The sequence below is a fragment of the Paenibacillus sp. EKM212P genome (assembly GCF_011066115.1).
Taxonomy (GTDB): Bacteria; Bacillota; Bacilli; order Paenibacillales; family Paenibacillaceae; genus Paenibacillus; species Paenibacillus polymyxa_B.
Genome location: NZ_JAAMNR010000003.1, coordinates 288,356 through 346,026, shown reverse-complemented (window position 1 = coordinate 346,026; position 57,671 = coordinate 288,356). Strand labels below are relative to the sequence as shown.

Genomic DNA, 57,671 nt, shown 5'->3' with positions numbered 1-57,671 from the left:
AAATGAACTGTATCTTGAGGGGTTCTCGGATGATGGCAGGCGGATTGCTTTATGTAGAGAGTCGCAGGATTTAAATTATTTAATTATTAAAATTTTTGATTTATCTACTACAAAAAAATTATATGAATTTAAGGTGCCGAATAGGGACTACGCTGTTATGTCTCCTGACTTACGCAAGTGTGTTTACACAGATGATGCAGCCTTTTTTTATTATATGAACCAGGGGCAGGAAACTAAAGCATTAGGGCAATTAAATGATGGTCACTATCTTAATCTTCCAGTGTTTTCGCCTGACGGTAACCAATTTGCCCTTGTAGATCGTAAACGTAATGTATTGATCTATGACTTGTCCCAAAATAAGCAAATTCAACAAATCAAACTAGGGATAGAAGGAATACAGATTGAGCAGTGGCTTTATAACAATCAATTGCTTCTCTCTTCTTATGATAATGATAAGTTGTATATGTTCAATATACAGACAGGGGAGAAGAAGCAACTGATGAAAGCCACAGAATCTCCTGCTTTAACTTTAGATAACCACAGGGTTGCTTATGTGAATTCAAAGGGTGAAATGCAACAACAAGATATTCAAACAGGTTTGTCTATAAAATACTCTAATGTATTCTACAGGATAGGCTATAACGTGTCCCCTACACAATGGGTACAGACAACAACGGATTTAATGAAGTATCGAAAGAACATTACGGCACAGAAAATCATTGCTTCTTCTACACTTCCAGACCAAGCAGGAAATTCCTATGCTGCCCGAAACATCATGGACGGAGATGCGAGTACAGCCTGGTGTGAAGGAGTTAAAGGAAACGGGATCGGGGAGTGGATCGAAATTGATTTCGGCTCTATGCAAGAACTGAAGGGGTTTGAGCTTATTAATGGTTTAGCTAAGTCATCTAATGCTTTCCAAGTAAATAATAGAGTTAAACGAATGAAACTAGAGTTCTCGAATGGGCAGACCATAATGGTAGATAATGATTTTTTGAGTAATGCGTTCCCCAATAGTGCCATTCATACTTCATTCGTAAAAATAACGATTGTGGCAGTAGAGCAAGGAAGCAAATATCACGATACCTGCATGTCGGAGATACGATTCTTCTAGCATTCCTAACAAAGGAGAAGGCATATGAAGTGGAAAGAACCAACGTTTGGTGCAACACCTATGTTGAAAGCTTTAACAACCTCTAATGCGCACAGGAAAGCAAAGGCTTTTGACCTGGTGGCAGAGCAGAAGAAACAGAAATTAAATTATCCTGACTGGGCCCAGTCCTGGCTGCGCAAATACAAAGAGGATTGGTATATCGCTCAGGCCAATGGTGACGAAGTCGGCATGCGTAAAGCGCAAAAGCTGGCAGAAGGCCTTCGAAGCAAGCTCCGCGAAATGGCGACGATGCCCAAGTGGGCACAGGAGCAGATGCAAAAAGAAACCGTCCGCTGGATGACGGCTGAAGCGAGCGGAAATATCATGGAAAAGTTAGCTGCTGAGAAAGCGGGACGAGCTTTACGGGAGAAGCTGGGTCTAATTGATGCGAGTACTAAAGTACCATCACCATCTGACGATACTAAGAAGACAGAAGATGTTAAATCTTTAAATACACAAAAAACGAACGAAATTGAAACAGTAAAAGGTGATAAAAGTAGCTTTTCAACAGTTGCTGAATTCAAAAAAAAGTATGGGGATGTTATTAAGAAAATAGGAGCAGAGTTAAATGTAGATCCCAACATACTTGGAGCAGTAGTTCTTGTTGAGTCAGGAGGTTCTGGTTTTGAAAACGGTAAACTGAAAATAAGATTTGAAGTGCACCATTTTGTGAAACAATCAACATCACTATTTTCATTTGGTAGACCGAGATCCAAAGGGCACAAATATAGAGAAAGTGCTGGATTACCGTGGAAGGAAGTTCACACAAAAGATCAAAGTAGCGAATATGGTGCTCTGGACTTGGCCATTACTCAAAATGAAGAAAAGGCGTATAGTGCTATTAGTATGGGCTTAACGCAAATTATGGGCTTTAATCACAAAGCGTTAGGATATAAATCGGCTAAAGAGATGTTTCAAAAATTTAGTACAGGGCACGAGGAACAAATTAGGGGTTTTGTTTCTTTTATAAAACATAAAAATTTAATAAAGGCGCTACAAAAAGAGGATTTTAATGCTTTCGTCTCAGCATACAATGGCAAAGGCAACGTGGAACAATATACAAAAAAACTAAGGAAAAATATTATTTTGTATAGAAATAGCTGAATGCATTTAATAGATATGTACTTAGAGGTTAAATTTGAATTTGAGGTGCTGTAATGAATAGAGTAGTATTTGTTTTTTTCTTGACCTTCATTCTTCTCGGTATTCCTACAAATAAAAACTTATCTGATATTAAGAACTTCAGCCATTATACAAAAACAACAACTCAGAGTTTATTAGTGAATAATAAAATCAATCATAATCTAAAAAAATTGGATACAGAAAAGTATAACATCGATGAGGGCCAGTCGTTTGAAACCAGCTTTGAAGGGTGGGGGCGTGCCAATTTTGTTTCAACTGATGCCATGATTGAGGAGACACCAGGGAATTATTTCTTTTTATTAGATGAGCAAAATTACATTTTATACTCGTTTCCTAAATTTTATGGGAATAATTGGTCGGGAGGGGATGGATTAGCAGCTGTAGCTTTTAAGGATGTGAATAAAGATGGACTAAAAGACGTCATTATTATCGCTTACGTCGACGCAGGGGCAGGGCCAAGTATAATTGAGCCTTTCCCCATTGCAGGTATCTACTTCCAAAAGAAAAATAAGACCTTTACCACACTCCCTGGACTTGATCAGGCCATCAATGATAAGGGGCATAATCAAACCATCAAGGATGTCATTCAATACGTAAGCAAACAACGGATAAACGTGCAATAGGCAATATGAAAAGGGAGCTTTTCTTGAAATGAATTTTATAAAACAAAATAGAATACTATTTTTAATCGTGTTAATTGGCCTGCTATTAAATGGATGTTTGGGAAAACAGACGAACGAGAAGCAACAGGCAGTTGAGCCCATCAAACCTAGCACTCAAGTGATAGAGCAAACATCTGTGTTGGAACCAGAGTCTGCTAATCAAGATCGAAATAACAATATTGTTACTCCAATAAATAAAAGAAATAGCGCTCACGCTACAGATTCTAACACATTAAATCAGTTCATAAAGAAGATCCAACCCACAGATGAGAAACTTCAAAAAATATTAAAAGAAGATTTGGATCATGATGGAAGGCTGGAATATGTGCTGGCTTTTGGGTTAGAAAAAGGGGTGATTGACAACGTATTTGTAGTCCGGGAGGATGCTGGCTATCACATCATTGGTAAATTAGAGGACCCACTTATAGTTGCACATCTTAATACAGACATGAAGATCATGAAGCTGGATCAAACAGAACAAAAGTTTATCGTAGTATATTCCACTAGCGAAGTGGATGAGGCCGAAGGATTCTCTATATTTACTTTAGACCATAACCGAATTAGCAACCTGATTACAATTATCCAGAAGCAACAGGGCAAGGAATCAGGAAGCTGGAGGATATTAATAAAGATGGTGTTTTTGAGGATGTGAGTTATTACCGTTTTCAGGATACTCAACAACATACGATAATAACATATCAAAAATTCGACAGCAGCGGACCTGAAAAAACAAAAGTACTATACGAGAATGGAAATGAAAAATTTGTATGTCCTACGGTTCCTAAAGATATTATCCAAAATTATTTGGAAGATCATTATCTTATGAAGCGCTTCTTGATACACTTGCCTGAAATGGCGGAATTCACTGCGTTGTCAGCAAGCCCGAAAAATCATTTTGAAGATATCATAGATTTTTCCGCTATGGACTATACAGGATTAGACTTGAATGTAAAAGAGATTGCTAATGAGGCTAATCAGCGGGTGTTTTTGGTAAAGAGTAGCTCAGAAGAAGAGGAATCAAACCAAGGACTTCTATTTACGTTAGAAAAGCAATCAGGCAAGTGGAAGATTATGAGTATAGAGATAAACGATAAATTGCAGAAAGTGTGATATCCAGCATGAATTACTTGAAGTACGGGCGAGCTGGTTGCGTCCTGTTAATACTCATTTCCTGTGTAGTGCTGAATGGATGCATGAAGGAACAGAATTCTCCAACAAATGAAACAAATCATGCACTTTCTCTCCAAAATGACGATAAAACGATTTCCTATTCGAAAAAGCTGAACACGCTAGTGAAAAAACTTCATATAGTCAACGATGAAAATAAGGATGATGATACCAGACAAGATAAGCTTGAGGAGTTCACACAGGAACTTAATTTGTTGTTAAACGAGCCTAAGAGTGTAGAGATGAAGGATGGAGAATTAGTAGAAAAGTTCGATAATAATCTCACTATCTTAACAAAATCGTTTCCGTTAAAAAGCGGGCAGCTAAACGTTAGGGTTGTGAATTATAGAGCACCTAAAACGGTGACAGGTACGATCGGAGATAAATACACATTTATTCAGTGGTGGAGTACTAAGCAACTTGTACATGCTCAGATGATTGAGGATGGCGGGCCAGAATTGACTACAGACTTCGTGGTTCGGGATTCAGACAAGGGAATACAGCTGTTGTTAGGGGGATATGTTTCAATATATCATCCAGATCCCGTATTTGTTGCGTTGTGGGAACTCTCCGGGGAAAAATGGACGCAGAAAAGCATAGATGTAGGTAAGATGAAGCTCCCGGATTCGTGGGAATTAAACAAGGATGTGGATGAGCTTATTTTAGAAAATCGACAACATGATAGCATGAGTATCGAAGTATTAGACCACGGCGATGGTTTCTTAATAAACAGTGATGATTCTGAACAGAACATTATCATTGAGTTCTCTAAAAGTGGAGAAGTCCATATTGATCCTGAACATAGCATCACCTCAAATACTCATATTGAACAGCAAAGCTATGAACTCATTCAAGAGAAATATTCAGAACATGGGATCGTGATTAAATATCCTCAAATTACAAAACTCAAGGATACTGCAAAGCAAAAATCTTTAAACCAAATTCTTAAGACCGAAGCTTTAGAAGGATTACACGACTATGCGGATTCCAATTCTGGAGTCCATGTCGAAATTGACTATGAGATCAAACGACAAAGTGAACGATTCTTGAGCGTTCAATATACGGGTGTTCGTTATGTGAAGGATGCAGCCTATCCTAGTCATATGTTTTATACGACGAACCTGGATATGAAGCAGGCTTCAAGAATAAAATTGAGGGATCTGGTAAAGGTCGAGAAATCTTTTATTGAGCTTATAAAAAGCGGGAAGATTACAGCTGTTCAGCCGGAGCAACAAGGATTAATCAGTGATTTCACAAAAGATGATTTGATTCAATTGTTAGCAAACGCGGATGTAACCAAAGGTTCGCCTGCGGAAGCAGAAATGGAATCGTTTAGTTACCTCACAAGTGATTCATTAGGTATTAGTATCCCTGTGGCTCATGCAGTAGGGGACCATGCGGAATATGAAATTCGTCTTGCACAGATTCCAGATAATATTAAGCAAAATAAAGAACTATGGACTGAGCTAAGTTCTGTCGTTGATCAGCCAGCTACCGTTGTAAATGAAGAGAGATTGGATACCGACCAGTATGAAGTTGAAGAGTCACAGTCTTTTCAAACTACTCTCGAAGGCTTTGGGAAAGTACGATTTGTATCCACATATGGGTATCCGGAAGGTCTTCGTAAATTCTTTTTCTTCCTATTGGATAACCAAGGACATATTCTGTATCCATTCCCCGATTTCTACGGGAACCGTGAGTGGGTTGCACGTTACGGAGGTGTAGAAGCAGTGGCCTTTAAGGATGTGAATAAGGATGGATTGAAGGATGTTATCATCATTGCTGATGTCGATAACGGGATTCATGGACCTGGTAGAATTGATGAATTTCCTATAGCGGACATATATTTTCAGAAGAAAAATAAAACCTTTATCACGCTCCCTGAATTGGATCAGGCTCTCAACGATCAGGGACATAATCAAACCATTAAAGATGTCATTCAATACGTAAGCAAACAACGGATAAACGTAAACTAACCGACAAAAAGGGGCAGAGACATGGGATATCCAATCATCAAGTATAACGGAACGGTTTTATCTCTTAAAAATCCGAAAGTTAAAGTTGTACAGAAAATGAATGAGCATGTGAAAGTCTTTTTGACAGGTGTGTTAACGGGTGCCCAAATGGAAGAGTACACAGATCATATGGAAGCAGGGGCGAAGTTAGTCGTTTCTTATGTGAATGATGATCAAAAGCAGAGTGTATTATTTAGGGGATTAGTCACGCAGTTCAGAATCAAGTTGGTGTCCAATGTAGCCTATTTGGTCGTCGAGGCCCTCTCCTATACAAGCCAGATGGATGAAATACCTCATAGACAATCTTTTCAAAATGTAAAGATGAAGCTGCAAGCATTGCTTGAACACGTGCTCAAATCCTATCCCAAAGCCAATTGTACGAGCCGGTTGAAGGATCAACTTTTACAGGAATTTACGATGCAATTTGATGAGACGGACTGGTTGTTTCTGAAACGTATAGCGTCTCGGCTTGGTTGGGGACTGATACCTGATCCGATTGGAGACAAACCGCAGTTTTATTTGGATTGCCGGATGGTGTCAATCAAGGTGAGCTCAAACAGTATAACTATTCGATGACCAGAAAAACCAAGCCAGGGGCCAGCAAGGACGACAATCTTTTGTATTACAAAATACAAACGACAGGGGCCAAAGATGTTCTGCTGCATATTGGCGCAGAGGCCAAATTCAAAGGGAAAACCTTATACGTCCTGCAGTCTGTTGCGTTTATACGGCACAGTGTCTTGTGGCATGAATATGTGCTGACTACATCGGATGGAATGAAACAGGATTTGATTGTAAATGAGAGCATTCGCGGCATATCATTGAAGTCCAAGGTTATTGGAATTGAACAGGATCATGTGAAGGTTTTCTTTTATGAAATGGACAAGGTCAAGCCTAACGTCAAGGAAACCTACGCTTTTCCAACGGCTACATTTTATACATCGGAAGGGAATACGGGATGGTACTGCATGCCAGAGCTGTTTGACTTTGTAGACATCTACTTTCCGACTTCTACAGAAAAAGACGCTATTGTAACCCACTCAATTCGCAAGAGATCCAAAGGCGGTGACTTTATTAAGGACCCGTCGACGAAGATCTTTATGACCAAGTACCGCAAAGCCATTATATTTGAGAAAAATGAAATTTTAATTACGGGGAACGACGATGAAGTGGTGATTCGACTACTGGATGACCATGGCATTGAACTGCGAAGCAAAAAGGATATCCGTGTAAAAGCCGACGGGAACCTGGTCTTCAATGCGGGTAACACAATACAGGTCACCGCGAAGGATGCCATCGGTTTAAAATGTAAAACGAGTTTGGTAGAAATGGATGGTAACATCAAAATGACTGGAGAAAAGATAAAGACTCAATAACTAAAACCACCAAGAGAGGGTAACCATGGCTAAAGTAACTACAGGAGCAATCGTGAATGAGAAACCGCCTACCCAAGAAGACATGATACAAGAGTGGAAACGTAAAATAAGCAAAGGTGAATATCCTTTTATTCATGTAACTAAGCATAGCGCCCAAAGTGAAGAGCGTTAAATATGTTTAGCAACAAGTAAATAAGGCTCCTAAGGAGCCTTATTTGAGTTTGATGATCTATACCCTTTTAGCACTGTTATGTAGCCGTAAAGGTGAATTTTATTAACTACATTTGTCATTGCATACTCTTTATAATAGTACAAATTAAAAATGGTGTTCATCTATGCAATTTTCCCCTAACATACAGTTACAAAGACCTATTCTACATAAACTATGTACTGTGACCAGATATACTGTATCCAATGACTTTATACTTATTTTTCCTCTCGGCTATATCGCTCGCAAAAAGGATGCACTATAATTATACTACTTCTTAATTTGGGAAAAATTAGACTTTAATATAGATTACAAATATGTTGAGAGTGAGATGCTCGATGAGTATCCCTTCTCAGGAAGAAGGGGTCTTGTATTTGGGAACTTCACTGTCGATAAACCAATCTGGCCCAGAGACGTCGATCACTTCTTTGGTTTTATAATTATAGTAGATGGTAATTTTGTTGTCTTCGTGGCCTTTAATGTACCCATACAAATAAAGCCTGGAGTGGACAGCAGGATCATCCACAGCATAATCCTTTAATATGAAATCGGCATTATAGTGTTCTTTAATAAACTCCACACCGATGGGAGTGGCGACGTCTACTAATTCTTTTTTCTCTTTGTCGGACAAGCTGGAACAACCTCCTAAATACATAATAATTAAAATAAGTGCCAGAATCAGTGGGATTTTTCTGTTCAAGTTACAATTCTCCTTTTCTGGTAATCACCTTTTTTCATAACTCTATAATATATTTACACAATAGACAAGGTGGGAATAACTTGACCTTCACTAACGATAAAACATACTGGACCATTGCGGATAAAGTTTATGACCGGGAGTTGACTGCTAAAGACTCTAAAAGCAGAATTCTTCCTGACTGGAAGATTGTTGAACCTGAAGGAGCTATGCTGCATGATACGAACGGTTCTGGATTCGATGCGACTGTATTCCTTAACGAGAAGACCAATCAGGTGATCATCGGTTATAGGGGGACAGAACCCCCGAATCGACCCAAGTGGAGCGTGGCGATGGACTGGGGAACGGATTTCAGCGATGTCGTCGGAGGACGCGCGAAAACGTTGGAAGAAGTCCATCAATATTATGAAAATAATAAGGCAGAGGTGGCTAAACTCCCACCACAAGTGCAAAGTGCATTTCTTCAATATGAGGAGAAGTACCAGAATAATCAATTTACACAAGCTCAGAATCTATATGATGTTGTAAAAAAAGAGTATCCCTCTGCTGAAATAACGACCACAGGCCATTCTCTGGGAGGAGCGGAGGCAGAATATGTGGCGGTGCGGAACGGACTGTCATCAGTCGCTTATAATCCACCAAGCATTGTACATCTATTACCGGATGATCTTCAAAAGAAGGTGGAAAATGGCGATTTTCGAAAGACGAATGTCGCTTATGTCAATCCGAAAGACACTATCGGTTCGGGAGCTAATGATGCACAGCCACATGTGGGTACAACCTACTTTATAGACAATGATTATAAGACGGCTAATAAAGCCAAAATCACTATTCCTGTTTCATTACCAGTCGAAAGAGACAATAAGTGGGCTAACTTTTTTTTGGGACCCAAATGGTCTCCCATTGTGTATGTCCCGATTACATTGCCTATGATGCAGCAAGATCCGATTACAAAGTTCTATAATTCGGTATTTGGAGAAGCGACGCATAGCATGGATCATTTCACATTTGATGAAAATGGAAATATCAGCAATCCACTGTACACCATGGACGGTCAATTGGTGGAAGGCAATCCACGGGTGCAGGCGTACGAGCAAATGCTGGCCGCGCGAGCAGAGCTCAAGGAAGTCATGGGCGATCTGGTTGAACGCTATGGTGGACAAATGGGGGCCTTCGGGCAGTTTGCTGCTAATGCACTGGGAGTGAATATCCTGGGAGTAGGACAACAGAATGGTCGCTCCAATGGCGGCGCATATTTTGTGGGCAACAAGAATGCAGGCACAATTCAATTAACACCTGAAGAGCTAAAGCATGCGGCTAACCAGATGCGTTCCAGCCTGCATGGATTTTCTAGCGATACCCGAGCATCCATCCAGTTATTTCAGGCTCATATCGGGACAAGTGAAAGTCAGTCTTTGACCCCAATTGCGCATAGTGCAACGGCAACGCTGGATCGGATCAATCGCTGGTATCAGGAATCGATTACAGAGATAGCAGAGTATATAGATCGCAAGGGCCAGGAATTTACGATGGTGGATCAATAAAAAAGAGCAGCTGGAAGAACACAACGGGAGGCAAAAGAGATGAGCAGAATATCTTTGAGCCTGGGGGATCTGCGTAGGGCTGTTCAGCAATGCGAGCAGCTAAAGCAAAGACTTCAGCATCAGGAGCAGCAGATGAGGAATATATATGGTCGTCTGCAAGACTGGAGGGGCGAATCGGCTGCTGAATTAACACGTAAAATGGAGACGTTTCTCCAAGGTACAACTGTACGAATACAGGAATTGGACGATCATAAAGAGCAGTTGAAACGTTATATTCGGAAAATGGAAGAAGCTGATCGGCGTGAGGAGAGACGTAAACGGGCTGCACAATGGTGATACAGGCAGACTGCAATAGTTAGGAGAACATCATGAAAGATCAAAATGCATTTGTCATTTTACTTATATTGAATATCGTTTATGGCTTAACGCTATTTGCCTATCCGGCCATGCTGATGGTGGTCGTATTTTCTTTCGATGCACCAACAGCTGGAGATTATCTCATCAGTTATATTTTTGCCTATGTCATAATGAGCTACCCGATAGGAGTATTTATTTCATGGAGCTGTTGGTATTTTTATCATCGTTATGCTTATAAGAAGGCGTATATCATAGCTAACTTTATGCTGCTGTGGCCAGCTACTCTTGTAGTGTCCTCGTGGATTCAATCGGCTTTTTCTTGAAGGGGTTCCCATCTGGCCAGTCAGCTACATAACATAAAAAAACCGTACAATCGCTAGGGGACTCCCGCGGGGTACGGTTAAATGCGTTTAAATAAAAACTACATATATAGTAGTAGAAAAAAATATTCTCCCAGAGTGGTGACGATAACGACTTTGTAGTCTACTTTAATTTTCCTGCGGGGAATATAGCAGTGTTCGAAAACTTAAGAGTTAGATGAAAAAGTGTCAAAATGTTGAAAAGCTACAAAGTTCGACATATTGTTCGCTTTTTCGCATCATATGTTATTAGATTAGGGATTTTTGTTTGCTATTTATCGTATATTTATGTATAATCTATCGTGTTGAAAGATTGATTGTACGTAATATGCTGATGAGGGTGGGTTCATGACGCTGCTCGACAGTAACGAAAGCAAGAAGCGGATGTGCCAGATTTACAATGAAGTTTCAAAGGAACTGTTCGGCTTCGGGACCACGCTGCTGCGGGCCACCGTTGAGAACAACATTGTTACCTTTGTGGCGAAGCACCGGCGTTCTCCACGCTCGGCGGCATTGGAAGTGGAAGCCCCCGGCTTGAAGCTGGAAGTGGATTTCCGAATGTCCATGCTGTACAAGAAGAGACTTCGCGAGAAGCTGATTGAGGATATGGAGCTCGATATAGAAGCTTTACTGCGTGATTATGATTCAGCAACGCAGTGGGCAATTACGAACATCATACTGAAAGAATCCTAATAAAATTGGATATTCGGCTTTTCGCTTCGGATCTATCTGAGGGGAGAACCTGTTATAACGCGCAGCGGGATCAACTTATTCTTTGTTTACGAAGAAAAGTATTCTTGTTTTACAAGAGTACTTTTCTTTTTTGTGTCATAAGGTGTGCATAATAAAAAAATAGGGGGAGTTTCATATGAAAAAATGGTTTAAAGGGTTTATGGCTGTGACCTTGGCATCCGTGGTACTGGCAGGTTGCGGCAGCAATGCTACTGGCGGTCAGACAGATGGAAAAGATGGTTCAGCTGATGGAAAAAAGAAACTAGTTATTTCCACATGGGGCTTTTCCGAGGACTTTTTTAACAAAGAAGTGTACGAGCCTTTTGAAAAAGAACATAACGTTGATATCGTGGTCGAAATTGGAAATAACGCGGAACGGTTGAACAAAATCAGTCAAGGCAGCACAGACGTCGATCTGATTTATCTGTCTGATTATTATGCCCAACAGGGAATTCAACAGGGGCTATTCGAGAAGTTGGATCGCAGTAAAGTGCCAAACTTGAACCAAATTTATGATATTGCCAAAGCACCGCTGGGTGAGGAATATGGTCCTGCTTATACAGTTGGACGCCTTGGTATTGCCTATAATCCGGAACTGGTGAAAAAAGATGTGACCTCCTGGGCCGACCTGTGGGGCCCTGAATTCAAAGGAAACGTGACTCTGCCGAATATTACGGCAACAGCTGGACCGATGATGGTAGATGCAGCCTCCAAGGTAGCGGGGAGTAAGGAGTTTAGTGAAGACCAAGCCTTCGGAAAACTGAAAGAACTGAGTCCGAATATCGTTAAGTTTTATAGCAAAACGTCCGAGTTCGTGAACATGTTTAGTCAACAAGAAATTGCGGGCGGTCCGATCATGGAAATGTACTTCAAAGATTTGCAGGCGGCTGTGCCAGGAGCGAAATTTGTAGCTCCTAGTGAAGGTGCTTACGCAGTCATGAACACGATTAATGTAGTGAAGGGCTCCGACCAGAAGGAGCTGGCTGAGGAATTTATCAACTGGCAGCTGAGCAAGGAAGTTCAAGAAAAATCCGCCAAGGCGAAGGTTGATTCTCCGGTGAACACGCAGGTGGTACTGTCCGGTGCGGATACAGAAGGAATTACGTACGGTACAGATGTAGTGAACAAGTTGACCAAGCTGGATATGAAGTTCGTTAACGATCATATCAAGGCATGGACAGATCGCTGGAACCGGGAAGTAGCACAATAATGAAAAAGGTCATATTAGATGTAGATACGGGCATTGATGATGCGTTGGGTATTTTACTGGCCGCCAAAAGTGGTCAGTTGGATATCCAAGCGATTACTACAGTATGCGGTAATGTCTCACTTAAACAAGCAACATTGAACACATGCAAAATCCTCGACCTTTTGGATAGACCGGATATTCCGGTTTATCGGGGGGCGGAGGCTCCCTTAATACGTAAAGGCCTGCACGAGCACCGTGTCCATGGAGAAGACGGCATTGGAGGTGCATTGAGTGGAGTAGTCCCAGCGATGTCTGCGTCCGAAGGTTTTGCGCCGGATATCATCATCGATACCGTGATGGCTCACCGGGGGGAAGTGACGCTCATTTGCACCGGGCCGCTCACCAATTTGGCACTGGCGCTGCTGAAGTGTCCCGAACTGACGGATCACGTCGATGAGGTCATTTTTATGGGCGGTGTTATTCACGGGTGCGGCAATATTACACCTGTAGCGGAGTACAACATGTATGCTGACCCTGAAGCCGCACGGATCGTATTTCATGCAGGATTTGGTCGGTTGATACAGGTGGGACTGGATGTAACACGGAAGGCTCTGCTGACTGCCGATCATATTGCTCGTCTGTCCCATCCTGCAATTCGTAATTATGTAGCTGAAAGTACGGCTGTTTATACCAAGCGTTATGAAGAACGCAACGGGGTAAAAGCGTGTGCGCTTCATGACCCGCTTGCCGTAGGTGTCGCATTGAATTCGAGGTTAGTAGATACCTCGTCGTTGTATGTCGACGTGGAAACCTCCAGTCGCATATGTGACGGACAAACGGTGGGCGATGTACAGAACCGCCTCAATCATAGCCCCAATATGAATGTGTGCGAACAGGTGGACAGCGAAGCTTTTCTGGAGCTGTTTATCCAGGTGCTGAATAAGGAATAACATTTTGATAACCGCAAGGAGCTACCCATGAAGAAAACATACTTGTATTGGCTGCTGCTGCCAGGTCTGCTCTTTCTGGCGGTGTTCATGGTCATTCCGATTGTGTTGACGATCGGTTCGACCTTCGTACAGAACAGCTCATTCACCCTAGAAGGCTATCTCCATTTCTTCAAGGACCCTTATTTTCTGAAAATATTGCTGACTACGCTGGAAGTCAGTGTGGTAACGACACTCGTGTGCGTATTACTCGGCTTCCCGACGGCTTATTATATTTCGCAAAAGGCCCCGCGTCGTAAAGGTATTTTGCTTGCGCTGGCTATCTTTCCCTTATTGACGAGTCCGGTGGTGCGGTCATTCAGCTGGATGGTCATTCTGGGTCGCAAGGGGCTGTTAAATAACGTGCTCATCGGTTTAGGACTTGTAGATGAACCGCTGAATATTTTGTACACCCCGGCAGCGATGATTATTGGTCTGGTTCATTTGTTTTTACCACTGATGATTATTTCACTGATTGGTGTGCTCGAAAATATTGACGGTGATCTTGTTCATGCTGCTCAGAGCCTCGGGGCTTCCAGATTCAGCGCATTTCGTAAAATCGTATTTCCGCTGTCTGTGCCGGGCCTGATCATTGGAAGCATTCTCGTTTTCGTAGGCAGCCTGACTGCATATACGACACCAGCACTACTTGGAGGAAAACAGCGGGTTATCGCTACATTTTTGTATCAGAACGCGATGACGCTAAACGACTGGTTTTTAGCTTCTGTTATTGCAACAATTATGATTGTTATTACATTTATCGTGGTCGGTCTCTTAAATAAGGCGGCCCATAAACTCAATCCGAAGGGGTAGGTGGATATGCGGGAGAAACATTACGGACTAGGCTTCTTTAGCCTGCTGGTCTTCATCTTTCTGCTCGGTCCGCTGTTGATCATATCGGTCACTTCTTTCGAGCCGGGCACGGTATTAAAATTTCCTCCGCAGGGCTTTTCTTTGCGCTGGTATGAAAATATTTTTGAAGTGGATTTGTTTATGTCCACGTTCAAAACGTCCATTGTCGTCTCTCTGCTAGGCAACATCTTGGCACTGCTGATCGGTATGCCTGCCGCCTATGCACTTAGTCGCTTTTCGTTTCGCGGGAAGGATGCGCTGAATGCTTTGTTCCTTTCCCCGTTGCTTATACCGGGTATCGTTCTTGGTTTTACACTGCTGCGCTATTTGATCATTGTTTACCATTTACCAGTATATGCTGGATTATTGATCGGACATACGGTGATTATGTTGCCGTTCATTATTAGAGTCATTGCATCCAGTTTGTCTAACTTTGATTTTGCGATTGAGGAAGCAGCGCTTAGTTTGGGGGCTGGACGGCTGGAAACCTTTTTCAAGGTGGTTCTGCCCAACATCCGCTCAGGTATTATTGCGGCTATCCTGATTGCCTTTCTGGAATCATTCAACAATGTCGACATCTCCGTCTTCATGACAGGACCGGGCTTCAGCACCCTGCCCATTCAAATGCTGACTTACGTCGAAAATTATTTTGACCCGACGATTGCAGCGATTTCGGTTATGCTGATGATTTTGACCGGTATCCTGATGTTCTTGATTGAACGACTGATGGGATTGTCTTACTTCACTAAAAGGTAATGGAGGCTTCAACCTTATGGCACTGCTTACTCTGAATCGCGTATCGGTCGCTTATGACAACCAACTGATCTTGCAGGATTTCGATTTGCAGCTCGAACGGGGGCAGTTGCTCTCGCTGCTCGGACCGAGTGGTTGTGGCAAAACGACCACACTTCGTCTCATTGCAGGATTTCTCGAAGCTAAACAAGGAACATTTTTGTTTGGTGATAAGGATTATACTCGGGTTCCGGTGAATAAACGGAACTTCGGCTTTGTATTCCAAAGTTATGCACTCTTCCCGCATTTGTCCGTTTTAGATAATGTTGCCTTTGGTCTGCGGTTACGCAAGGTTAAGGAAGATGATGTAAAGCGCCGCGTTATGACCATGCTGGATACGGTTAGCCTGGGGGGATTTGAAAAACGTTTCCCCGGTGAATTGTCAGGCGGACAGCGTCAACGTGTTGCGATTGCGCGAGCGCTTGTGATTGAACCCGATCTGCTGTTGTTTGATGAACCTCTGAGTAACTTGGATGCTAACCTGCGTGTAAATATGCGTGTGGAAATCCGCCGTATTCAACAGGAACTGGGCATCACTACTGTGTATGTATCGCATGATCAGGAGGAATGTTTTTCGATTTCTGACCAGGTTGCGATTATGAATAAGGGGAACATCGAACAATTAGATGCTCCATCGACCATTTTTAAATATCCGACGACCGAATTTGTCGCCCGTTTTATTGGGTTTAATAATTTTCTAAGTTTTGACGAGCGTACTGAAGAAGGGGATCGTATTCGACTGAATACAGGCGATCTTTCGTTCGACGTAGCGCGTAATCAGGGTACTGCCCAACCGGGTGCTCGTCAGGGCGCTATTCGCCCGGATGATTTGGTCATTCGAACAGAAGGCAACGAGACAGGGGAAAATGAGCTTCCCGGTATTATTAAAGTAAGTACTTACCTGGGGCGTAGCTATCAGTACGTGGTAGAAACGGCGAAAGGCAACTTTACGGCTAATCAGGAAATGGATACGCCTTACCTGAGTGGTCAGCGGGTTACCCTGCATTTTCCGGCAGATAAAATGGTGCTGGTCCAATAATCAGCGGGTTCGATGAAGGAGATACATCATGCGTGCAGACAAAATGATTTTACAAGTTAAGGTGTATAACAGTTACTACAAGACGTTCGAAGAAGGTAATGTAGCTATACTTAATGGCAAGTTTATGTATATCGGTCAGCGTGGTCTGGAGTCTTTCGAGGTGGCTGAAATTGTCGAAGGGCATGGGAAATATATGATTCCCGGCCTGATCGACATTCATTTGCATATCGAAAGTACCATGGTGACACCGGCAACCTTTTCCTATGGGCTGATTCGCAATGGGGTAACGACGATTGTACCGGAACCGCACGAAATGGCGAATGTTTTCGGATTGGAAGGCATTCAGGAAATGATGGAAGCCAGCAAAGATTGCGTGGCTGATATGTTCTACGGCATTCCAAGCTCTGTCCCGGCAACGCCGCTCGAAACCTCAGGGGGCGAGATTGGTATTCCCGAGATTGATGCGCTACTGCAAACCGGCGAAATGATCTGCCTGGGTGAAATTATGAACTATGTGGATGTCATTCGTGATCCGGAGAGCAAGACGAATCGCATCTTACGCCATGTTCGTGAGCACTACCCGGAGCTAATCATTGAAGGCCATACGCCGCAGCTGCTTGATCTGGATCTGCATCAGTTGATCTATGCGGGAATAGGCTCGGACCATACTCACCAGAGTATTGAAGGTATGAAGGCGCGGATGGCTGCCGGGATGTTTATTGAAATCCAGGAAAAATCCATGACCCCTGAAGTGATGGACTATCTTATTCAGGAAGATGTGGCACAGCATTTTTGCTTCGTAACGGATGATGTGATGCCAGACTCTTTCGTAGAGCGAGGGCATCTGAACCATATTGTAAGTAAAGCAATCGGAATGGGCATGAAGCCTGAGGATGCCATTTATGCAGCTACGTTTACTCCTGCTGCACGGATGCGAATGCATGACCGCGGAACAATTGCACCGGGAAAAATAGCTGACTTTGTACTGTTGTCCGATCTTGGTCAATTTGATGTGGAGCAAGTCTATAAGGACGGACTCAAGGTGTTCGATAAGTTCGAGGAATACCATCAAGCACCGATAAAAAGCCGCTTCCCCGCCCATTTTTATCAAAGTGTGAAGCTTGATCCGCTTACGGAGCAGGATTTTACGGTAAAGATGGATGTAGCTGATGGCACACATCAATGTCGTATTATGATGGTCAAGGATGGCTCAACTTTTACGAGCGAACGGATTGCACCTGCACATGTGGAGCAGGGTGAACTGGTATGGGAACATGGTGAACATGGACTCATCGCTACGTTTGAACGGTATGGAAAGAATGGCAACCGTGCTTACGGTTTGATCGGGGGAGATACGATTAAACGTGGGGCAGTGGCAACCACCTATTCGCACGATAACCATAACTTGCTGGTCGTAGGGCATAACAAGCAAGATATGATACTGGCTGCGAATACGGTTTTATCCAGCCAAGGTGGCTTTTGCGTAGTTGAAAATGGCAAGGTGCTGTCCCATTTGCCGTTAACCGTAGGCGGGATTTTAACAGAAGGACCGCTGGAAATGGTTGCGGCCCATGTGAAGGAGCTTCGTTCAGCCTTGCTGTCGCTGGGCTACCGCCATTACAATCCAATCATGTCGCTGAGTACGCATTCTTTGCCGGTCAGCCCGGCCTTGAAAATTACCGATCACGGCCTGATTGATGTAAATGCAGGCAAGGTTGTATCCTTAATCGTGGAACCTTCAGAGATGCAAGAATAAAAAAGAGCCGACCCTCTTACGGGTCGGCTCTTTTTTTGTCGTGGTTAGGTATGAGGTAGTAGGTTATGGATTTTGTCTTCAATATAGAAGCTTTAACAGACAAAATTAACATCTTCTTTACTCCTATTGATGTAACCTATGTATAAAAGATAAATAAGTCTTGATTCTGGATATCCTATTGCATATAGAGTTCGATTTACAATCAATTCACGTAATCTTCATGATTTAAACCGAATTAAGACTTGAAAAACATCGACATAGTGTTATAATTAAAACAGGATTTAGATTAAGTCTAAATTAATTAATAAATATTTATTGGATTCACGCATGGGATTTTGAAGAAAATCAGACACTACTGTTAACGAGTATCCAAGCTTTAAACCAACTATATTTTGAATGAAAACGAGAGGGGATTTTAACATGAGTACATTAAATCATACGAACGCACCTACACAAGAGGCTATTCAAGAATTGCACAAGGCATTGAATCGTCAGGTAGCTACCTGGTCTGTATTGTATACGAAACTGCATTATTTCCACTGGTATGTGAAAGGACCTAAATTCTTCACACTGCATGCTAAATTTGAAGAGCTTTACAATGAAGCAACAGCTAATCTAGATACGATTGCTGAACGTTTGTTAGCTATTGGTGGCCGTCCGGCTGCGACCTTGAAGGAGCATTTGCAACTTTCAGCTATTCAGGAGTCCGCAGGTGAGCAGACAGCTGACGATATGGTGAAGTCCGTTGTTGCTGATTTTAAAACCATCACTGTTGAACTGGCTAATGGGATGGAAGCAGCGGAAGCAGCACAGGATAAAGCGACAGAGGATCTTCTTAACGGCTTGAGAGAAGCAATGGATAAACATATCTGGATGCTGAGTGCGTATTTGGGATAATTAATTGGTGTATATTTCCATGTATATGGAGATCAGGTGAACAAGATACACATCCCGTTGGTTCCAGTCTGCCACTGGAGTATAATGACGAGAAGGCGTGGAAGACCACGGGCTCTTGAGTCATGGAGCTGCCGGGATGGGGTGTATGTTATGGAAGTAATACAACAGCTTTTGCATGAAGCGGAGCAGTTTATATATACATGTTATGAGGAGCTGGGCCGAAGCCGCGATGAAGCGGAAGCCCGGCTTCTTAATATTCGTTACGACATAGAGGCTACGGGAACGTATGATCATACTTACGAAGAGCTGGAGCACGGAGCGCTCATGGCTTGGCGCAATAGCAATCGTTGCATCGGGCGCTTATTTTGGGACAAGCTTTTGGTCAGGGATGCGCGGGGCGCGTCAGATGCGAGGGAGGTGGTCAGCGAGCTCTTGGAGCATATACGCATAGGAACGAATGGCGGTAAAATTAAGCCAACGCTTACTGTATTTCGCGCCTCCAAGCCGGGGAAGCCGAATATCCGCATCTGGAACCATCAACTCATTCGTTACGCTGGATATGAAACCGATCAAGGGATCATCGGAGACCCGGCCTCGGTGGATTTTACCCAAGCTTGTAGAGACATGGGCTGGCAAGGGGCGATGACTCCTTTTGATATATTGCCACTGGTTGTGGAAGCAGGCGGACGGTCTCCAGAGCTATTTGATATTCCTGAACATTTGGTGATGGAGGTAGCCATTGAGCATCCAGAACTTTCGGGTTTCGCTTCCTTGGGATTACGTTGGTATGCCGTGCCTATGATTGCGGACATGACGCTGGAGATTGGCGGTATCATCTATACAGCTGCTCCCTTTAACGGCTGGTATATGGGAACAGAAATCGGCGCCCGTAATTTTGCGGATACCTTCCGCTATAATATGTTGCCACAGGTGGCTAAGCTGATGGGACTCGATACGACGAGTGAAACAACGCTTTGGCGTGATCGGGCGCTGGTGGAATTGAATATTGCTGTGCTGCATTCTTTTAAAAAAGCGGGAGTCAGCATTGTCGACCACCATACCGCAGCGGCACAATTTCAGCTGTTTGAGGAACGAGAAGCCAAGGCTGGGCGCATGCTGACAGGCAATTGGACATGGCTGATCCCCCCGCTATCCCCGGCGACAACGCATATTTTTCATAGCTCCTATGATAATCGGCTTGTGAAGCCGAATTTCGGAGTTCAAGAGAAGCCGTATACGTCGAGACAGGCTACTAGTACAGCAACAGACACAGTGCAGCAGAAGCGCCAAGGCTGTCCTTTTCATTCCGGATAACGATGGGAATGACCTAATGGCTGGATTAGGACTCCAGCTTATCCCATGCAACGATAAAAAGGGTAGCCAGTGGCCCTATTAATAGGGAGAGCAGAAACCAATTTAGCCCGCTCCGATTTTTGGACTGTGCCAAGCCGGCATTAATCAGGGCAAGCGTTCCCCAACCTATATAATAATCTTCTGACATGGTATTCTCCTTTGTAAAAAGGTATAATATCGTACTGTATATGGTATGAACACATCCATGATTTCATAAGTTTAAAGTAAATATAACTTTATATATCCTGGTTTGAGGAGCGAAGCTAAGTTGGAAAGAAATCAGGCAGAGCGCATTGTCGCTGAGCTGTTGGAACGGGCTGCTATAGGTGTGACAGTCAAGCTGGAGAAACGTTTTCCTGGTGGAAGGCTGATTGGGGGCAAGTATGCCATGAATGCTCACGCCATTACCATGTATACGGATGTTATTGAAACACAGTGTGTACAGATGTTCGGCAGCGTTGATCGAGTTGAGGAGTATTTTACGGTTGTGCTTGCACATGAGATCGGGCACGCCGCCGATACGGAATTAGTGGACCTCTCCGATGCGTTGGAGCAAGAGAACGGGATAGGGACCCGGCAACGAGTTGCGCTGCAAATTGAAGAAAACGCATGGAATTATGCGCTTAGACTGGTGCCTGAAATAGAAGCAACGTTTATTTCTGCCGTAATAGACGAGTCCTTGCTGGCCTATCGGGTCCCGGTTATAGAGCAGTCCGACATTGCGTAACGATGATGATCCAAGAGCCGTCAGGCTCTTTTTTTTTTGTTGATTAGAACAGACGAGATCGGGTCGGATGATTTAAAGAAGTAGCTTTTTAAGCTGCGACACGCGTCCCTGGGATAGTTCGAGCATTTCGGCTAATTCTTTTTGAGATACATTAGGATGCTCCTGCATGAGCTGTTTTAGTTTATTCAGGAGATCATTCTGATTTCTGTAACTCCTTCTTTTCTTGGGCTGGACAGGACGGGATTCACTCAAATGACTGGAAGGATTATCGCTCTTCAGATTTTCAATACAACTTTTACATATCAGATGATCCCTAAAATAGCTCAAATGATCTACGGCACCACAAAAATAGCAAGAAACCCCCGTATACTTGCGAATCATCAGTCCCTCTGGGGTAATAAAAAAATCGAGGGCATCTCCAATATTAATATTCATAGAATTGCGCAGCTCCTTGGGCAGCACAATGCGGCCCAAATGGTCTAATGGCCGTGTCATTCCTGTGTTCTTCATCATTTTTCCCCTTTCCTGAAATGCGCTTATAGTTGTAGGAATTGTATGTATATATGCTGGAAGTACAAAGCGCTTATATTACAGTTTGTTTTGGTATAGCTATGCTGAAAAAAAAAGCTCCGGCATGACGAACAATTACGTCTGCCGGAGCATTGTACAGCCAATGAATCTAAGATGTCATGTCGAATTACTGTGGGTTGGTTGTCCAAATACCGGCTACTTTTAATTGAACCCGTGGAGGCAGTTTCAATGCGGCTAATGTCAGATCGGCCAAATCCTGCGGTTGAAGCATGCGATCCTCATCACCAATAGACAATCCTGCGTTTGCCGCCAGTTCTGTATTGACAGTACTTGGAGTCAGCGCGGTGACGCGAATATTGGATTTGCGAACTTCCTGCATCAGTGCTTCCGTGAAGCCCATCAAAGCAAATTTGGATGCGCAATATGCTGAGCCTGTTGCAAAACCTCGTTCTCCTGCCGTCGAGGAGATATTAATAATGTTTCCGCTCTTTTGTGCCAGCATGCTTGGAAGAGCAGCATGTGTGACATAGTAGGTTCCCATCAGGTTTACGCGAATAATACGTTCCCACTCTTCGGGGTCCATATCTGCGACTGTGCCAAAGGTAGCAATGCCTGCATTGTTGATCAAAATATCGACAGCGCCCAACTCGTGTTCCAGTGAAGCTACAGCGGCAGCGGCCTGTGCGCGATCCGATATATCTGCAACAGCACTCACCACTTTCACACCGTATGTACTCCCCAGCGAATCCTGCAGCTTTTGCAGGTCAGTCAATGTTCGTGAGATTAATCCCAGGTTAACGCCTTCCTTAGCTAAAGTTTCGGCAATTGCTTTACCGATTCCTTTGCTGGCTCCTGTAATAATGGCTGTTTTATTCTTAAGTTCCATCCAGTTCTCCTCCTTTTCACTCCATAACGTGGTTGTGCATGTGAGCACATGGTTACATTATACAAGGTTAAACTCATTGAACCAAACTTCGCCTCTGATGAGGTATTCATCTAGAGGTCTCCTATTTGGAAATATTAATATCCCCTGAGGTGGTTTCTACCTTTATCACGTTCACACTACCGGGAACAGATTCGGGAGTATCTATACTCCCAGAGTCAGAGTGGACATTATAAACACCTTTAAAATCGGGAGCTTGTTTAATCTTCACGTCACCAGAATCAGCATTCACTTCCAAGTTGGCTACGGCACGTTGCGTAATATTTGTCTCCCCTGAGGTTAGGGAAATAAGGCCATTACCGCTATAATCGCGGATGGTAACATCGCCTGAAGTAAGCTTCAACTCCATATCTGCTGCAAGCTGACTGGCTGTAAAATTGCCGGATGTTAAATTTGCGATCAGGTGGGTACTTTGGAGGTTTGTAATCTCGGCAGTGCCTGAAGTAGCGGTGATGGAAGTATTCTGCACGGAGGCATCTTGAAGTTTTACATTCCCTGAATGTGCATCTACCTGTAGGTCAGTTAGTGTTTCGCCGGAGGGCATCTCTACGGTAATCGTTTGATCCAAATCAGGGGTGATCGAAAGAAATGACAAGGAAGCGGCCGGCTCCGATTGAATCGTAAGCTTACCGTTCTCAATTCGGGCATTATGAACTTGATCGGCTACCTTTGTCTGAACTTCTCCACTAATGCGTATCGTACCTTGGTCGCCAGAGCCGGGAGTAAACAAAATAGAGACATCATCAGAACTGTCCACTTTCAGCTTCTGTAGCTGACCACGTGTGAACGTCCATTTTTTGTTAATCGCAGTTGTTTCCTTCATGACTTGTTGACTCCATGGGGCACCGTAAGCCACCATTCCGGCCACACCGATCACAATGCACAGACCTGCTGCAATAAACCACTTTTTATTCATGTTGTTAGTAAGCTCCCCTCAGGGTAGTCTGATTCCATTTCCAGTATCGTACTGTGCCTTTGACCATAAGGAGTAAGAGATAACGTACTCCAGGCAGCAGCAATAGACCTATACCCGTCATCGTGATAGAGAAAAAGAATTTGGCCGGGTAAAAGGTGCTGTTCAGCGCATAATCAGTAACGGCGAGAAGGGGGGCTGCAATGAAGCTGACCGCTACCACGGTCAATGAAACCCATACTACCCATAGGGTAGCCATAATCGGGATGGAGATCAGCAAGTTGAGAAACAGCAGTCCTAAGAAAGTAAAAAGATTGCGTGCGAAGCTTCCCTGGCGAAGCGGAGGAGAAGCGTTCCAAGCTGCATTGGGATCATCCAACGCTTCTCGGGCAATATCCTCTGGGTTACCCAGCTCATGGGCAATCTCACTTTCGCTTTTTCCATTGACCAACCCGTAGTCAAAATGCTGGCTCAAATCACTAAGCAGCTCATTGCGTACCTCTGCAGGGAGAGGAGAAAGACGCTGCTCCACCTCTGTAAGAAACTGTTTTCTATTCATCGGAATTTCCTTCCTCCAGTAGGCTTGCGACATGATGGACAAAATCATTCCATTCCCGCGTAAGTATTTTTGTATAATGGCTTCCAGTATCAGTCAGCCGATAATATTTACGGGGAGGTCCCTCGGTCGATTCCTGTAAATACGTTGTGCAGTATCCTTCTGATACCAGACGGCGAAGCAGTGGATATAGGGCACCCTCAGCTACTTCAATATGACGGGAGACGGCTTGAGCCAACTCGTAGCCATAACGGTCTCTGCGTCCAATTAGAACTAGAACGCACAGTTCCAGTACCCCTTTTTTGAATTGGATGTTCACATTCACGAGCGGTGCTCCCTTCCTGGATGTTATCAATGATTCATAGGTGTCGTTCGGAATAAGGGGAAGAAACGTGTGTTTGTGCATAATTTGTCACGGGTACTAATTATAGAACAGTAGTCAGGTATAATTTAACATCATGTACTGATTAATGCAAGGTACTAAATTTTTAATAATAAAATATTTATGCCGAAATGGGCAGATTTTCCTTCTTGAAGGCTTTATTGAATAGCGAATGTTGTAGAAAAAAGTAGTTTTATTTGGAAATTTCTCGAAATTTGGCTGGAAGCTCAAATAGGATTCCGCTTTAATTTCATTCATTAAAATGATAGATTGTAAAGTATTCAATAGGGTTAAAGATTACTTTTTATGAAGAGGTGGTAAAGGGTGGATTGGAAACACTGGTATATGGAACTGGAACAGGATGATGAGTCTTGGGATGTATCTGAGGAGATTGTTCTGTGTGGTGTAGTACATGTTAATTTTTGCGGGCAGCCCTCGGAAGTAGAAGTCGAATTTATCGTGGGAGCCGACTCCGAAGAACAGGCACAGACTATAGAAGAACCTACACAGTTGCAAAAAAAGACATGGGAGCAGTATATGGAATATTCGTCAACTATTCATCCTCAAGTGTTGGAGTCCATACACCATCATTATGCTGGCATAGTGGAAAAATACCGGAATGCTTACAGTACATGGGGAGAGGACCCAGATGAATATGCGCCTTATGTGGAGCGGCCGGAACAATTGTTGGATCGAATACAGCTTATGTCTATACTGATTTCCGACTCATCGGCAAAGGACGAACTGTATTTGAATTTTAGTTGCTCCTGGGATCGAGAACATGGCTTAGGCGTACATATGAAGCAGATGAAAATGGAGCATATTCAAGGCGTATATACATTATATGATCTAGAATAAATCCCCCTTCCTGGCTTTTAGCAAAAAGGTCGGGAAGGGGAATAGGATAAGGCGAAAAGGATGGCGCGATTGGATACGATAAAAAAATTAGTTAGATACAGCCAATGCAGCCCGGGCTGCTTGAGCCGCTTGTACCATTTGTCGCAAGGCGGCGACAGATTCCTCTTTGGTGCGGGTTTTCAGACCACAATCCGGATTAACCCAGAACAAATCTGATGGCAGTACGCGCAGAGCACGCTGGATCATGCTTAGCATTTCAGATACATCGGGGATGCGCGGGCTGTGGATATCGTACACGCCCAGACCGATGCCTTTGTCGTATACCTGATCTTCAAAGCTGACAATCAGTTCTCCGTGGCTTCGCGAGGTTTCAATAGATATAACGTCGGCATCCATATCGGAGATGGACTGAATCATATGCTGAAATTCGGAATAGCACATATGCGTATGGATTTGGGTCGCTGGCTCAACGGTGGCCGTGGTCACAAGGAAGGCTTGAACCGCCCAATCCAGATAGGCTTGCTGCTGTTCTTTTTTCAGCGGAAGCCCTTCACGAATTGCAGGCTCATCGACCTGAATCATGCCGATGCCCGCTTGTTCCAGTGCCTCTACCTCTGCCCGTAATGCCAGAGCCAACTGTAAAGCAACTTGACTACGTGGAATGTCATTACGTTCGAAAGACCAGTTCAAAATGGTCACAGGACCCGTAAGCATTCCCTTAACAGGTTTGGAAGTTAACGATTGGGCGAATGCCGTTTCTTCCACGGTCATGGGCTGATCGAAGGAAACGTCTCCGTATATAATCGGCGGTTTGACACAACGGGAGCCGTAGGACTGCACCCATCCGTTTTGCGTAAAAGCAAAGCCATTCAGCTTTTCGCCAAAAAATTCAACCATGTCGGTCCGCTCAAATTCCCCATGTACAAGCACATCAATGCCAATGTCCTCTTGGATATCAATCCATTCCTTAATTTGCTGTTGGATGAACGTTCGATATTGCTCGGCAGACCATTCTCCTTTGCGATAGTGCAGGCGGGCCTTGCGGATCTCGGCGGTTTGCGGGAAGCTACCAATGGTCGTCGTAGGCAGTGGAGGCAACTTCAGCTTATTTTGCTGAATCTCACGACGCTCGGCGAAAGGAACGCTGCGTGACAGAGGCTCTTTGGCCAACAGGTCGGCCAGATCGGCAGTTGTTTGTATGCGTGCCGCTGAACTGTTGAAACGGGCTACCGCATCTGCACTTTGTCCAAGCTTGGTGAGTGCGGATGGATCGTGTTTGCCAAGTGCAGTCGTCAGGATGGCGATTTCCTCTAGCTTTTCATCAGCAAAGGCCAGCGCTTGCACCAGCTCCTTGTCCAGCTTGTGCTCTGCCTCCAGGCTGACTGGCACATGCAGCAGACTGCATGATGGCTGTACGATAAGCTGCTCGGCAGTGGTCTGTTCTGCTAACTGACCCAGCAGAGCAGCTACAGCGTTCAGGTCGCTGCGCCATATATTGCGTCCGTCAATGACACCAGCGCCCAGCGTTTTTCCTTTAGGGAAGCCATGCTGCAATATATGCTGAAGATTTTCGCCATCATCATACACAAAATCAAGACCCAGCCCCTGTACCGGAAGTGCGGACAGACGCTCATAATGATCTAGGCTGCCAAAGTAGGTTTGCAGCATTATATTTAAGGAGGGCGCAGCTTGGTTCAAAGCTTCATAGACTTCCTGAATAATGTCCAGATCCTCTGCTGGGAATGAGGTGGTCAGGACAGGTTCATCGATTTGGACCCACTGAACACCTTCTGCTGCTAGTTCAGACAGGACACGGGTGTATAAAGGCAGGAAGGTTCTTATAATAGAGGCAAGCTCCTTACGATCATAGCCTTTGGAAAGGGTAACGAATGAATAGGGGCCGATGAGGACCGGTTTCCCATCAATACCTAGTTCTTGTTTTGCTTCACGATAAGCCTGTAAAGGTTTATTTTCAGTGAACACCGGGACTGCGTTTGCCAATTCAGGAACGATGTAGTGATAATTGGTATTCATCCATTTGGTCATTTCACTGGCGGTTGCTCCCTTCTGTCCACGAGCGATCCCGAAATACACGGACAGAGGAACCGGACCTGCGGGACGATAGTTGAACCGTTCGGGTACCAGCCCGAACATCACAGATGTATCCAGCATGTGATCGTAATAGGAGAAGTCTCCGACAGGAATGCGATCAATCCCCTTATCGCGCTGCTTACTCAGATGCTCCAACCGTAATTTTTTCATTTCCGTCTGCAGTTCGCTTTCGTTAATGCTACCGTTCCAGAAGCGTTCCAGTGCTTTCTTCCATTCCCGGTTTTCGCCGATACGCGGATATCCCAGATTACTGCTAATTAAGCCGGACAATTCAGGCCATTCAATAACGGACATGTACTTTTCCTCCTAGTGGGTAGCTGTTTTATTTTTACGTACCAAAAAAGGCATTCTTCCCCCAAAGTTAAAAATAAGTAGGGGAAAGAATGCCTCCGTGATTAAAAAATCAAAAATACGGCGACTGCTCTTAACACCTCCCTATCTTCCGTAGGTACTTGCGATGTTGTTAAAATAGGCAGGTCTCCTGACTTACGGATCATGACACTCAGCATTCCTTCCCGGTCTGTGGACCAGTGGATATATGAACAGCTGAAAGTTCCCCGTTTACAGTGGCGGGACCGTGCCGGATTTGCACCGGCTTCCCTTTTAAGCCTGATCTGAATAGAACAGACACCTATCTCCAAGCTATGCGGTTAAGGTATGACAATAATTATGCACTCGTATACTTGTTCACCATCATAAGTGAAACTTACAGGATGCGCAATAGAAACTCCAATGGAATCTGTTAGCCATATGAAAAAAGACAAGCCTTACCCATGATGGGGGCTTGTCTTAGATTAGATATAGCATCTTGCTTGCTGGGTAAGCATCGCCTTATGTCAATGAAACGACATAACCTGCCTGAATACTGGCTTTCACATCTACCAGACGCTGGTTGCGACTGCCCCGGAAGGGAAGGGTCAGGTCCTTTTGCTGTTCTACAAAACGACCGTCCACAATCACATCGCACAAAAGCGCCAGTTCCTGTCGCTCCGGATCTGTGAGTAGATCTTCATAGACAAAGCCAGTGTAAGCCCACACGGTTCGGTCGGGACAGGCTTCGCGGAAGTCACGCACAAATTGCGAGCATTCTGCTGCTGAGAAAAACGGGTCTCCCCCGCAGAGAGTCAGTCCATCTAACAACGGATTTTCCATGATGTCACGAATGACCTCCTGTTGTCGTTGGGGGGTGAATGGCTCGCCTGCACGGAAGCTCCATGACTCTGGATTAAAGCATCCAGGACAAGCATGACGGCAACCGCTAATGAACACGACGGTGCGTAGGCCGTATCCTTCGTTCAGAGATTCCGGAATGTAGCCACACAAATTCACTTATGTTTCACCCGGTCTCGAACTTCTGCTTGCTTTGCAGCATTAAAGCGAACGGTGTAATCTCCTGTCAGATATCCGGTTACCCGACGTAAGCGCTGAAAGTGTGTGTGCTCCTCATCTGTGCCACATTGGGGGCAGCTTGTCCCGATAATCCCTTCATAACCACATTCCGTACAACGATCCACCGGATGGTTGATGGAGAAATAGCCGATGTTCTGATGCAGCGCGTACTGAACAATTTTAAGAAACGCATCCGGGTTATTCCGCGCATTACCGTCCAGTTCAATGTATGAAATCGCACCAGCGTTGCATAGGTTATGGAACGGAGCTTCCAAGCTGATTTTACGAGCAGCCGGGAGCGTGTAATACACGGGAATATGAAAAGAATTCGTGTAATATTCTCGATCATTTACCTCAGGAATAATCCCGAAATCACGTTGATCCAGCAATGTGAACTTGCCCGACAGACCTTCCGCAGGCGTAGCGAACAATGTTATATTTAAATTGTGATATTCACTCATTCGATCGCAATACACGCGCATGGAAGTGATGATTCGCTGTGCCTCGCGGTATACGAAATCATCCTCTCCGTGGTGTTTCCCGTATAGTGCCTTCATGCACTCAGCCAGCCCGATGAACCCGATCGAAAGCGTACCGTGTTTTAGTACGCTTCCCACCTTATCATCTGGCGCCAGTTGTTCTCCACCTTCCCATACCCCTTCGCGCATCATAAAGTCCGAAGCTTTGGCCGGCTGGTTGGTCTGGATTTGATAGCGATGGATTAGGCCATCTACCGCAATGCGCATAACTTCTTCTAGTCTCGCATCAAAGCGATCACGGTCAGGTGTTAGGCGTTTGCCTGTGCAAATACCATACTCAATGCCAAGTCGCACCAGATTAATGGTATTGAAGGAGAGATTCCCCTTGCCACTCTGCCGGTTTCTACCGAAACGGTCAGAAATGGTGCGGGTACGGCAACCCATTGTCGCTATAATGGTATCTGGATCATCAGCACGGTAAAAAGGCAAGTTAAAGGTAGCATCCACATTCACAAAATTGGGATACATCCGTCTGCTAGAGCATTCTACCGCCCGTAAGAACAAATCATAATTGATGTCGCCTTCTGCCTGGTTGATTCCCTCTTTACATTGGAAAATATGTTGTGGGAAAATAGGAGTTTCCCCGCTGCCCAAGCCGCGAATAGTGGCCTCCAGCAGCGATTGAGTAACAAGCCGTCCTTCAGCAGACGTGCACATTCCGTAATTCAGTGAAGTGAATGGAATCTGTCCACCTGCCCGACTGCTCATGGTGTTCAGGTTATGAATGAGCGATTCAGCAGCCTGCCGGGTTTCCGTCTCCGTTTCTTCGCGTGCGAATGCGTAGGAACGAGGGCAGACTTCTTGCAAATGGGGATTGGCCATATGTAGTTCGTCGTCAGGCAGACTGGATTCTATCTCTTCCTCGAACAACCGGAGTCCCTTGCGCAGATGCTTGCGGAAGGACCGGGCAACGTATGGGGCAAGGTCCCAATCGATTTTATTGGCAGAGACACCTCCGAATTGGCTGTTTTGCTGAGACTGGAATATGATGGCGACTAGTGCCATAGCAGACATAATCGTTTGCGGTGTGCGCACAGAGCCGTTGCCTGTATTGAAGCCGTCTCGCAGTAAACGACCAAAAGGGATAAAGATACAATTTGTAGTTCCGAGTGCATATTGGTCCAAATCGTGAACATATACATACCCGTGGTCAATCGCGTTCGTCAGTTCAGGCGGAAGTACCCGCAGGCGCGCATACCATTTGGCATACTCGGACCCAAGCTTGCTCATTTTGCCGCTGAACGATTCTCCATTCAAATTTGCATTCTCCCGCAGCATGTCCAGATCTTGTGCCCCAATGACCCGCTCGCCGATGTCGTATAATTGATGTTCCTCCAGCACCTTCATCGTAAAACCCTCCATATAGTAAAATATATATATTTTTCACAAAAACAACATATTGATGATATCTTGTGTTAACCAATTGTTTCGATCTATATATTGTATATACGTATACATTGAGAGTATGTGACTATTGTCACATTGGTAGGGGCGGGCAGCATAAAAAAGCCAGATACAGAGTAAGGGACACATCCACGGATATGCACCTTACTCTATATCTGGCCATCGTAGTTGCGATGAAAATGAGAGGCTTGCGAGTACATAGTATATGATCTTGGGATTGAGAAGGTTTAGAGTAGCTTTTTCAACTGGGACACCCGGCCTTGGGAAATATCTAGCATTTCGGCATATACTTTTTGTGGCAGGTTCGGGTGTTCCTGAATCAGCTTGCGTAGCTTTTTTACCATTTCACCTTGCTGCACTCTAGATTGCTTGGGTTGCCAGGTTGTGTTGGTTCGGGTCGGCTTAGAATCTTCTTGAGCCTGGATAGCATCGGTGCTTGTGGCATGCACATTTTCATCGGTCTTTAATACCTGGATGCACTCTGCGCAAATAAAGCTGTCGCGAAAATAAGTTAAATGATCCACCGCGCCGCAAAATTTGCAGGAGACACCGGTGTATTTTCTTAGTACAAACCCTTCTTCATCTACGAAAAATTCAAGTGAATCACCGATATTGATATCCATTGTGGTCCGCATTTCCTTAGGGAGTACAATCCGCCCCAATTGATCCAGAGGCCTTGTCATTCCGGTATTTTTCATTAGCGCTTCCTCCTTCAGTGATATATCCTGATTATACCAAAAAATATTATTTTTAGCTTTGTATATTGAAGGTAAAATACAACTTTTTTTGTCTTTATGCTGCGGTCTCTCTTTCAACCAGTATAGGATGCTTTCGGTTTGTTGCCGGGGTACCCCTTTTTAGCTATGATATATTAAAACGCTTTCATAAATGAACTTTTTATCATCTTAATTAAGCTAAGGAGATGACGGATATGAGTCATGAAACAACGGGTATCGAATATTTATTTCAAGATCCGAAGATTCATCTGGATGAGCGTGTACGGGATCTTGTGTCGCGACTAACCTTGGAGGAAAAGGTTGAATCCATGTTGCAATACCAGCCGGCCATTGACCGATTGGGAGTCGCAGCTTATAAGCACGGTACGGAAGCGGCACACGGGATAGCGTGGTTGGGTGAGGCGACTTCATTTCCTCAACCTGTGGGATTGGCATGTACTTGGGATACGGAATTAATGCGCCTCATCGGCTCTGTTATCGCAGATGAGGCGCGTGTTTACTATCGTCGTGATCCCAAATTAAACGGTCTGACCCTGTGGGCACCTACAGTGGATATGGAGCGTGACCCGAGGTGGGGACGCAATGAGGAAGCTTACGGCGAAGATCCATATTTGACGGGAGAGCTGTCAAAGGAGTTAGTCAAGGGGATACAGGGGGATCATCCGGTATATTTGAAAGCGGTTGCCACTTTAAAACATTTTCTCGGTAACAATAATGAAGTGGATCGGGGAAGTGGCTCCTCCAGTATAGATCCACGAAACCTGCGAGAATATTACCTAAGAGCCTTTGAGAAGCCTTTTACGGAAGGCGGCGCCCAGTCGATGATGACTTCTTACAACCTGATTAATGGAACACCTGCTACGTTATATCATGGGGTTAACGATATTGTCAGGGACGAATGGGGGATGGACGGCTTTGTCGTAAGTGATGCGGGTGATGTCATGGGGATTGTCAACGATCATCAGTATTACGATTCCCACACGCCAGGTGTGGCCGAATCTATTCGGGCGGGAATTGACAGCATTACAGATGATGCAGAGCTCTCCAAACAGGCAATTCGTGAAGCCTTGGCGCAAGGAACGCTACAAGAAGAAGACTTGGATCGGGCATTGTTCCATACGTTCCGTGTCCGTTTTCGTTTGGGGGAATTTGATCTGGCGGCAGACAATCCTTATGCCTCAATCGGAGAGGAAGCTCTCCTGACAGAGAAAGCCCGTGAATTGTCGTTGCGTGCGGCGAGGGAGCAGATCGTATTGCTTAAAAATGAGCATGAACTCTTGCCTTTGAACCCTGTCCGGTGCGGCAAAGTAGCGGTCATTGGTACGCATGGCAATGAGGTGTACCGCGACTGGTATTCCGGTACGCTGCCCTACCGGGTTACACCGCTGGAGGCGATTCGTGCCAAACTGGAAGGTGAGGACGCAAAGGAACGCGTCGTGTACCGTGATGCCAAGAATCGCGTAACCTTGACGGCGGCGAATGACGGGGCGAAGCTCACAGTCGATTCTTCCGGTGAGATGCGCCTGTCCCAGGATGGAGACCCAACGGTATTAACCATGACGGATTGGGGCTATGGCAGTGTGACGTTACATGATGAGCATCTGGGTACTTACGTGACGAGTGATGAGGAGACGCTCCGTGTAACAGCTGATGAAGCGTATGGCTGGTATGTCAAAGAGGTCTTTGGGCTGACTCCTGTTGGACAAGGAGAGCATCTGTGGACAACATGGAATGGCAAACCAGTGATTGCCGGAACGGAGGGCTCATTAAAGGTAGTGGAGGCTGAAAAATCTGCACTTCACGCTGTAGAGAATAACGCCTCGACAGCCTCGACAGTTTCAGGACAGAGCCATACAACATTCCAGGTAGAGACGGTGTCAGATGGTTTAGCGGAAGCGATAGCCGCTGCGCAAGCGGCAGATACAGCAATTGTATTTGTTGGAAATCACCCGCTCATCAATGGAAAGGAAGAGAATGACCGTCCAGGCTTGGAACTGGCAGCTTCCCAGCAACGGCTTATCGAGGAAGTGTATCGCGTCAATCCGAATACGATTGTGGTTCTGACGGGCAGCTATCCATTTGCCATCCCTTGGGTTCAGGAGCATATTCCAGCGATCGTATACACGTCTCATGCGGGACAAGAGCATGGTACAGCAATAGCGGATGTGTTATTTGGAGATTACGCGCCAGCGGGGCGTTTGAACATGACTTGGGTTCAGAGCGAGGATCAATTGGGCGACATTAAAGATTACGATATTATTCGCGGCGGTCGTACCTATCAATATTTTGAAGGTGCACCTTTATATCCGTTTGGCCATGGATTGACGTATTCGCCTTTTGAATATAATGACCTGCGTACGGATGCCCCAAAGGATAGCGTAAAGTCTATTGCTGCACTGGATGCCGTGGATACGCTCCAGGTGTGGGTAGAGGTGACGAATCGGGGCGTAGCTGCTGGTGAAGAGGTTGTACAACTCTATGTACGGCCCGGTGCCTCTCGAGTAAAGCGACCATTGAAGACATTGTGCGGTTTTCAACGTATTCGCTTAGACGCAGGTGAGACGCGAACGGTTTCCTTTACGATTCGGATGAAGGATTGGGCGATTTGGGATGTTACACGGGATTGCTATTGCGTTGAATCGGGTGAATATACACTGCTGGCAGGCGCTTCTTCAGCGGATATCCGGTTGGAGCACCCTGTGTACGTTCGTGGCGAAGTTATTCCGCCACGCCAAGCCGGACGAAGTATCCGCGCTGAAAACTTTGATGATTGCTCCGACATCGTACTGGATGAAAGCAAGGAGCAAAGGGAGGCCTGTGTACGTCCGCGCACACCTCAACGTTCCGGTTGGATTGCCTTTCATGGCGTAGACATGGATACGGTGAGTGTGGTCGAGCTTCAGTGCCGCGTGTCAGGCAACAGCAGCGATGCCACAATTGAGCTGCGTTTGGACGCGCCGGACAGCGAAGCTGTGGCACGTGTGAACGTGGGCAATACAGGAGGGGCGCAAGCATGGACTACGCTCGGGGAAGTGGTACATTCAGTCTCTGGCACACGTGATGTATATCTGTTGTTGAGCGGAGAAGTGCGGCTAGCTCATTTTACTTTGGGCGCTAATGCTACAGAGGATTCCGGCTTTCAGGCTTGAACTTACTTCTGACATCACGTACAATGCATTCAACGAAGTTTCTACAGCTTAGGGGTGTCATCTCATTTGAATAGTGAAAAACGACTACGCACCGCAACGCCCAAATGGCTTGGGGTGGCGGTAAAGGCGCTTGTCTATTTGGAAAAGCACGGAGAACTCTGTGCCAGCGGTTCTATTGCCCGTTCCATTGACTGCGAAGTCACTTTGGTGCGCAGGGTGCTGACGCGACTTGTACAGGCAGATTTGATTGCAGCACGCGAAGGTCGTGAGGGAGGCTATGTGCTTACCCGCTCGGCCGACCATATTACACTTGCCGATATATACCACGCCATTGAAATATGTGATCCGATTTTCCCGGGTATGATGCATGAACCGGAAACCAATCCTTTTTGTGAGGAGTTGGCGATAGCCGTATCCGAAATTTTAGCCGAGAGCGAACGACGTATGCTAGAAGTATGGGGGTCCCATACGCTGGCTTCGCTTGCCAATCGTACATCACTCGTGGTGGGGAAATGCAATCATAATGAAGATTCAAAATGATAATAGCCGATACGACTCTCAAGAGAGGTTTGTATCGGCTATTTCTATGAAATGGTCATGTCTCAAATTATATTTCATATGAGCAAACCCGGTTACGTCCTGCATTTTTAGCTTCGTATAGTGCTTTATCTGCCTGCTCCAGCAGGGCTGCCCCGGACATATCTTCCCCGGTACCAGGAAAGGTCGTCACGCCGATGGACACCGTGACTTTAAGAACAAGATCGTCCGCTAAAATAAACTCGTGCTGATTTACTCCACTTAGAATCTGATTAGCTGTGCGCAGCGCTTGCCGAAAAGCACAATTCGGCAAAAGCACGGTGAATTCTTCCCCCCCGCTGCGGGTGACTACATCATTAGGACGACATTTTTCCATTAAAATCTGCCCAAGCTGGCGCAGCACTGCATCTCCTGCCGCATGTCCGTAGGTATCGTTGACTTCCTTGAAGTGATCAATATCCAACACCAGTACAGATAAATGCTCATGACGTTGGCGAGCTTGAGGGAGCTTCTCTTCCAATGAAAACTCAAGCTGTCTTCTGTTGCTTAAATTAGTGAGATGGTCTGTGTAGGAGGTATGCTCCAGTCGAAGTAACAGCTCATTGGATGTGTTGATAGATTCAGCAATGAGGTACAGAAGACATCCGCCGACCATGGAAATGAAGAATTGGAGCGGATACACGTGCAGAACATCATCAAGATTTTTCAAATTAATCATAAGGGGACAGAATATAATGCCCAAAGCAAAAACGTTCATAATCATCAGCTTGGGTAAACGTGACCAGGACAGATGTGACAATAAAGCGCACCCCAGCCCAGCGAGCATCATAAAAATAGCGCCTACGATGGCTTGAGTGTTAATACCAAACAGTAATAATCTACCTACACATATAAACAGGGTAGCCATGAGTGCTGCTGGGGCGCCGATATACGTTGCGGTAGCTACGATGGCCAAATGACGAAGATCGGCAATCGTATTAAATCCTACTGGAATTGAATAGTACATCATAACAATGCCGTAGCACCCAAAAAGGGCGCCTCCAATCCAATGTATCTTACGCTTCAAGGTGTGCAGCCGGATTTTATATCTTTGTGATATAAGGCCGGTTATGTACAAAAAGGTGACAAGGATACAGGTATTTACAAAAAACGTACTAAACAAGGTGCTAACCCTCCCGAGAGGCATATTTCTTCATTTTATCAAAAAAACTGACATTAAGCTTAAAAATGAAGAATTTATTGAAATTTATTATGCGGGTGCGCTATAACGTTTCGTTCACATGTTTGGTGCATAACTGGGAATAGATTGAGCATACTCCAAAGATACAAGAATAAGGAAAAATGGGCGGTAGCTATTGCTGCCTTACTGGAGATGAGGTTTGCTCATGATTCGCTATCCCTATCGCAAACATAATAAAAAGTCGGGTGCGGACAAGAATAAAGAAAATTCTTCACGTTCTTTAAAGATCGAGGCTCATTTGGATACCAACTTGCAGCAAATTAAGGAATCGACGTCTAACAGCCCAGACTTCTTGATTCGCCGTTTTAATGTCGGCCTAAAGGCGGATGTTCCTGCCGCCATTGTATTTCTAGATAGTATGGTCAAGACGGATACGGTGAATGAGCTCGTCATGAAATCATTGCTTAGCCGCCCATCTGCCGAGGTGGCTGCTGAGGTAGAAAGTGCAGAAGAGCTTTACAATCGGATACAGGCTCATGCGCTGGAACTGGGTGAAGTGAAGGATTGCGATGATTGGAATTCCATGATGGAACAACTCTTAATGGGAGATACGATCATTCTGCTGGAAGGCTGTAAAAAAACCATCGCATGCGGCACACGCGGAGGAGAGACGCGGGCGGTTAACGAGCCCTCCACACATTCTGTCGTTCAGGGGCCGAAGGATGGATTTGTGGAATCCCTGTTCACGAACGTCTCTCTCGTACGTCGGCGGATTAAAAGCTCCGATCTTACGATGGAGATGTTCAAAGTGGGAAGTACGTCCCTCACGAATGTGGCCATACTGTATATGAAAAATATTGCAGATTCAAGTGTCGTAGATGAAGTTCGCAAACGGGTAAAAGCCATCAATATTGACGCCATATTTGAATCCGGCATGGTAGAAGAGATGATACAGGACCAAAATCTTACACCATTTCCAACGATCTATAACTCAGAAAGACCGGATACGATTAGCAGCAATATTATGGAGGGTCGGGTGGCACTCATCGTCGATGGAAATCCATTTGTACTGGTGATGCCCACTGTATTTGCTCAATTTTTTCAAAGTTCTTCCGATTATTCGGAACGTTACGACATGGCGACTGTCGTCCGACTCATCCGGTATATCAGCTTTATTATTCTGATTTTGGGGCCTTCTCTCTACATCGCCTTAACCACTTATCATTATGAAATGATACCAACCCCACTGCTCATCAGCATACTAGCGCAGCGGGAATCCGTTCCTTTTCCGGCATTTCTGGAGGCGTTTATTCTGGAAATCACCTTTGAAATCTTGCGAGAAGCAGGTATTCGAATGCCCCGTGTGGGCGGACAAACGGTATCCGTTATCGGTGCGCTTGTATTGGGACAAGCGGCTGTGGAGGCTGGAATTGTCACCCCGCTGCTCACGATTGTAGTAGCGCTGACGGGGATTGCCAGCTACGCGATTCCGACATATAACATGGCGGTAGCCGGGAGACTGTTCAGGTTTGTTTTTATGATATTGGCGGCGTTTATGGGGCTGTATGGCATTACATTGGGGTTGATTGCGCTGATCGCCCATATGAACAGTCTGCGTTCTTTTGGAGTGCCCTACATGGCCCCTTTCAGTCCCTTCGTGCTGGAGAGTCAAAAGGATGCCGTATTGCGGCTCCCATTTTGGATGATGCGGAAACGTCCTAAAAGTATCGCATCTACGAATCAGAAACGAATGAAGGATGGAAGCGGAATTTCCCCTTCCAATAAAACTTCACCGATGCAGGAGGGGGGCGTTCAGGATGCATCAGGGGAAGGGGAATGAACGGAGAACAATAACCCTCAAGTGGAGAGTGTGGATTCTGAGTTTGACGGGGCTGTTATTGATGCCACTTCTATCTGGCTGTTGGGATTCCGTGGAGCTGAATCAGAGGGCAGTAGTAGCGGCTATAGGTATTGATGAGGATGGGGAGTCGGGCTATGCGGTTTCCCTGCAGGTAATCGTGGCAGATGAAATAGCTGGAGCTAAAGCGAGAGGAGCCACCCCTGTCGTCTTGTATCAGGAAAAGGGCAAGAATCTGTTTCAAGCGATCCGTAGAGCTTCACAGAGGGTTTCGCGGATCATTTCTCTGGCGCATACCAGACTGGTCGTTATTGGAGAAAAGCTGGCACGGGCTGGAATCGGCGATACGCTGGATTTTCTGGAAAGGTCTACAGAAATCCGGCTGCCGGTGAAAATGATGGTGGCACGCGGTAATACTGGGAAGGATGTGCTGGCAATCATGACCGCGATCGGCCGTATTCCCGCCAATGATATTTCAGGAAAGCTGGAAACATCGGAGCGTTTGTATGCCGGGGATTACGCGGTGACTATCGACGATGTCATTCGCAGCATGTCCAATAAGGGTGGCGGTCCTGTGCTGACAGGCATAGAGGTCGATGGGAATTTGGAGCAGGCCCCAAGCAAGAACAATGTGGACAATATTTTACCGAAAGCAATTGTTCATATTAACGGAATGGGGGTGTTCCAAAAGGACCGGCTTGTCCGCTGGTTGGACGATGAACAGGCCATTGGACTGTCTATGATCAACAACAAGGTAAAAAGTGCCCAAACAACATTGAACTGCGGTAAGAATGGGGAAACTATTGGCATCGAAACCTTGTTCTCTGCAACTAATATACACACTCAGATGGAGCAAGGGGAGCCTGTTTTTGTGATTAACTTAAAACAGACCGGGGCGGTACAGGAAGCCGAGTGCCCGATTAACTTGCAAAGTTCGGAGGCGATGAAAAGATTGCAGGAGCAATGGACAGAGGAGACGAAAAAAGTGATCAGTTCAACAGTCAGGGAGGTACAGCGTACCCGCAGCGATGTAATAGGCTTCGGCCTTGCGCTGGAGAGGAGTCATCCTAAAAAATGGGAAAAACTCTCTTCCGAATGGAGACGTTATTTTGCGGAAAGCACCGTCCGTATTCAAGTGACTTCTGTACTGAAACACACGCAGTCGCGGACTAACCCATATTCCAAGGGGGAATCAGACTAGTGGAAATAGAACAAGGAGGGAAGGCCATGAAAAAGACACAGATGGACGCAAAAGAGATGATCTCTCTTATGGTGCTGTTTGAGATGGGCACATCCATGATGTCTATTCCCGGAAGGAATGCGGGGAAGGATGCATGGATCGCCATCCTCATTTCCACGGTTTTTGGGGCAATGCTTTTTGTATGCTATGGCAGCCTTCACCGACGCTTTCCCGACTTGCTCATGACGCAGTACTGCAGAACTCTTTTGGGCAAGACAGCAGGGAGTGCGCTTGCTTTTATATATATCGTGTTTTTTATTTACGGCGGAGCACGGGATCTTCGGGACACGGGGATACTGATTGCCGACCGGACACTTCAGCATACGCCGTTGACAGTCATCTGTGCCTTGATGATTGGACTTGTGATGTATGTGATGCATCTGGGAATCGAGGTTGCAGGCCGGACGGCCATCATCATGTTGATTTTGCTGCTGCTGCTGGGCCTGGCTACGAATATATTGATTTTGTTGGCAGGCATTGTGGATGTGGGCAATATATTGCCCATAGCCGAGCATGGCTGGCAGCCGATATGGCAAGTTGTTTATTCGCAAGCCGTGATGCTCCCGTACGGCGAGATGGTTACGTTTGCTATGATCCTCCCCACATTAAAAAAGGGCTACCGTGCCAATGGGGTAGGGGTGACCGCTGTATTGTTGGGGGGGCTGCTCCTGTCTGTTGTTACATTGTCCAATGTGCTTGCACTGGGAGAGAACGTGTTCAAACGGGCGAATTACCCGCTGCTCTCGATGATCAGTAAGGTAGAAATATCCGATTTTATCGACAGGGTAGATGTCATCGGCGTCATGACCGTTATTATTTTTGATTTTTTCAAAATCTTCATCTTCTATTATGCGGCGGTTAAGGCTGCGGAGGATGTATTAAGAATATCTTACCGTAAATTGATCCTGCCGTTTGGGCTGATCATGCTCGTTTCTTGCGTATTGATGGCTCTGGGCTATCAACACCATCTTGTAATAGGCGAGTTTGTGCTGAAATGGCTGTTTCCGATATTTGCCGTGTTTTTTCCTTTCTTGCTGCTTATCGTGTCATGGCTGAAAAAGACTCGGAATAAAAAAGGAGAGGAGAATGCGTCGTGAGTCAACGTTTTGCCAAAAAAATATATATCAGCACCGGGCAAATGCACATTCTCATGTTTCATTTTATTCTGGGAAACTCAGTCATTATTAATTTGGATAACGAATATGAACGGAATACATCGTTATTATCTTGGGAAATACATTATTAATCTTATCGGGCAGCATTCGTCTGAAAGAGCTGAAGCCCGTAATGAGTCAGGGCTTTAAACCTGTGCTCAGATCAGCCATAAGGGAACGTCTGGCCAACCCATACGGTGAAATGACTGTTTCATGATGTTTATCCCTTGTGTACATAAGCCTTCACAGATGACCAGAGCAGGTTATGGGGGCATTTTAGCTTTTTAATTGAAGTCGCGATATTAAATGTAACCGTGCTGGGTACGGCTATAACAGAGCGCTCTATTTTTCCATTACTAAGTACATTTGCGAATGTACAGCTTTCGGAATATGTGCAACGTCCCGATGTAATTGTACTGATGTCCGTTATCATCGGCGACTTTTTTTAAGTGGCTCTGTTCTTTTATGCAGCCGCGATAGCGATATCTGATATATTTGGTTTACCATACCGAATAACGCTGCTTTCCTGCGGTGTCATTGTTTTATTGTGGTCTCAGATAGAAACGCCAAGCCTGAGCGAGCATTTTGAATTTGGGCGACAGTCCCTAATCTATATTCATCCATTATTTGTTTACCTTTTCCCTGTTCTGTTTTTTCTGATTGCTCTGGTGCAAAGAAGCAGAGTTAGAAGAGGGAACTCTCAGAAAACGTGACCATCGTGAGAAAAGGAAGCGAAATGCGTTTCCTATTTGCTTTTTGCCCGCGTTTACAAAGAGCAAAAGGAGCATTCCTGCCAAGACGATATATTCGGATGGACGCATAGTGCTAAAAGCCAACGCCATGGGCTCCCACGGGGTATGAGTACCGAATAGCCAGTTCACTAGCAGAATGGTGCCGAGCATAAGTATCATAAAGAGTGTAAATATCCATAGTATTTTCATAAAATATTCCTCCGATGTGTATGAGCTGAGATGTACTATGTATACATTGTGTTGCAAAGCCGTTCAATTTATCCGATCCCATTGACTTGAAATAAATTAAGATTTATACTTATTCTAAATTGATCTTTATTATGATTGTAAGTTTGTAATTAATATAATCTGCGTTGATTAAGGGAGATGCGCTATGAGAACTTTAAATTTAACTTCGCAGCGCCAAGCGGTATATGATGTGGTTCGTGAAGCCCACGATCATCCTACTGCGGCCGATGTTATGAATCGGTTGATGGAGCGCGGATATAATCTGGCCTATGGAACGGTATATAATTCACTGCGTTATTTGACGGATAAGGAATTAATCCGTGAATTGAAGCTGGGGGAAGCTGCTAGTCGTTATGACGGACGGATGGACGATCATCAACATATTATTTGTCAGGTATGCGGCCGGGTAGATGAAGTGATGAGTGAAGTCCCACATGATTGGATTGACACGGTTGCGCATGAAACGGGGTATAATATTGCCCATGCCCATGTCGTATTCGGAGGAGTGTGTAAGGAATGTCAAAGCAAGCGAATCAGATAACGAATCGTTTCAAAGTGGCTGACATGCCTAGACGGGTGAAGGGCAGTTGGACATCGATGTTAGCAGCTCCCTCTACACCTACGGTGCAGACCGTTCCCTCCAATGAGCCTTTGTATTGTCCGACTACACGTCGTATCATTCTGATTAGTTCGGTACCGGGTGTAGTTCACGGGTTGGTGCGTACGTTGTCAGATGCGTGTTTTGATGTGATGGTTTTTCATCGCTGGGAACCTGAAGTGCAGCGTCATCTGGGAAGCGATCTGTTGATTTACGATTTGACCGCCACCGAACCACAGAGTGAATTACTGGATATTCGCAATCGTCTTGAGGTAGAACACATGAAAGACACACCGGTTATGTACGTGGTTCAGGATCGGGTGTCTGTACATGCTCATGAGCTGCTTCCTTCAGAGGAGGTGCTGGTGTGGCCGCTGGCTTCCAATCATATGGTGCATGACATTGAACGGATGATTGTACGCCATCCTGCCGCTTCCCGTCAGGCAGCGCAAGCCAGCCGTCGTACGGTGTTCAAGGACATCTGGATTGACCGAGATAAAATGCTGGTATATAAAGAAGAGAGTCAACTGAATCTGACTAAAACAGAATACGATTTACTGCTGAAGCTGATTGATGCTCAAGGCAAAGTGATCTCTCGCGAGCAAATGATGCACGATATCTGGGAGACGGATTTTGTAGGCGGCAGCAACGTTGTAGATGTGCATGTCAAAAGTTTGCGCAAGAAGCTGGATGATCGACCTGCGGAACCTGAATATATTGCAACCGTAAGAGGTGTAGGATACAGATTGGCAGATTGACCTGAAAGTTATGAATACCGATGAATTTCCGCCGGATGGAGACATTCGGCGGTTTGTATATGATTCCATGAAGAAACTGACATTAGGTGTGACGGTTGACTTTAGCCGGATATATACACTACAATCGGTAGTGTGAGGTGCTTCTTATGAAACGACTGAATTTTAAAGCTGGCGAAACCGGGCTTAACCGATTTTTCGGGCCTCTGGAAGCCAAGATTATGGATATTTTATGGTCCACTTCGGATCGGAGTATCAAAGAAGTGCAGACCGCGTTGGAGGGGGATCGGGACTTTAACTTCAATACGGTAATGACCGTGATGAACCGTTTAGTGGACAAGGGAATACTGAGTAAGAGTATACGTGGGAGAACGTCTTTATATCGTCCAGTTTTAAGTAGGGAAGAGTTCATGGATGAGCAATCCAAGGGACTGAGTCACGAATTGGTGGATGAATTTGGTCCGCTTGCTGTCAATCATATGATTGATGCTCTGGAGGTGGCCGATCCGAAGTTGATCGAACGTCTGGAACAAAAAATTAAACAATGGAAAAAGGATATGTAGCGATGTGGAAAACACGTTCTAAATTACTGTTTACAGCAGGCGCCTTGATTTCGGGTTTCGCCCTTATACAGATGGGTATGTACGCCGGGCAGCATGTTTTCGGCTGGAAATTGAATTATAACGTGTTTCAAATTTGCAGAAGTTTGTTGCAGCACTACGGAATTGGCTACATGGTGGATGCGCTCAGCGGGCTGGTTTTCGTTACCTTTGCTATCGCTGGAGGAGAAGCAGTCAGACAGTGTATGGCTACCAGGGCAGCTTTTCGCAGACTGCACCGAATGCGTGACCTCTCTCTGACCGAAGCACTGGGTGAGCGATATCATGAACTCGGGACCGATCGGATATGGGTCATTGATTATGCCAAGCCAGCCGCCTTTACCATGGGATTATGGAAGCCACGCATTGTATTGTCCTCTGCACTATTGTCCGTACTGGACAAGCACGAGGAAGAGGCTGTCATATACCATGAAGCCTATCATATGAAACATTATGATCCGTTGAAGACCTGGTTGCTGCAAGTGTGTGCTAAACAGCTGTTTTACTTACCGGTGCTGCGTCACATAACCAATCATTATAAGACGGCCCGTGAAATTTTGGCTGATAACGAAGCGATTCATCGAGCTGGTTCACCAGTTGGGATTGGGAGCGCATTGCTCAAGCTTCTGAGTATGACGCCTGCCAATACTCGCCTGGTAAACTCCGCCGCTTGTTCCTCGTTTGCAGAAACGTCCATTAATTATCGTATCTCACGTATTTTAGACCCTCAGCAAGAACCTGTCATTCAAATGCCTTGGCGTTCGATTATGTTTTCCAGCTATGTGCTAGTGATGCTGACACTTATGTTCGCACTAGCGCTAATCTAGTTGGACAAGAAATGTTTCCTACGGGTGGCGCTTTTCGCGCTCCCGATTCTCGATGTGCAATACACTACGCTATGTAGTTTGTTACAGGATTTTTATACAATTTAAAAGGAGATGAGCAAATGAATCAAACGCTTATGAATATTGGATTATGGTTGGTACGAATCTTTACAGGGGTTATTTTTATCGTTCACGGTGCACAAAAGTTTCAGGGATTAGACGGAACCTCCGGCTTCTTCCAAAGTATTGGACTCCCTGGTTGGATGGCTCCTGTGGTCGCTACGGTTGAGCTGGTCGGGGGTATTGCACTGGTTCTGGGTATCGGAACACGATTGGCTGGAGCGGCATTGACCATCGTTATGATCGGTGTATTACTAACGGCTAAAAAAGGACAGCCTTTTGGCTCGATTGAATTTGATCTGCTGATTCTGTTCACCAGTCTTCAGCAAGCGCTTGTCGGTGGACGTTTTCTGGCAGTGGATCAGTTATTTGGCCGTAAAAAGGCTGAAAATAGTAACGTACAGGTCTAAATGTTCATATAACCGCGTCCTTAGTCTCATAGGGCGCGGTTTTTGTTTTTCTCCTTTGTGAAATTTTATTGTAAATCATTTGTTACTTTCAACCGATATAACTAACACGGAATGTAATTCAAATATAATGTTTTATGAGCAAAGGGGAAAAAACATGGGAACAACGCGAAAGAGAAAAACGATATGGACACTCAGGAACAAGCTAAGTTTAGGCTTTTTGCTTGTTTTGCTGATTCCGAGCTTAAGTATTTCCATTTCGACCTATAAATCATCATATAATGCTATGGAGAAACAGCTCCACGGCAGTGCGAATCAGGGGGTAGCGACGGCTAACTCAATTATTGAATACGCAATCGCCAGTAAAATTAAAGATGCGAGTTATTTGGCGGAGCGTCTGGATGGCTCGATGATAGATGGTCGAAATAGCCCTTTGATTCAGCCCAAGCTGATCCAATACAAGGGTTTGCACGAAGATGCGATGGACGTTTTTGTCGGTACACCAGAGGGCTTGATGATCCGGGGGGTGCCCAAGGAGGATGAAGGGACATTTGACCCTCGCACACGACCATGGTACATCGAAGCGATGAAGCAGCCCGGTAAGGTTGCAATTACGCCTGTTATCATCAATTCATCGGGTATTCCTGTTGTCGTAGTATCTCAGACGCTTTCGGACAAGTCTGGGGTTATCGGGATTTCTCTAAATCTGGAAAGTGTACGTAAACTGGCCTCCATCAAAGTGGGCCAGGAGGGGTATATCATCATTTTGGATCATACGAAGAAATTTGTAGTCCATCCTACGGCTAAAGCGGGCTCATCTCCTCAGGAGAATTCGCTTGATACGTTGTATACTGCGCCGAGCGGGAACTTCAATTATATGCATGAAGGTCGCGAGAAATATTTGACCTATGTAACGAATACGGATACCGGCTGGAAAATTGCAGGTACCTTCTATCAATCCGAGATTAGCGATGCCACCGCTGCCATGCGTTATGTAACCATTTTCGTGCTGGCTGCCTCACTGGTGATTGCGCTTATCGCGATTTTCCTGATCACCCGTTCTGTTCTGGTACCGATTCGTAAGCTGCAAAAATCAGCAGAACGAATCAGTGAAGGAGATTTGACGGGCGATTTGGAAACTGGAAAAACGGATGAGGTAGGCGAATTGTCTTCTCACTTCCAAACTATGGTCGACAGTTTGCGCACGATGATTCGAAGCGTACACGAAACGACAGATCGGGTAAGTTCTTCAGCGGAGGAGCTGGCTGCGGGTGCAGATCAGACGACCCAAGCGATTGAGCATGTCACCATTGCTATCCAGGAAGTAGCTGTGGGCAGCGAACGTCAGGTGCAGAGCGTCAAGCACGGCTCTATAAATATGGAGGAGCTTGCTCAGCAAGCAGCGAACGTATCCGAGCGTATGGTGGGCGTATCTGAACATGTGAAGATGAACGCCGAGTCGGCTCAGGAAGGCAGTAAGGCTGCTACGCAGGCTGTACAGAAGATGCATGACATCGACGAGACCGTTAACGATCTCGGACAGGCCATGGACTCTCTCAATGAGCGCTCCGGTGAAATCGTGAATATTATCAGCGTTATATCCGGTATTGCCAAACAGACGAATTTGTTAGCTCTGAATGCGTCCATTGAGGCCGCACGCGCTGGGGATCATGGCAAAGGATTTGCCGTGGTCGCTACGGAGGTGCGTAAGCTGGCTGAGGAATCTGCGAAATCGGCTACCTTGATCTCGGATCGCATTGAAGCGATGCAGATGGATATGAATCATGCTCTGGGCGCTATGCATCAAGCGCGAACACGGGTGACGGAAGGCATTGATTCGGTAACCACGTCTGAGCAATCCTTTGCGGAAATTAGCCAGGCCGTGGAACGAGCTATGGAGCATATCAATGACATTACCGGAGTGACTCAGGAAATGGCACGAGGGACTGTAGGTGTCGTAGATATTATGAGCGATATTGCCCACATTTCGGACGAGGCAGCGAGCAACACCGAGTCGATCTCAGCGGCAGCTGAGCAACAGCTCGCTTCTATCGAGGAAATTGCTTCATCTACAGCGGATCTGAGCCAAATGGCAGAGGAATTGCGCGAACTAGTTGGACGTTTTCAGGTTGAAGGAAAATCCTGATAAGATAAAAAGCGCCCGGATACAGGAGATTGTACTCTGTATCCAGGCGCTTTTTTAATGTTTTTAGCATAATTTTTGGTTTGCAGGGTTAGAAGTTAACGTTGGAAGGACTTGCGGCGATCCAGACGGAAACGGACATCCCGTGAGCTGTCGGAAGGACGCAGCGAACTTCTCTGAAACATATTGTTCAGAATCAGTGCGAAAATGACCAGCACTGTCCCATATAGTTCAAAACGGCTAATGGCATAACCTTGGAAGTACATGAGTACCAGCGTGGTAATCGGTACAAAGTTAATAAATAGAATTCCGTTCAGTGGAGACAGCTTTCGGATTCCGGCATTCCAGCTAAGCAGGGCAGCTAGCCCTGGAAGCAGGATCATAAAGCTCATTTCGTATTTAACTGACCACACAGCCTGCCAGTCCGGCACCACAATCCAGTTGAAAGCAGAGGCAAATGTGACGACTACGAAGGAGACGAGAGTTCCGAGCAGGCAGGTTAGGGTTGAATACCGAAGAGTAGACCATCCTGCAAAATGGCTGCCTCCCATGGAATATACGACCCATCCGACGACGCCTACGAAAATAAGCAGCAGCGGCAGTAAATGTTGTCCGGCAAGCGTGAAAAAGGTCCATTTTCCGTTCGTGATCACAAGTAAAGCCCCAGCCAGCGCAATCATCATGCTAATTAGTGTATATTTCGGAGGCATTTTACGAGTCATGATCCACACCATCGCAATGGAAATCATCGGCATTAGCACTTCCATTATAGAGGCTACAAGAGTGCCTGCTGCCCCCATCGCGTGCTGTCCCTGGAAAACGGCCATATTATAAATGGTGAATCCCATGGTCCCGAAGAATAACAACGTCTTGCCCTTGCCCTCAAAGCGAAATGCAGTCCGTCCCTCTTTGAGCCACAATAGCACGACTAAAATGAGTGTAACCGATAAATAGCGCAAAAATGAAAAGTACAGTGGATTGATATGTTGTAATGCAATGTGCGAAACCGGAAACATCGCCCCCCAGGACATACTGGCGATTAGGCATAATAAAGATCCGGTCATGATTTGTCTGTTCATGGTGTACAAAAGCTCCTCCTTGCCGGTCTCAGCGGACATATCTTATGGACACATCATAAAGGATAGGAAGCTGTCGGTAAAATGATTGAAAATAAACATTATGATCATTTAAAATGATAATAAGTGACAAGGCGCGTCAATTTTGATGGGCCCTTGTCCTTCACAATAAGGGGGAGCAGTAGTGGATCTGAACGATTTAAACATTTTCCAGACGGTGGCTGCGCATGGCAGTGTCAGCAAGGCTGCAGCCGAGCTTAGCTATGTCCAGTCCAATGTAACGGCCAGAATCAAGCTGCTCGAAAAGGAACTGCAAACGCCTTTATTTAATAGACATAAGCGGGGAATGATCCTCAATGCCGAGGGCAAGCGTCTGCTGCAATATACGAAAAGCATTTTATCGCAATTTGAGGAAATGAAACATGCGTTTCAGAATACCTCTGCACCTTCGGGGGTACTGGAGATTGGCATTGTGGAGACTGTCATTGCCCTCCCGGCCATTTTACATGCTTACTATAGCAAGTACCCGGATGTCGAGTTGTCCCTCAAGGCCGGGGTTACAGAGTCTCTGGTGCAGGAGGTTGCAGAAATGCGGCTGGATGGAGCTTTTGTGACCGGGCCGGTCAAGCATCCGCTGATTGAACAGTTTGATGTGTTTCAGGAAAAACTGGTCCTCGTATCCAAAGGAGATGACTTTTCTGTTGAGGATCTTACAACCCGTCCACTCCTGCTGTATAAAAAAGGTTGCGGCTACCGGGGACGGCTAGAAACTTGGCTCAAGATGGAGGGGATTATTCCCAAGCAGATTATGGAGTTTGGGACATTTGAGACGATTATCGGCAGTGTGGCGGCCGGTATTGGAATGACTGTTTTTCCCGAATCGTCAATCAGCGGGCTGGTGGCTCAAGGCCTTGTATGCGGTCATGCGATGCCTGAGCCGTACAATGAAGTAACGACGGTGTTTATCCAGCGTAAGGAAGCCTTTGTTACCAGTACTTTGCAGTCTTTTATAGATGAGATTATCACTCAGACAGAGGCGTAGCTTTATCGCTTGGGCTCGGTTACAATGAGAGGGATTTGATCTCATTTTTCTTCCTGAAGGAGGGCTATTATGTTTACAATATATCCGGCGGCTTCCCGATTCAGCTTCGATAAGGGCTGGCTGCGGGGGAGTCACAGCTTTTCATTCGCGGAGTATCAGGATGAGAACAATACAGCGTTTGGTCCTATGCGTGTCTTTAATGACGATGTCATCGCACCCGGACGGGGATTTGGGGCGCATCCGCACAGTGATATGGAGATTGTTTCGATTGTGCTGTATGGGGAACTGCGTCATGAAGACAACCGTGGACATGTAGCGGTGACCGGTTTTGGAGGCATTCAGCGAATGTCAGCGGGCCACGGCATCATTCATACGGAGCACAACGCTTCACAAACGGAGGATGTCAGTCTGCTGCAATTGTGGTTTAGCCCGCATACGAGAGGACTGAAACCGTCATATGAGGCTACAGCATTCAATCCTGAGCGTCTTCAAGGTCAGCTTCTGCCTGTCGTTGCCGGAAAGCGTGTACCAGGCACAGAGGGTGAAATAGCTGCAATCAACCAGGATTTAACGATTTATTTAAGCAAGCTTCAGCCTGGAGAGCAAGTAGAATTCACACAGGCCGAGGGTCGGCGCGTGTTCCTATTCGTCATCGAAGGCTCGCTGCGTGTGAACGGTGAACATATTCTGCAAGGACGCGATTCCGCTCGTATTGAGCAGGAGCCGAAGCTCTCACTGAAAGCAGAAGATTCTGTTTTTTATATGTTGATTGATTTGCCCTAAAAGGAGGTGCGCACAATGGTGCAGCAGGAAACATGGCTGATCAAGCATGCCGTCACGGGACGTAGCTTTGCTGACAGCCGCAAGCAGAGTTTCGATTGTCATTTGGAATCGGCGGACGGCGTGTTTCGCTTTACGCTTCAAGGACTGCCGCAGGAGACGGCGGAGGCGATTGTGCGTTATAGCGGGGAGTTGAACGTATTTCGTTTTGTAACGCCGGTAGACGATGGACCCGTGGTGAAGCATTGGTATTACGTCACTCCGGAAAGCGTGGAATATCATGATCAGACAGATAATAAGCTTACGTTCGAAGCTGGTTCTGAGATTGAATACCATCCCGAGGAGTATTGGGGAGATTAATCATTCCTTTATCATAAATTCTCAGATTTATAATAGATTTTCGAAGGCTCTGCATCATTGCAGGGTCTTTTTGTTATCCGTTCAACATGTTGAGTTCATTGGATACATAATCCTATGCAGGCTGGTACATCCTATATGTCATATTATCTGTTCGGCTCATTCGTAAAGGGGGAATAACGATGAAGAAAGGGCGCTTTCCTAAGTTGCCGAAGCTACCGTGGAGCCGGAGGGCAATTCCAGCCGCAGACCGCAAGACACGACATTCCAATGTGCCTAAAGGACTGCCTGAGTCTTCATGGCTGGAAGAGCCGCTGCGTAGCAGTGTGGAAGACAACTTGATTGCCTTGCGTGATATTTTCAAGGATTGCTCTGATATCGTCTACCGAGAGCTCATGATTTCCCCCGAACGCAAAGGGTTGTTGGCATATTTTGAAGGCACGGTAAAATCGGAGGATTTGCAGGATCATATCCTGCGACCTGTCATCTTGGGCATGATGCTCAAGGACCCTGAAGTGAACGGCAAATTGGAGCCGCTGGATGAAACTCGAATCTCGATGTCTCAGACCAAAACGATGGACGAATGGAAGTTGGTATCGGCAGCGATACTGGACGGCAATGCCGCCTTGTTCGTAGATGGCACGCCTCGTGCGTATATTTTTAGCGCCAAGGGGGGCGTTCGCCGTGGCGTAGAGGAACCACAGACAGAAGCGGTTATTCGTGGACCACGTGAGGGCTTCACTGAGACTCTTCGTGTCAATACGGCACTGCTACGCTTCAAGCTGAAGACCTCCAAGCTCAAGATGCACAGTATGACCATTGGAACAGAAACTCAAACGAGCGTCGTCCTTACTTATATTGAAGGGATCATAGATTCGAAGCTGGTGGAGGATGTAAAAAAGCGGCTCAGCGATATTAAAATTGATGGTGTTCTGGAGACGGGGTATATTGAGGAACTGATTGAGGATCATCCGTTTTCACCGTTTCCGCAAATGGAATACACGGAACGTCCGGATACCGTCACTGCGCAGTTACTGGAAGGACGTTTTGCCATTTTTGTGGACGGAACGCCTTTTGCCCTGATTGGGCCAGTCACGATGTGGCAGATGATGCAAGCGAGCGAAGATTATTACGAGCGCTTTTTCATCAGTAATATGGTGCGCTGGATTCGTTTTCTTTTTCTCGTAATGGCTCTCTTTCTGCCCGCATTATATGTAGCGGTGACGACCTATCATCATGATATGCTGCCGACGACGCTCATCTTGAGTATTGCGGCGGCTCGCGAATCCATCCCTTTTCCAGCACTGGTGGAAGCATTGATGATGGAGATTTCCTTTGAGGCATTACGGGAAGCAGGGATTCGTCTCCCCAAAACGGTCGGTCAGGCCGTCAGTATTCTTGGCGCGCTCGTCATTGGGCAGGCCGCAGTACAGGCAGGAATCGTATCGGCGCCCATAGTCATTGTTGTGTCGCTCACAGGTATTGCGTCGTTTACCATACCGCGTTTTAACTTTGCCATCACGGTTCGTCTGCTGCGATTTCCCATCATGCTGATGGCGGGTTTATTCGGATTGTTTGGGATCATTATTGCGACAACGCTGATTGCTACGCATCTAACCAAGCTAACATCGTTTGGTGTCCCTTATATGAGTGGATATAGCCCGTACAACCATATGGATCAAAAGGATATCGTCGTCCGCGCGCCTTGGTGGAAAATGACCAAACGTCCTTCCTGGATTGGTAAAGACAACAACAAACGAGCGAAGGAAAAGATGAATGGAACGCCCAAAAGCGAGGAGGGATGGTGATGAAACCCAAATCGAATACACAACAAATACGTAAAGTCGCTGTGCTCTGTTGTCTGCTGCTGTGCTCTGTTCTCTTGGGAGGATGCTGGGATCGCCGTGAAGTAAATGATGTGGCCTTCGTGATGGGTACCGGGCTGGACAAGGAAGGCGATCAATACCGGGTAACGATGCAAATTGCTCTGCCCGGACAACTCGGATCTTCGGGCAGTACAGGAGGAGGGGGAGGTACAAGCGGTACGAAATCCTACTATCTGGAGTCCAAAACAGGTCCAAGCTTTCGAGGAGCAAGTACCGAGGAACAGCGCGGAGTTTCGCGAACACTCAATTACTCCCATCGCCGGGTGCTGCTGTTCGGCGAGGCGCTGGCACGAGAAGGGATTAGCAAAATGATGGATGTACTGGCACGTGTTCCACAGAACCGTCTGTCTTCCCTAGTTGTTATCACGAAGGGGTCAGCGATGGAAGTGCTTCAGGCAGATGCCCCGATTGAGCAATATCCAGCAGAAATGGTGCGTGAGCTCAATTTTTCCTATATGAAAAAACCTCGTTCCGTTAAGCTGCTGATCAATTCCATCCTGCTGGAAGGCATTGACCCGGTGGTGCCGGTTATGGCTCTGGTGAAGAATGGGCCCGCTAGTCTTAAAGACAAGAAGACGAATATTCAGATCGATGGACTGGCTGTATTTCGGAAAGACAGGTTAACAGGGATTATTGATAACCACCTCAGTCGGTTTCTGCTTTTGGGTATGGAGCAAGCCAAAGAGACAGAAATATTTATCCCTCCTCCCAAAGGTAGAGGTTACATATCTGTACACCTCATCGAAAATAAAGTCCAAATTAAACCCCATATTCAAGGGGATGAAATTCGAATGACCATTCGTATGAACTGCAATGGGAATGTGAAGGAAAATGAGACGAGTTTCGATATTTCCAACGAGGAAAATTTGAAGTGGCTGGAGCAGCAGACAGCCGAGGAAATCAAGAGGGAGTTGGGAGAGGCTGTTCAGGTGATTCAGCAAAAGTATCGTTCAGACGTACTTGGTTTGGGCCGGGCTATTATTGAGAGTCACCCGGATGAATGGAAACGGATCAAACCCCAATGGGAACAACTATATCCCAAAGTGGAGATCACCATAAATCCGGTCGTGCATATTGAGAATATCGGTGCGGTTACCAAACCATTCGGGGTCAAAAAGGAGCAAATCCAATGAATAAAGTATTTCTGTTACCTTTGGTGCTGGCTATGCTCTTCATGTATCTAATGGACCGTAAAAATATTAACAATGCACCAGCCATCAATCGCTGGGTCTCCCGCGTACTGTATGTTATTAGCATTGGTATCTGGATTTACGGAACATCAACGAAGAGCACCGTTTATGTGGCTACATGGCTAACCCGTTTTATTGACATGTGGCTCCCCCCTACGTTGTAAATCGTGTAATGGAGGGCAAAAGGAGGATGTATCTGCATGAAACAGTTCACAACCAGACAAGTTACGCTGCTTGGTGCATTGATGGAGGTCGGTATTACCCTTATACATGCTCCGGCGCAGGCGGCGGAGCACGCGAATCAGCATGCTTACTGGACCTGTATAATTGCGGCTATCGTACTCTGTTTGCCGATCTGGGCGATGTTGAAACTCAAACGCCGGTTCCCTGATCAGGATCTGATGCAGACGATGGTGAGCTCTCATCCTGTGCTGGGACGTGTGCTGCTTACAATCTACCTTATTTTATTCCTGATCATCTTTGCGCGGGATTTGAGGATTATTACCGATCTGGTGGAGGTGGTGCTTTTGCCACTGACTCCGATTGTGGTCACTTCTCTTATTGTGCTGTTGACTCTGGTATTTATGGCTAAAGGCGGAATAAGCACCATCGTGAATATGACCGAGATTTTTTTGCCGATGTTGATTGTGACGCTATTGACCATGCCGCTTTTTTTTGGGCGTAATATGGATTTTTCGATGCTGAGACCCTACTTACATCCAGAAGTAGAGGGAGTGATCAAGGGGAGTTGGCGCATGCTGGGTTATATGGCTGATATCATGATAGTCCCCTTTGTGATTTCTGGGAAGAGCTATAATGGGCGTAGTGCGTGGTTTGGGCATTTGCTCGGAACCGCTTTTCTGATCATCCTGGTGCTGCTGTCCGAGTTGGTTATTGGTGTTCCTATCTTGTCACGGCTGTTTTATCCATCGTATGAACTGGTGCGTCAATTGCAACTAACGGACTTTCTGGATCGGTTCGACTTGTTCGTGGCAGTACTGACCGTACCGACCTTTCTTACGAAGATTGGGGTTGATCTGTACGTTATCAGTTTGGCGGTAAAGCGGATGTTTGCCCATGCCTGGGGGAGCCTGATGGTTTGGCCCGTAGGTTTGTTAGGTTATGTCTGTTCGTTTATGCTGTTCTCCAACATTGTGCAAATTTATGAGTTCAGCCGGGAGTGGACCGCAGTGATGATCATTTTTTTTGTACTTATGCCCTTGTTGCTATGGATGTTTCTCCGACCCAAATCTAAAGAAAAAGACGACGGTGATAATTCATCTAGCGGGGAGCGGGATAGCAGTAGTCAGAAAGAAAGCCAGCATGGAGGCAGAACAGGACACGGTCACTTATAAGATTACTGTATTCATCGGAAAAGTAATTCTTATTTGTCTTTTACCCCTCTGATTGTATACTTGGTAGAAAGAAATACGACTTCTACAAGGGAGGCAACAGAATGGCACAACGCATGACAGGTAAGAGAGTCGCTCTTGCTGGTCCCCGTAAAGCAGAAGAAATGGCGCTGCTAGTTGTGAAGATGGGGGGTGAGCCAGTACAGCGCCCGGCCCAGGGCACCGTTTTTTTGGATGATATCGAGCTGCGCAACGCTGTTGTATCGTGGGTGAAGCACCCTCCGGACTGGTACATCTTTACGACAGGTATGGGGCTGGACGCTCTGTTCGATATGGCAGAGGATATGGGCGTGGCTGAGCAGATTATGGAGCTGCTGCAATCTTCCAACATTGCAGCGCGGGGCTACAAGACGGTCAATGGACTCAAAAAGCGTGGCTTTACGCCAGCAGTACGAGACGAGGACGGAAGTTTGATCGGATTGACAGGAGCTTTCGCCCCATACGATCTGAAGGGGAAGGAAGTATTGTTGCAACTGCATGGCGATCCAGCCCCACGGTTGGTAAAGTGGCTGGACGAGCAGGGGGCAGTGACCCGCCAGGTACTTCCTTATAAGCATATCCCACCTGAGGAAGCAAAATTGCAGGCGTTACTGGAGGATGTTATCCATCGTAATATTGATGCTGTTACGTTCACGAGTGGTCCGCAAATTCGATTTTTAGCCCAATATGCGAGAGAGCAAAATCGAATCGAGGATTTACTGGAAGCTTTCCGTGAGGATGTGATTGCTGTATCCGTAGGGAAGGTGACTGCACAGTCCATCGTGGAAGAAGGGATTGATCGAGTCGTGTTTCCAACCGAAGAGCGCATGGGCGCGATGATGGTGGAGCTGGGCAAATATTTTGAACATAACGATTCGGTGCATGGCTGCGGTCTGAAGATCGTGAATGGTCATTGAAATGAGATCGAAAATTATAAATGCAGTATGCTAAAAAATGAACTTATATTTTTGGATAAAGCGTAAAATAAAGATAAGGGCCTGCGAGGTCTTTATCTTTTTTTGTTGGGCATGCATCGACAAAGATTTTGTTATAGCTAAAATGTTTATCTAATATAATGAATAAGTTTCGATGCATGATACATGAGCATTTTGCATAAATCCGAAGAGCATTTTTAAATAAGCAATATATAGATCGAAGCGCTTTAGTTCGTCTATATATTGTACTTATGAGCGTTGGGAATCGAATTATGCTAAATGCTGACTTAGGACAGGAGCTGAGACGTTAATGAATTCTATTTGTGTATTTGCCGGGTCCAGACCTGGACATTCATCGGTATATGTTGAAGCGGCAGGCAAGCTGGGAGAAGCCATGGCTCGCCATCATATCCGTCTGATCTACGGTGGTTCCAGTAGGGGGCTGATGGGCCAGGTGGCGGATGGAATGCTGGCGGGTGACGGTCAGGTCACTGGCATTATGCCCACCCTGTTATTTGATGCAGAGATCATTCATCGGGGAGTTACCGAGTTCATTGAGGTAGCAAGCATGCATGAGCGTAAAGCGGCAATGAGCGAGATGGCCGATGCGTTTATTGCCCTTCCGGGTGGCTTGGGAACCTTTGAGGAGCTGTTCGAGGTATTGTGCTGGGCGCAAATTGGCATTCATCGCAAGCCGATTGGGCTGCTGAATGTGAATGGATATTTTGACCCGTTAGTAGAAATGGTGCGTCATAGCGTGCAAGAAGGGTTTACCGGGGCTGAGCATCCAGCGTTATTAAGTATCTCTGCGGACCCGGGCGAATTGCTACATATGTTAAAAAATAAAGCAGAGAACTTGAAATAAAGCGTTTTTCGTGCTTGCACAACTGATTGAGGCAAGGTTATGATAAGACCCATAATCAAATAGCGGACAGACAAGGTGCCTTTGCGGTTGAGCAAAGGGTAACAGGGAATCGGGTGCAAATCCCGAGCGGTCCCGCCACTGTAAGGAAGAGGATTTTTTTAAATGGTCACTCGTGAAAAACGGGGAAGACAAAAGAATCTGTTGATGCCAAGCCAGGAGACCTACCTTGATCTGTATGCACCGTTAACCTTCGCGGAGAGGATGGGTGTACGAAATCAGGAAATCAGGCACACGTTGCTTTTTCCATGTTGGCTAGAGGTTTGCGTGGATATGAACGTGCAGCAGCGTTTGAAGCGTAAACAGTCAGATGGAAAACAACGGCAGGCTGGAGGAAGACAAATAGTGTCTTCTTACGCTGTTTATTCGTCTGATGAGAGATGCGTACATAGAAACCCCATCCGGGCAGGATGGGGTTTTTTCGAGTTACACGATGTGCATAAATCATTGAAATAGATAGCATAGCTGCCCTGAAAAGGATGAATAGGAGGAGCACGATGAGCCCATTAGGAAAATTGCTGGTGATTGGATTTGGTCCAGGAGATATGGAACATATCACAAAACGGGCGCTGGATGCGCTGGCCGAAAGTGAGGTCATTATCGGCTACAATACCTACGTTGATTTGATCCGTCCGTTGTTGAACGGACAGGAGATTGTACGCACAGGAATGACAGAGGAAGTGAGCCGTGCGCAGGAGGCGGTTCGCCAAGCAGAGATGGGCAAGAAGGTAGCTGTCATTTCCAGTGGAGATGCAGGAGTCTATGGTATGGCAGGGCTGGTGTATGAGGTGCTGATGCAAAAAGGCTGGCGACGCGAGGACGGAGTTGAGGTAGAAGTCGTACCGGGGATTTCGGCTATTCAGTCCTGTGCTTCACTGTTGGGGGCGCCAGTTATGCATGATGCGTGCACGATCAGTCTGAGTGATCATCTGACCCCATGGGAAACGATTGTGAAGCGCGTAGAAGCAGCGGCTTCGGCCGATTTTGTGATTGCATTATATAATCCGCGCAGTGGTCGGCGTACCCGCCAGATTGTGGAGACGCAGTCCATTTTGCTGCGTTACCGCGATCCGCAAACTCCGGTTGGGCTAGTGAAGAGCGCTTATCGTGAACGTCAGCAAGTTATTGTAACGACGCTGGAAGATATGCTGAACCATGACATTGGGATGCTGACGACCGT

At 45.8% G+C, this 57,671-nt stretch carries 62 protein-coding genes and 2 riboswitches (2 of these 64 running past the window's edge); of the genes, 48 read left to right on the top strand and 14 right to left on the bottom strand.

Going from position 1 to position 57,671, the window contains the following annotated elements; genetic code table 11:
- The 9 genes in view from G9G54_RS10795 to G9G54_RS10765 are tightly spaced (at most 53 nt apart) and all read left to right on the top strand, a layout consistent with a single transcriptional unit that may run on beyond the window.
- Positions 1-1,114 carry the 3' portion of an NADase-type glycan-binding domain-containing protein gene (locus tag G9G54_RS10795; protein ID WP_185156290.1) on the top strand. Its footprint begins 329 nt before the window's first position, so only the last 1,114 of its 1,443 coding nucleotides appear in the window; its start codon lies beyond the left edge, outside the window; it ends in the stop codon at positions 1,112-1,114.
- 24 nt (positions 1,115-1,138) lie between these two features.
- On the top strand, positions 1,139-2,257 hold the full coding sequence (locus G9G54_RS10790) for an N-acetylmuramidase domain-containing protein (RefSeq protein ID WP_165177932.1): 1,119 nt from the start codon (positions 1,139-1,141) through the stop codon (positions 2,255-2,257).
- A 53-nt stretch (positions 2,258-2,310) separates the two neighbouring features.
- Positions 2,311-2,919 (top strand): hypothetical protein, encoded by a 609-nt coding sequence (locus G9G54_RS10785; RefSeq protein WP_165177930.1) that lies wholly within the window; start codon positions 2,311-2,313, stop codon positions 2,917-2,919.
- A 28-nt stretch (positions 2,920-2,947) separates the two neighbouring features.
- Positions 2,948-3,610 (top strand): hypothetical protein, encoded by a 663-nt coding sequence (locus tag G9G54_RS25630; protein WP_238807936.1) that lies wholly within the window; start codon positions 2,948-2,950, stop codon positions 3,608-3,610.
- The gene (locus G9G54_RS25625) at positions 3,607-4,068 is read left to right on the top strand and encodes a hypothetical protein (RefSeq protein ID WP_238807934.1); all 462 of its coding nucleotides are present in this window, start codon (positions 3,607-3,609) and stop codon (positions 4,066-4,068) included. Before G9G54_RS25630 ends, G9G54_RS25625 begins: the two co-directional genes overlap by 4 nt.
- An 8-nt stretch (positions 4,069-4,076) precedes the next feature.
- Complete coding sequence (locus tag G9G54_RS10775) at positions 4,077-6,101, top strand: DUF4163 domain-containing protein (protein ID WP_165177928.1); 2,025 nt, start codon at positions 4,077-4,079, stop codon at positions 6,099-6,101.
- Positions 6,102-6,122: 21 nt separating this feature from the next.
- On the top strand, positions 6,123-6,716 hold the full coding sequence (locus G9G54_RS25620; RefSeq protein ID WP_238807924.1) for a phage late control D family protein: 594 nt from the start codon (positions 6,123-6,125) through the stop codon (positions 6,714-6,716).
- Positions 6,713-7,516 carry a hypothetical protein gene (locus G9G54_RS25615; RefSeq protein ID WP_238807917.1) on the top strand — a complete coding sequence of 268 codons (804 nt, stop codon included), beginning with the start codon at positions 6,713-6,715 and terminating at the stop codon, positions 7,514-7,516. The genes G9G54_RS25620 and G9G54_RS25615 overlap by 4 nt, the downstream gene beginning before the upstream one ends.
- Before the next feature lie 25 nt (positions 7,517-7,541).
- Positions 7,542-7,688, top strand: a complete 147-nt coding sequence (locus G9G54_RS10765; RefSeq protein ID WP_165177926.1) for a hypothetical protein — start codon at positions 7,542-7,544, stop codon at positions 7,686-7,688.
- Positions 7,689-8,076: 388 nt separating this feature from the next.
- On the opposite strand, the gene G9G54_RS10760 is transcribed toward G9G54_RS10765, so the two are convergent.
- Complete coding sequence (locus tag G9G54_RS10760) at positions 8,077-8,424, bottom strand: hypothetical protein (RefSeq protein ID WP_025721830.1); 348 nt, start codon at positions 8,422-8,424, stop codon at positions 8,077-8,079.
- Positions 8,425-8,504: 80 nt separating this feature from the next.
- Between G9G54_RS10760 and G9G54_RS10755 the strand changes: the two genes are divergently transcribed.
- The 12 genes from G9G54_RS10755 (at position 8,505) to G9G54_RS10700 (ending at position 20,238) form a co-directional block, all read left to right on the top strand.
- Entirely contained in the window at positions 8,505-9,965 is a 1,461-nt protein-coding gene (locus tag G9G54_RS10755; RefSeq protein WP_165177924.1) for a lipase family protein, read from the top strand.
- 39 nt (positions 9,966-10,004) lie between these two features.
- Positions 10,005-10,301: a WXG100 family type VII secretion target gene (locus G9G54_RS10750; protein ID WP_014278615.1), complete on the top strand. Its 297-nt coding sequence runs from the start codon at positions 10,005-10,007 to the stop codon at positions 10,299-10,301.
- 32 nt (positions 10,302-10,333) lie between these two features.
- Positions 10,334-10,645: a hypothetical protein gene (locus tag G9G54_RS10745; protein WP_165177922.1), complete on the top strand. Its 312-nt coding sequence runs from the start codon at positions 10,334-10,336 to the stop codon at positions 10,643-10,645.
- Positions 10,646-11,029: 384 nt separating this feature from the next.
- Positions 11,030-11,374: a hypothetical protein gene (locus tag G9G54_RS10740; RefSeq protein ID WP_013373571.1), complete on the top strand. Its 345-nt coding sequence runs from the start codon at positions 11,030-11,032 to the stop codon at positions 11,372-11,374.
- A 175-nt stretch (positions 11,375-11,549) separates the two neighbouring features.
- A complete protein-coding gene (locus G9G54_RS10735; RefSeq protein WP_165177920.1) occupies positions 11,550-12,623 on the top strand; it encodes an ABC transporter substrate-binding protein in 1,074 nt (357 codons plus the stop codon).
- Entirely contained in the window at positions 12,623-13,552 is a 930-nt protein-coding gene (locus G9G54_RS10730; RefSeq protein ID WP_165177918.1) for a nucleoside hydrolase, read from the top strand. The genes G9G54_RS10735 and G9G54_RS10730 overlap by 1 nt, the downstream gene beginning before the upstream one ends.
- A gap of 27 nt (positions 13,553-13,579) precedes the next feature.
- On the top strand, positions 13,580-14,401 hold the full coding sequence (locus tag G9G54_RS10725) for an ABC transporter permease (protein ID WP_013312457.1): 822 nt from the start codon (positions 13,580-13,582) through the stop codon (positions 14,399-14,401).
- Between the two features lie 6 nt (positions 14,402-14,407).
- Positions 14,408-15,196 carry an ABC transporter permease gene (locus G9G54_RS10720; protein WP_013312456.1) on the top strand — a complete coding sequence of 263 codons (789 nt, stop codon included), beginning with the start codon at positions 14,408-14,410 and terminating at the stop codon, positions 15,194-15,196.
- Between the two features lie 16 nt (positions 15,197-15,212).
- Positions 15,213-16,271 (top strand): ABC transporter ATP-binding protein, encoded by a 1,059-nt coding sequence (locus G9G54_RS10715; RefSeq protein WP_165177916.1) that lies wholly within the window; start codon positions 15,213-15,215, stop codon positions 16,269-16,271.
- Positions 16,272-16,299: 28 nt separating this feature from the next.
- Complete coding sequence (locus G9G54_RS10710) at positions 16,300-18,027, top strand: adenine deaminase C-terminal domain-containing protein (RefSeq protein ID WP_165177914.1); 1,728 nt, start codon at positions 16,300-16,302, stop codon at positions 18,025-18,027.
- A gap of 420 nt (positions 18,028-18,447) precedes the next feature.
- Entirely contained in the window at positions 18,448-18,924 is a 477-nt protein-coding gene (locus G9G54_RS10705; RefSeq protein WP_023990827.1) for a Dps family protein, read from the top strand.
- A 150-nt stretch (positions 18,925-19,074) separates the two neighbouring features.
- Complete coding sequence (locus G9G54_RS10700; protein ID WP_165177912.1) at positions 19,075-20,238, top strand: nitric oxide synthase oxygenase; 1,164 nt, start codon at positions 19,075-19,077, stop codon at positions 20,236-20,238.
- A gap of 25 nt (positions 20,239-20,263) precedes the next feature.
- Here G9G54_RS10700 and G9G54_RS10695 read toward each other — a convergent pair whose 3' ends face one another.
- Positions 20,264-20,425, bottom strand: a complete 162-nt coding sequence (locus G9G54_RS10695; protein ID WP_013312451.1) for a hypothetical protein — start codon at positions 20,423-20,425, stop codon at positions 20,264-20,266.
- 120 nt (positions 20,426-20,545) lie between these two features.
- Between G9G54_RS10695 and G9G54_RS10690 the strand changes: the two genes are divergently transcribed.
- The gene (locus G9G54_RS10690; RefSeq protein ID WP_165177910.1) at positions 20,546-21,004 is read left to right on the top strand and encodes a hypothetical protein; all 459 of its coding nucleotides are present in this window, start codon (positions 20,546-20,548) and stop codon (positions 21,002-21,004) included.
- A 72-nt stretch (positions 21,005-21,076) separates the two neighbouring features.
- Here G9G54_RS10690 and G9G54_RS10685 read toward each other — a convergent pair whose 3' ends face one another.
- The 5 genes from G9G54_RS10685 to G9G54_RS10665 all read right to left on the bottom strand — a co-directional run bounded on the left by G9G54_RS10685 (position 21,077) and on the right by G9G54_RS10665 (position 24,272).
- A complete protein-coding gene (locus G9G54_RS10685; protein ID WP_013312449.1) occupies positions 21,077-21,514 on the bottom strand; it encodes an AbrB/MazE/SpoVT family DNA-binding domain-containing protein in 438 nt (145 codons plus the stop codon).
- 187 nt (positions 21,515-21,701) lie between these two features.
- Positions 21,702-22,421, bottom strand: coding sequence for a 3-ketoacyl-ACP reductase (locus tag G9G54_RS10680; protein WP_061830484.1), 720 nt, complete (start codon positions 22,419-22,421; stop codon positions 21,702-21,704).
- A 121-nt stretch (positions 22,422-22,542) separates the two neighbouring features.
- The gene (locus G9G54_RS10675; protein WP_165177908.1) at positions 22,543-23,394 is read right to left on the bottom strand and encodes a DUF4097 family beta strand repeat-containing protein; all 852 of its coding nucleotides are present in this window, start codon (positions 23,392-23,394) and stop codon (positions 22,543-22,545) included.
- Positions 23,395-23,398: 4 nt separating this feature from the next.
- On the bottom strand, positions 23,399-23,950 hold the full coding sequence (locus G9G54_RS10670; RefSeq protein WP_165177906.1) for a DUF1700 domain-containing protein: 552 nt from the start codon (positions 23,948-23,950) through the stop codon (positions 23,399-23,401).
- Positions 23,943-24,272 carry a PadR family transcriptional regulator gene (locus G9G54_RS10665; RefSeq protein WP_061830478.1) on the bottom strand — a complete coding sequence of 110 codons (330 nt, stop codon included), beginning with the start codon at positions 24,270-24,272 and terminating at the stop codon, positions 23,943-23,945. Before G9G54_RS10665 ends, G9G54_RS10670 begins: the two co-directional genes overlap by 8 nt.
- Positions 24,273-24,653: 381 nt before the next feature.
- On the opposite strand from G9G54_RS10665, the gene G9G54_RS10660 reads away from it, so the two are divergent.
- Positions 24,654-25,187 (top strand): DUF6985 domain-containing protein, encoded by a 534-nt coding sequence (locus G9G54_RS10660; RefSeq protein WP_165177904.1) that lies wholly within the window; start codon positions 24,654-24,656, stop codon positions 25,185-25,187.
- An 87-nt stretch (positions 25,188-25,274) separates the two neighbouring features.
- On the opposite strand, the gene metE is transcribed toward G9G54_RS10660, so the two are convergent.
- From metE to G9G54_RS10640, 4 genes are all read right to left on the bottom strand, one after another.
- A complete protein-coding gene (gene metE, locus G9G54_RS10655; protein WP_165177902.1) occupies positions 25,275-27,593 on the bottom strand; it encodes a 5-methyltetrahydropteroyltriglutamate--homocysteine S-methyltransferase in 2,319 nt (772 codons plus the stop codon).
- 160 nt (positions 27,594-27,753) lie between these two features.
- Positions 27,754-27,949: riboswitch (cobalamin riboswitch) on the bottom strand.
- A gap of 181 nt (positions 27,950-28,130) precedes the next feature.
- Positions 28,131-28,628 carry an anaerobic ribonucleoside-triphosphate reductase activating protein gene (nrdG, locus tag G9G54_RS10650; protein ID WP_165177900.1) on the bottom strand — a complete coding sequence of 166 codons (498 nt, stop codon included), beginning with the start codon at positions 28,626-28,628 and terminating at the stop codon, positions 28,131-28,133.
- A complete protein-coding gene (locus G9G54_RS10645) occupies positions 28,625-30,574 on the bottom strand; it encodes an anaerobic ribonucleoside triphosphate reductase (protein ID WP_165177898.1) in 1,950 nt (649 codons plus the stop codon). Before G9G54_RS10645 ends, nrdG begins: the two co-directional genes overlap by 4 nt.
- Positions 30,575-30,858: 284 nt before the next feature.
- Entirely contained in the window at positions 30,859-31,329 is a 471-nt protein-coding gene (locus tag G9G54_RS10640) for an AbrB/MazE/SpoVT family DNA-binding domain-containing protein (RefSeq protein ID WP_023990816.1), read from the bottom strand.
- Positions 31,330-31,562: 233 nt separating this feature from the next.
- On the opposite strand from G9G54_RS10640, the gene G9G54_RS10635 reads away from it, so the two are divergent.
- Positions 31,563-34,517 (top strand): glycoside hydrolase family 3 protein, encoded by a 2,955-nt coding sequence (locus G9G54_RS10635; RefSeq protein WP_165177896.1) that lies wholly within the window; start codon positions 31,563-31,565, stop codon positions 34,515-34,517.
- 66 nt (positions 34,518-34,583) lie between these two features.
- Positions 34,584-35,057, top strand: a complete 474-nt coding sequence (locus tag G9G54_RS10630) for an Rrf2 family transcriptional regulator (RefSeq protein ID WP_013312437.1) — start codon at positions 34,584-34,586, stop codon at positions 35,055-35,057.
- A 67-nt stretch (positions 35,058-35,124) separates the two neighbouring features.
- On the opposite strand, the gene G9G54_RS10625 is transcribed toward G9G54_RS10630, so the two are convergent.
- The gene (locus tag G9G54_RS10625) at positions 35,125-36,216 is read right to left on the bottom strand and encodes a diguanylate cyclase (RefSeq protein ID WP_165177893.1); all 1,092 of its coding nucleotides are present in this window, start codon (positions 36,214-36,216) and stop codon (positions 35,125-35,127) included.
- Positions 36,217-36,439: 223 nt separating this feature from the next.
- Between G9G54_RS10625 and G9G54_RS10620 the strand changes: the two genes are divergently transcribed.
- The 6 genes from G9G54_RS10620 to G9G54_RS25605 all read left to right on the top strand — a co-directional run bounded on the left by G9G54_RS10620 (position 36,440) and on the right by G9G54_RS25605 (position 40,935).
- A complete protein-coding gene (locus G9G54_RS10620; protein WP_165177891.1) occupies positions 36,440-38,074 on the top strand; it encodes a spore germination protein in 1,635 nt (544 codons plus the stop codon).
- Complete coding sequence (locus G9G54_RS10615; protein ID WP_165177889.1) at positions 38,052-39,293, top strand: Ger(x)C family spore germination protein; 1,242 nt, start codon at positions 38,052-38,054, stop codon at positions 39,291-39,293. Before G9G54_RS10620 ends, G9G54_RS10615 begins: the two co-directional genes overlap by 23 nt.
- Before the next feature lie 26 nt (positions 39,294-39,319).
- A complete protein-coding gene (locus G9G54_RS10610; protein ID WP_165177887.1) occupies positions 39,320-40,429 on the top strand; it encodes a GerAB/ArcD/ProY family transporter in 1,110 nt (369 codons plus the stop codon).
- Complete coding sequence (locus G9G54_RS25610) at positions 40,426-40,578, top strand: hypothetical protein (RefSeq protein ID WP_238807913.1); 153 nt, start codon at positions 40,426-40,428, stop codon at positions 40,576-40,578. Before G9G54_RS10610 ends, G9G54_RS25610 begins: the two co-directional genes overlap by 4 nt.
- Positions 40,560-40,703 (top strand): hypothetical protein, encoded by a 144-nt coding sequence (locus tag G9G54_RS26140; protein WP_342355975.1) that lies wholly within the window; start codon positions 40,560-40,562, stop codon positions 40,701-40,703. Before G9G54_RS25610 ends, G9G54_RS26140 begins: the two co-directional genes overlap by 19 nt.
- 70 nt (positions 40,704-40,773) lie before the next feature.
- Positions 40,774-40,935, top strand: coding sequence for a GerAB/ArcD/ProY family transporter (locus G9G54_RS25605; RefSeq protein WP_274597343.1), 162 nt, complete (start codon positions 40,774-40,776; stop codon positions 40,933-40,935).
- Positions 40,936-41,109: 174 nt separating this feature from the next.
- Here the strand turns inward: G9G54_RS25605 and G9G54_RS10600 are convergent, their stop codons facing one another.
- On the bottom strand, positions 41,110-41,427 hold the full coding sequence (locus G9G54_RS10600) for a hypothetical protein (protein ID WP_165177885.1): 318 nt from the start codon (positions 41,425-41,427) through the stop codon (positions 41,110-41,112).
- Between the two features lie 184 nt (positions 41,428-41,611).
- On the opposite strand from G9G54_RS10600, the gene G9G54_RS10595 reads away from it, so the two are divergent.
- From G9G54_RS10595 to G9G54_RS10570, 7 genes are all read left to right on the top strand, one after another.
- Positions 41,612-42,007, top strand: a complete 396-nt coding sequence (locus G9G54_RS10595) for a Fur family transcriptional regulator (protein ID WP_023990809.1) — start codon at positions 41,612-41,614, stop codon at positions 42,005-42,007.
- Positions 41,983-42,822, top strand: coding sequence for a winged helix-turn-helix domain-containing protein (locus tag G9G54_RS10590; RefSeq protein WP_103047330.1), 840 nt, complete (start codon positions 41,983-41,985; stop codon positions 42,820-42,822). Before G9G54_RS10595 ends, G9G54_RS10590 begins: the two co-directional genes overlap by 25 nt.
- Positions 42,823-42,832: 10 nt before the next feature.
- The gene (locus G9G54_RS26005) at positions 42,833-42,958 is read left to right on the top strand and encodes a hypothetical protein (protein WP_257785376.1); all 126 of its coding nucleotides are present in this window, start codon (positions 42,833-42,835) and stop codon (positions 42,956-42,958) included.
- Between the two features lie 10 nt (positions 42,959-42,968).
- Positions 42,969-43,382: a BlaI/MecI/CopY family transcriptional regulator gene (locus tag G9G54_RS10585; protein ID WP_039271686.1), complete on the top strand. Its 414-nt coding sequence runs from the start codon at positions 42,969-42,971 to the stop codon at positions 43,380-43,382.
- 2 nt (positions 43,383-43,384) lie between these two features.
- On the top strand, positions 43,385-44,245 hold the full coding sequence (locus tag G9G54_RS10580; protein WP_165177883.1) for a M56 family metallopeptidase: 861 nt from the start codon (positions 43,385-43,387) through the stop codon (positions 44,243-44,245).
- 119 nt (positions 44,246-44,364) lie between these two features.
- Positions 44,365-44,772 carry a DoxX family protein gene (locus G9G54_RS10575; protein WP_165177881.1) on the top strand — a complete coding sequence of 136 codons (408 nt, stop codon included), beginning with the start codon at positions 44,365-44,367 and terminating at the stop codon, positions 44,770-44,772.
- 154 nt (positions 44,773-44,926) lie between these two features.
- Positions 44,927-46,915 (top strand): methyl-accepting chemotaxis protein, encoded by a 1,989-nt coding sequence (locus G9G54_RS10570; protein WP_165177879.1) that lies wholly within the window; start codon positions 44,927-44,929, stop codon positions 46,913-46,915.
- A gap of 95 nt (positions 46,916-47,010) precedes the next feature.
- Here the strand turns inward: G9G54_RS10570 and G9G54_RS10565 are convergent, their stop codons facing one another.
- Positions 47,011-47,991: a DMT family transporter gene (locus tag G9G54_RS10565; protein WP_238807908.1), complete on the bottom strand. Its 981-nt coding sequence runs from the start codon at positions 47,989-47,991 to the stop codon at positions 47,011-47,013.
- Positions 47,992-48,172: 181 nt separating this feature from the next.
- Between G9G54_RS10565 and G9G54_RS10560 the strand changes: the two genes are divergently transcribed.
- From G9G54_RS10560 to cobJ, 10 genes are all read left to right on the top strand, one after another.
- A complete protein-coding gene (locus G9G54_RS10560; protein WP_165177875.1) occupies positions 48,173-49,030 on the top strand; it encodes a LysR family transcriptional regulator in 858 nt (285 codons plus the stop codon).
- Positions 49,031-49,099: 69 nt separating this feature from the next.
- Entirely contained in the window at positions 49,100-49,813 is a 714-nt protein-coding gene (locus G9G54_RS10555) for a pirin family protein (protein ID WP_165177873.1), read from the top strand.
- A 15-nt stretch (positions 49,814-49,828) separates the two neighbouring features.
- Positions 49,829-50,170 carry a hypothetical protein gene (locus G9G54_RS10550; protein WP_165177871.1) on the top strand — a complete coding sequence of 114 codons (342 nt, stop codon included), beginning with the start codon at positions 49,829-49,831 and terminating at the stop codon, positions 50,168-50,170.
- Positions 50,171-50,349: 179 nt separating this feature from the next.
- Entirely contained in the window at positions 50,350-51,975 is a 1,626-nt protein-coding gene (locus G9G54_RS10545) for a spore germination protein (protein ID WP_165177869.1), read from the top strand.
- On the top strand, positions 51,975-53,186 hold the full coding sequence (locus G9G54_RS10540) for a Ger(x)C family spore germination protein (protein ID WP_165177867.1): 1,212 nt from the start codon (positions 51,975-51,977) through the stop codon (positions 53,184-53,186). Before G9G54_RS10545 ends, G9G54_RS10540 begins: the two co-directional genes overlap by 1 nt.
- Complete coding sequence (locus tag G9G54_RS10535; protein WP_165177865.1) at positions 53,183-53,407, top strand: hypothetical protein; 225 nt, start codon at positions 53,183-53,185, stop codon at positions 53,405-53,407. The genes G9G54_RS10540 and G9G54_RS10535 overlap by 4 nt, the downstream gene beginning before the upstream one ends.
- A gap of 36 nt (positions 53,408-53,443) precedes the next feature.
- Positions 53,444-54,598 (top strand): GerAB/ArcD/ProY family transporter, encoded by a 1,155-nt coding sequence (locus G9G54_RS10530; protein ID WP_165177863.1) that lies wholly within the window; start codon positions 53,444-53,446, stop codon positions 54,596-54,598.
- A gap of 101 nt (positions 54,599-54,699) precedes the next feature.
- On the top strand, positions 54,700-55,551 hold the full coding sequence (locus tag G9G54_RS10525; protein WP_165177861.1) for a uroporphyrinogen-III synthase: 852 nt from the start codon (positions 54,700-54,702) through the stop codon (positions 55,549-55,551).
- 328 nt (positions 55,552-55,879) lie between these two features.
- A complete protein-coding gene (locus G9G54_RS10520; RefSeq protein ID WP_165177859.1) occupies positions 55,880-56,434 on the top strand; it encodes an LOG family protein in 555 nt (184 codons plus the stop codon).
- Between the two features lie 57 nt (positions 56,435-56,491).
- Positions 56,492-56,677, top strand: a riboswitch (cobalamin riboswitch).
- Positions 56,678-56,988: 311 nt separating this feature from the next.
- A protein-coding gene (gene cobJ / locus G9G54_RS10515; protein ID WP_165177857.1) for a precorrin-3B C(17)-methyltransferase crosses the window boundary here: on the top strand, positions 56,989-57,671 show its beginning. It continues 1,114 nt past the right edge of the window; 683 of the gene's 1,797 nt are visible here — the first part of the coding sequence; it begins with the start codon at positions 56,989-56,991; its stop codon lies off the right edge, out of view.

Coding starts and splice junctions, on each gene's coding strand:
- G9G54_RS10790 (WP_165177932.1), top strand. CDS start 1,139: ATGAAGTGGAAAGAACCAACGTTTGGTGCAACACCTATGTTGAAAGCT.
- G9G54_RS10785 (WP_165177930.1), top strand. CDS start 2,311: ATGAATAGAGTAGTATTTGTTTTTTTCTTGACCTTCATTCTTCTCGGT.
- G9G54_RS25630 (WP_238807936.1), top strand. CDS start 2,948: ATGAATTTTATAAAACAAAATAGAATACTATTTTTAATCGTGTTAATT.
- G9G54_RS10775 (WP_165177928.1), top strand. CDS start 4,077: ATGAATTACTTGAAGTACGGGCGAGCTGGTTGCGTCCTGTTAATACTC.
- G9G54_RS25620 (WP_238807924.1), top strand. CDS start 6,123: ATGGGATATCCAATCATCAAGTATAACGGAACGGTTTTATCTCTTAAA.
- G9G54_RS25615 (WP_238807917.1), top strand. CDS start 6,713: ATGACCAGAAAAACCAAGCCAGGGGCCAGCAAGGACGACAATCTTTTG.
- G9G54_RS10765 (WP_165177926.1), top strand. CDS start 7,542: ATGGCTAAAGTAACTACAGGAGCAATCGTGAATGAGAAACCGCCTACC.
- G9G54_RS10750 (WP_014278615.1), top strand. CDS start 10,005: ATGAGCAGAATATCTTTGAGCCTGGGGGATCTGCGTAGGGCTGTTCAG.
- G9G54_RS10745 (WP_165177922.1), top strand. CDS start 10,334: ATGAAAGATCAAAATGCATTTGTCATTTTACTTATATTGAATATCGTT.
- G9G54_RS10740 (WP_013373571.1), top strand. CDS start 11,030: ATGACGCTGCTCGACAGTAACGAAAGCAAGAAGCGGATGTGCCAGATT.
- G9G54_RS10735 (WP_165177920.1), top strand. CDS start 11,550: ATGAAAAAATGGTTTAAAGGGTTTATGGCTGTGACCTTGGCATCCGTG.
- G9G54_RS10730 (WP_165177918.1), top strand. CDS start 12,623: ATGAAAAAGGTCATATTAGATGTAGATACGGGCATTGATGATGCGTTG.
- G9G54_RS10725 (WP_013312457.1), top strand. CDS start 13,580: ATGAAGAAAACATACTTGTATTGGCTGCTGCTGCCAGGTCTGCTCTTT.
- G9G54_RS10720 (WP_013312456.1), top strand. CDS start 14,408: ATGCGGGAGAAACATTACGGACTAGGCTTCTTTAGCCTGCTGGTCTTC.
- G9G54_RS10715 (WP_165177916.1), top strand. CDS start 15,213: ATGGCACTGCTTACTCTGAATCGCGTATCGGTCGCTTATGACAACCAA.
- G9G54_RS10710 (WP_165177914.1), top strand. CDS start 16,300: ATGCGTGCAGACAAAATGATTTTACAAGTTAAGGTGTATAACAGTTAC.
- G9G54_RS10705 (WP_023990827.1), top strand. CDS start 18,448: ATGAGTACATTAAATCATACGAACGCACCTACACAAGAGGCTATTCAA.
- G9G54_RS10700 (WP_165177912.1), top strand. CDS start 19,075: ATGGAAGTAATACAACAGCTTTTGCATGAAGCGGAGCAGTTTATATAT.
- G9G54_RS10695 (WP_013312451.1), bottom strand. CDS start 20,425: ATGTCAGAAGATTATTATATAGGTTGGGGAACGCTTGCCCTGATTAAT.
- G9G54_RS10685 (WP_013312449.1), bottom strand. CDS start 21,514: ATGAAGAACACAGGAATGACACGGCCATTAGACCATTTGGGCCGCATT.
- G9G54_RS10680 (WP_061830484.1), bottom strand. CDS start 22,421: ATGGAACTTAAGAATAAAACAGCCATTATTACAGGAGCCAGCAAAGGA.
- G9G54_RS10675 (WP_165177908.1), bottom strand. CDS start 23,394: ATGAATAAAAAGTGGTTTATTGCAGCAGGTCTGTGCATTGTGATCGGT.
- G9G54_RS10670 (WP_165177906.1), bottom strand. CDS start 23,950: ATGAATAGAAAACAGTTTCTTACAGAGGTGGAGCAGCGTCTTTCTCCT.
- metE (WP_165177902.1), bottom strand. CDS start 27,593: ATGTCCGTTATTGAATGGCCTGAATTGTCCGGCTTAATTAGCAGTAAT.
- G9G54_RS10645 (WP_165177898.1), bottom strand. CDS start 30,574: ATGAAGGTGCTGGAGGAACATCAATTATACGACATCGGCGAGCGGGTC.
- G9G54_RS10640 (WP_023990816.1), bottom strand. CDS start 31,329: ATGAAAAATACCGGAATGACAAGGCCTCTGGATCAATTGGGGCGGATT.
- G9G54_RS10635 (WP_165177896.1), top strand. CDS start 31,563: ATGAGTCATGAAACAACGGGTATCGAATATTTATTTCAAGATCCGAAG.
- G9G54_RS10620 (WP_165177891.1), top strand. CDS start 36,440: ATGATTCGCTATCCCTATCGCAAACATAATAAAAAGTCGGGTGCGGAC.
- G9G54_RS10615 (WP_165177889.1), top strand. CDS start 38,052: ATGCATCAGGGGAAGGGGAATGAACGGAGAACAATAACCCTCAAGTGG.
- G9G54_RS10610 (WP_165177887.1), top strand. CDS start 39,320: ATGAAAAAGACACAGATGGACGCAAAAGAGATGATCTCTCTTATGGTG.
- G9G54_RS10600 (WP_165177885.1), bottom strand. CDS start 41,427: ATGAAAATACTATGGATATTTACACTCTTTATGATACTTATGCTCGGC.
- G9G54_RS10595 (WP_023990809.1), top strand. CDS start 41,612: ATGAGAACTTTAAATTTAACTTCGCAGCGCCAAGCGGTATATGATGTG.
- G9G54_RS10590 (WP_103047330.1), top strand. CDS start 41,983: ATGTCAAAGCAAGCGAATCAGATAACGAATCGTTTCAAAGTGGCTGAC.
- G9G54_RS26005 (WP_257785376.1), top strand. CDS start 42,833: ATGAATACCGATGAATTTCCGCCGGATGGAGACATTCGGCGGTTTGTA.
- G9G54_RS10585 (WP_039271686.1), top strand. CDS start 42,969: ATGAAACGACTGAATTTTAAAGCTGGCGAAACCGGGCTTAACCGATTT.
- G9G54_RS10580 (WP_165177883.1), top strand. CDS start 43,385: ATGTGGAAAACACGTTCTAAATTACTGTTTACAGCAGGCGCCTTGATT.
- G9G54_RS10575 (WP_165177881.1), top strand. CDS start 44,365: ATGAATCAAACGCTTATGAATATTGGATTATGGTTGGTACGAATCTTT.
- G9G54_RS10570 (WP_165177879.1), top strand. CDS start 44,927: ATGGGAACAACGCGAAAGAGAAAAACGATATGGACACTCAGGAACAAG.
- G9G54_RS10565 (WP_238807908.1), bottom strand. CDS start 47,991: ATGAACAGACAAATCATGACCGGATCTTTATTATGCCTAATCGCCAGT.
- G9G54_RS10555 (WP_165177873.1), top strand. CDS start 49,100: ATGTTTACAATATATCCGGCGGCTTCCCGATTCAGCTTCGATAAGGGC.
- G9G54_RS10550 (WP_165177871.1), top strand. CDS start 49,829: ATGGTGCAGCAGGAAACATGGCTGATCAAGCATGCCGTCACGGGACGT.
- G9G54_RS10545 (WP_165177869.1), top strand. CDS start 50,350: ATGAAGAAAGGGCGCTTTCCTAAGTTGCCGAAGCTACCGTGGAGCCGG.
- G9G54_RS10540 (WP_165177867.1), top strand. CDS start 51,975: ATGAAACCCAAATCGAATACACAACAAATACGTAAAGTCGCTGTGCTC.
- G9G54_RS10535 (WP_165177865.1), top strand. CDS start 53,183: ATGAATAAAGTATTTCTGTTACCTTTGGTGCTGGCTATGCTCTTCATG.
- G9G54_RS10530 (WP_165177863.1), top strand. CDS start 53,444: ATGAAACAGTTCACAACCAGACAAGTTACGCTGCTTGGTGCATTGATG.
- G9G54_RS10525 (WP_165177861.1), top strand. CDS start 54,700: ATGGCACAACGCATGACAGGTAAGAGAGTCGCTCTTGCTGGTCCCCGT.
- G9G54_RS10520 (WP_165177859.1), top strand. CDS start 55,880: ATGAATTCTATTTGTGTATTTGCCGGGTCCAGACCTGGACATTCATCG.